Source organism: Blautia massiliensis (ex Durand et al. 2017) (assembly GCF_001487165.1).
Classification (GTDB): domain Bacteria; phylum Bacillota; class Clostridia; order Lachnospirales; family Lachnospiraceae; genus Blautia_A; species Blautia_A fusiformis.
The window spans coordinates 1,856,624-1,914,294 of sequence record NZ_LN913006.1 but is presented as its reverse complement, the minus strand read 5'-3'; the positions used below and the strand labels follow the sequence as shown (position 1 = coordinate 1,914,294).

Genomic DNA, 57,671 nt, shown 5'->3' with positions numbered 1-57,671 from the left:
TGCTGAAATATTTTATTTCACAGGCTATGGGACGGAGAGCGTTCCGGAAGCCGAGAGTCAGCATCAGTGTTCCGAGCGGGATCACAGAGATTGAGCGTAAAGCAATTGAGGAAGCTGCCTATCAGTCAGGAGCCAGGGAAGTTTTTCTTGTGGATGAGCCCATTGCTGCTGCTATCGGGGCAGGTGTAGACATTACCAAGCCATTTGGCAATCTGATCGTGGACATCGGTGCAGGGACCACGGATGTTGCGGTCGTATCCGTAGGAGGTGTGGTTGTTTCCGCATCTGTGAAGGTTGCAGGAGATAATTTTGATCATGCGATCATGAATTATGTACGTGAGAAGCACAGCCTCTTTATCGGGGAGGATGCAGCGGAGAATATCAAGATCAAGATCGGAACAGCCAGTGAAGAAGCGGATCTTCGCACGATGGAGGTCAAGGGCAGAAATATCATCACAGGACTTCCGAAGGTGGCAACACTGACTTCTGAGGAGATCCGGACCGCTTTGCGGGAAACGACCGGACAGATCGTAGAGACAGTCCATGGCGTTCTTGAGAAAACACCGCCGGAGCTGGCAGCAGATATCATGGACAGAGGAATCGTTCTTACAGGCGGAGGTGCCATGCTGCATGGAATGGATGCATTGATCGAGCAGAAAACAGGAGTCAGCACATTGACTGTGCAGGATGCAATGCTTGTAGTGGCTGCCGGAACAGGAAAATATGCGGAAATCATGTCAAGGATGTAAACCGTTATGAGGTGTCCGGACGGCACAGGGTCAGAGAAGAGACTGCCGCAGGAAACTCATACAGATAAGGCGCTGCAGCTGCAGTGCCTTTTGCTGTTATCAGAGGTTTACAGATGGAGAAAAAAATGAGTGAGACAGTTACAGGATATATAGATCATGTGATCTTCCGAAATGAAGATAATGGATATACGGTCATGGTACTGAAAGGGATGGAAGAGGAACGGGAACTGACCTGTGTGGGGACATTTCCTGCGATCACCCAGGGGGCTGCCATTGAAGCTTCCGGAAATTATACAACACATCCGGTGTATGGCAAGCAGTTTCAGATAGCCTCCTACGTGGAAAAAATGCCGGAGGATGCACTGGCCATGGAACGTTATCTGGGTTCCGGTGCGATCAAGGGGATCGGAGCGGCACTGGCAGCCAGGATCGTACGTCGTTTCGGTGATGATACTATGCGTATCGTAGAGGAAGAGCCGGAGCGGCTGGCTGAGATCAAGGGAATCAGCGAAAAAAAGGCCATGGAGATCGCAGAACAGATGACGGAGAAAGCAGATATGCGCCGCGCTATGATCTTTCTCCAGAAATACGGGATATCACTGAATCTCGGCGCAAAGATCTATCAGAAATACGGGCAGACTGTATATGGAGTCCTGCAGGAGAATCCGTATCGCCTTGCAGAGGATATCAGTGGTGTGGGATTCCGTATCGCAGATGAGATCGCTTCCCGGATCGGGATCCATACAGATTCAGATTACAGGATAAGAAGCGGAATGTTGTATACTCTCCTACAGGCTTCAGGAGAAGGCCATATCTATCTCCCGAAGGAGGAACTTTTTTCCAGGGCATCCGGACTTTTGGGAGTAGATTCCTCCTATATGGAAAAACATCTCATGGATATGGTAGTAGACCGGAAACTGATCCTGAAAGAAACAGAAGACGGTGCAGTTGTCTATCCCACACGATATTATTATCTTGAGCTGAATTCAGCCAGAATGCTCTGTGAGCTGAACATCCTCTGCCCGGAAGATGAGGAGATGATGGAGAAACGGATCAACAGGATCGAAAAGGAGACAGGAACCCGGTTAGATGAAATGCAGAAACAGGCAGTGGCGGCAGCTGCCAGTCATGGTCTGTTCATTCTGACCGGCGGGCCGGGAACCGGAAAGACTACAACGATCAATGCGATTATCCGTTATTTTGAAGAGGAAGGCGCTGAGCTGCGGCTTGCAGCTCCCACCGGCCGTGCAGCCAAGCGAATGACAGAGGCTACCGGATACGAGGCTCAGACGATCCACAGACTTCTGGAGCTGAATGGAATGCCGGAGGAAGAGCAGGAAGGCCGTGCAGTTCATTTTGACAGGAATTCGGAGAATCCGCTGGAAGCGGATGTGATCATCATTGATGAGATGTCCATGGTAGATATCGCACTGATGCATTCATTGCTTCTTGCAGTGACAGCAGGGACCAGACTGATCCTGGTAGGTGATGAAAATCAGCTTCCCAGTGTAGGCCCGGGAAATGTTCTGAGGGATATTATCCGCAGCGGCTGTTTTCCGGTAGTAGAGTTGAAAAAGATTTTCCGCCAGGCATCTGAAAGTGATATTGTGGTGAATGCACATAAGATCAACCGGGGCGAGCAGGTGACCATCAATAACAAGAGCCGGGATTTCTTTTTTCTGAAAAGATATGACGCGGACATCATTATCCGTGTGGTGATCGCACTGATCCAGGAGAAGCTTCCGCGTTATGTAGATGCAAAGCCCTATGAGATCCAGGTGCTCACGCCTATGCGTAAGGGACTTTTAGGTGTGGAGCGGCTGAACCAGATACTTCAGAGATATCTGAACCCGCCGGATGAAAAGAAAAAGGAGAAAGAGATCGGACAGCGCCTTTTCCGTGAAGGGGATAAGGTGATGCAGGTGAAGAACAATTACCAGCTGGAGTGGGAAATCCTTGGACGATACAAGATTCCTGTGGATAAAGGTGTGGGCGTGTTTAATGGAGATACCGGTATTATGACGGAGATCAATGAATTTGCGGAAACGGCTACCGTGGAATTTGAGGATGGCAGACAGGCAGAATATTCCTTCAAACAGCTTGAGGAACTGGAACTTGCCTATGCAGTGACCATACATAAGTCCCAGGGCTCAGAATATCCGGCAGTGATCCTTCCGATCCTTTCCGGACCAAGGATGCTGATGAATCGGAATCTTCTGTATACAGCAGTGACCAGAGCCAGAAAATGTGTTACCGTAGTAGGCAGCGAGACCACTTTTGCGGAGATGATCCGTAATGAAAAACAGCAGCAGAGATACAGCTCTTTGGACAGACGGATCCGGGAGCTGGATGAATCTGAACAGAAAGAGAGCGCCATCGGGGAGAAAGGACTTTCTTGAAAAAAACAGCAGATTTTTTACTGGACATGCTTTACCCGAAAAAATGCCCGCTATGTCATCAGATACTGAAAGAAAAAGACCGGCTGATTTGCCCGGAGTGTTCCGGAAAGGTCAGGCCTATATCCGGTCCCAGGTGTATGAAATGCGGAAGACCGGTAAGAATGGAAGAGGAATACTGTGAAGACTGCCGCAAGGGTGTCCATCATTTTACGGAGGGCAGAAGTATTTTCTGGTACGGAGAGGTCTGGAGACAGTCTCTGGTACGATTTAAGTATTACGGATGTCGGGAATATGGGGATTTTTATGCAAAGGCAATGAGCGTCTTCGGAAAAAAATATCTGGAACGGTGGAAGCCTGATCTGATCGTTCCCGTTCCTCTGCATCCCAGAAAAAAAAGGATGAGAGGTTTTAACCAGGCAGCATATCTGGCAGAAAGGCTCAGTGTTCTTACGGGGATCCCATGGAATGAGCATCTGGTAAAGAAGATACGAAGCACAAGATCTCAGAAAAAACTTAATGCCATACAGAGGCGTCAGAACCTGAAAAATGCATATCAGGTAACCGAAAAGATCCCGGGTTTTTCTGTACTTGTGGTGGATGATGTATACACAACAGGAAGTACGGCAGATGCCATGGCAATGTGTCTTCTTGAGGCCGGTGCAGAGAAAGTTTATTTTCTGACAATATGCGCAGGAAGGGCATGAAACAGCCGAAAAAACACTTTTCATAGGTATGGAACTATGCTACAATAAATTTGATTGCAGTTAAACAGTATAACTGTATGGAAAGCGTAATGCAGATCATATATCGGGGATTTTCCTGATAAAGAAAGCTTATGAGGAGTTATTTTTATGGTAAATGAAGAAAAAGTGAAGATCATGAACCGTCTGGCCATGTATGAGCATGGAGAAGGCAGGAAGTATCTTCCGGTGAGCAGATATTATCGAAGTGATTATATTGGACTTGCACTGATCAGAAACTTTTTTCTGGTAACGATCGGATATATATTGGGACTTGCAGGCGTTGCCGCATATTTCAGCGAATATCTTATGGATAATGTGAATAAGATTAATCTGGTCGAGGTTGGGATCTATATCATCGTCGGTTATCTGATCGTGCTTGTTGTATATTCGATACTGACCTACATCCAGTATTCTGTGAAATATTTCCGGGCAAAAAAAAGTGTCAGGGAATATTATCAGGATCTTACAAGACTGGAAAAAATCTACGGGCGGGAGGAAAAAAGAAATCCGGTCCGGAGAAATGCAGGAGGACATAGAAAATGACAGCTTTACTTGAGATCAAACAGAATATCAAAAGATTTTACGGACAATATGAAGTATATATACTGCCGGTCCTGAAGTTTGTTCTGGCATTTGCCTATTTTCTCTGGATCAACAGCAATATGGGCTACATGAAACAGCTGGATAATATTTTTGTTGTCCTGATCCTGGCGCTTGTATGTTCGATCCTTCCGGTTTCCGTGATGATGTTTATGGGATTTGCGTTGATGATCGGGCACTGTTATGCAGTCGGGATCGAAACGGCAGGATTTATGCTGCTTCTTATTCTGTTTATGCTGATCCTGTTCCTAAGATTCAGCAGGTCACAGAATCTTGCAATGATCCTTACACCACTTTCCTTCGGATTTGGTGTTCCTGCACTTATGCCGATCGGAGCAGGCCTGCTGGGTAGTGCATTGTCAGCGCTTCCGGCCGGATGCGGTGTTGTGATCTATTATTTTATACGGTTTGTACATGCACAGTCGGCGGCACTCAGTGATCCTGCCGCAGAGATCACAGAAAAACTGAAGCTGATCTCTGACGGACTTGTCCACAACTGGGCAATGTGGATCACGGTGATCGCGTTTGTGGTAGTGATCCTGTTTGTGAACCTTCTGAGAACACGGGCGTTTGATTATGCATGGAGGATCGCTGTCATTGCCGGCGGCGTGATCTATATCCTGGTTATCCTTGCCGGAGATTTCTGCATTAGTATTACGGTAGCCATGGTGCCGATGATCCTGTCCACAGTGATCTCCGTACTGGCAGGATTTGTTCTGGAGTTCTTTGTTTTTGGCGGAGATTACAGCAGAACAGAACGTCTGGAATATGAGGATGATGAGTACTATTACTACGTAAAAGCCGTTCCGAAGGCAACGGTCGCCACTTCTGAGAGAAGCATCAAAAAGATCAATGCGGAGCCGGTAAAAGAAGAAAAAAAAGAAGACAATGTTGTGTCTTTCAGTGATGATGTATTTCCTGAGAAGAACGAAATGCATACAGTAAAGATGCCGGATATGGTTTCCGAAAATACAGTAAGTGAGAAACCGCAGGGATTGGACAAGATCGATTTCGAAAAACAGCTGGAGGAATCGCTGAAGGATCTTTAAACAGGAACGATTGGAATAGCTCAGGAAGAAAGGAGGAGACTTATGCAGAATGTGCTGACAGTTGTGGCCGGATATCTGGGGAAGATTTCCCTTCCGGGATTTGGCGTGATAGATATCATTGAGATCGGACTGATTTCCTTTTTTGTATATCAGTTTATGGCATGGATTAAATTTACACGTGCATATACCCTTCTGAAGGGCATTTTGATCGTCCTTGGATTTATCCTGGTCGCATATATCTTCAAAATGAATACGATCCTCTGGATCTTCCGGAACCTGGCTAATGTGCTGGTGATCGGTGTGATCGTAATCTTTCAGCCGGAGCTGAGGAAGGCGCTGGAGCAGCTGGGACAGAAGAAGTTTGTTTCCAACATTATTCCCTTTGATTCCGGCAGGGAAGTGCAGGAGCGTTTCAATGACAAGACTATCAACGAACTGGTAAAGGCCTGTTTTGATATGGGTGAAGTTAAGACCGGAGCACTGATCGTGATCGAGGAAGAGATCCGGCTTGACGAATATGTGAGAACCGGTATCAATATTGACGGTATCCTTACCAGTCAGCTGCTGATCAATATTTTTGAGCATAATACACCTCTTCATGACGGAGCGGTGATCGTGCGTGGGAACCGTGTAGTAGCAGCAACCTGCTATCTGCCTCTTTCAGATAATATGGAACTGAGCAAACAGCTGGGAACAAGACACAGAGCAGGTGTGGGTATCAGCGAAGCTACGGATTCTCTTACGATCATTGTTTCGGAAGAGACAGGACAGGTTTCAGTGGCCAGAGGCGGAGAACTGTCCAGAGGGCTTAACAGCAAGCAGCTTCGTGAAGTACTTGTTTCTGCTCAGAATAAAAAGGTTGTTGACAACGGTAAGCTGAGAAATCTGCTGAAAGGGAGAGTGAAACATGAAGAAAAATCTGACTAAGAACATCCCTTTGAAGATCATGTCGATTATTGTGGGAATCCTGGTGTGGCTGATCGTAGTAAATGTTGATGACCCTATCATTACGAAAGGCTTTGTGATCTCAGATGTGCAGATCATTAACGAAGCTTATGTGGATCAGCTGGGTGAGATGGTCATGCAGGATGACCGTGAAAATTCCGTACGTGTTTATATTACAGGTGATCGGAAGACAGTCAACCGTCTCACCTCAAGTGATATTAAGGCAGTTGCGGATCTGCAGCAGGCCCAGTCTACCGATACAGATCCTGTAATGATTCCCATTACAGCGACCTGCTCCGGGATACTGCCGGAAAACATTAGTGTATCACCGCAGAATCTGAGTGTCCATCTGGAAAAAAAGGTGACCAAAGAATTTGCGATCAATGTTACCAGTGATGACAGCAAGCCGGCACAGGGGCTGGAGATTGCTTCGCTCACCGCAAATCCGGAAAAAGTCCGTATTACAGGACCGGAATCTCTGGTTGGTAAAATAGATAGTGTGAGTGTGGATGTAAGTTCAAAACTTGACGGGATCGATCAGGATACGATGATCACGGACGCAGAACTGACTATCACAGATAAGAATCAGGACACTCTTTCATCAAATTCCATGAGCTATCTGAAATTTGACAACAACGGAAAGGTTAATGTCACGGCAAAGCTCTGGAAGGTGCGTTCTGATATACGGATCAGTGCGGGATATACAGGGGAACCAGCAGAAGGCTATGTTGTGGATAGTGTCACAACAGTACCGGAGACTTTCAGCGTAGCCGGAAGTGAGGAAGCACTGAACAATCTGAAACTTCAGGGAAATACCATTTATCTAGACAATGAGAATGTGGATATTTCAGGAAAGAGCAATGACGTGGAAAAGAAAGTAAACCTGTCAGAGCTTCTTCCGGATGGCCTCAAGCTGACATCAGGATCCAGTACGGACCTCTGGATCACAGTCAATATCCTGCCGGAGGGCAGTAAGATATACAGCTTCCCGACAGAGGATATCAAAGTAAAGGGTCTGCCTGATGATCTGCAGCTGGCATTTGAAGTTGCGGATATTGAACTGAAGGTGCAGGCGGAAGAAGGAGATCTTTCCCAATTTGATCTGAAGTCGGTGGGAGCAGTACTTTCCATGGATGACTGGGAGGAGGGAAGCTACGAAGTACCGATCAAAATCAGTCTTCCGGAAGGCTACAAGCTGCTGGAGGATGTAACCGCCGAGATCAAAATCTCCAAGGTTTCCAATGTAGACAGCAGCAGTCAGTAAGTAATCACAGCTTTGGACAAGGCTTGAAGGATAAGTAATATAAAGGGAGACAGCAGCAATGTTAAGTTATAAGGTAACGGTCAGGAACCCGTCAGGGCTTCATCTTCGTCCCGCAGGGCTTTTGTGCGGCGAGGCAATAAAATACAAATCGTCCATAACATTTCAGTATGCCGGAGGTACAGCGAATGCCAAAAGTGTTCTGAGTGTTCTGGGTGCCTGTGTTAAAAGCGGGGATGAGATCACACTGGTCTGCGAGGGTGAGGATGAACAGGCTGCGATAGATGCGCTTGTGGCTCTTATCGAAGGCGGACTGGGCGAATGATACGTAACAGATACAATAATTATTTACAGCAGCATGATCAGGAGGGATTATTGTGAAGAGAAGAGTTGTGGCAATTTTTCTCAGTCTGACATTATGCATGGGCGGAACTCTGGAAGCCGGCGCTGCGGCTTTGGGAAGTACAGACGTGCAGATGGCAGCAGAGACAGCCGGCAATCCGGCTGAGGATGTATTCAGTGATGAAGCGGAAACGACTGTACAGCAGCCGGAGACAGAAGAGGATCAGACAGGTAGTACTGACAGTACAGACAGTTCAGAAGAAACACCTGTTGCACCGGAGAACCCCGCAGAGACACCGGATGTTATAGAAACACCGGAGATTACAGAGACACCGGAAACTACAGAAGCACCGGATGTGACAACAGAAGACAGTACAGATCCGGGCGATGATTTCAGTGCAGGTGATGCACAGGAACTGGATGCACCGTCAGCAGATACCGCAGTACAGAACAAAGTAGAGAACAACAAGGCAGAGGAAACTTCTACTACCGGAGCATCACTGGTAAACGGTGTAGTCGTTGCCAAGACAAGTGACTGGGTTTCTGCAAACGGTTTTTACAGACTCCGCAAAAAGAAGGTTGCTGCATCTGCAGCCCCGGAGGGAAAAGCTTCTGAGGATCCGGCAGAAAGCAGCGAAGAAGAGCAGAAAACAACAGTTGATGAAACAGCTGCAGCAGCACAGGAGGTACAGCAGACTGAAGAGCTTCCGGATGGTGCAGCAGAGAGTGAGCAGGCTCAGGTACTCCAGAATGAGTCAGCAGAAGGAGAGCAGGAGACTGCAGCCGAGGAAGGTGCAGCAGAAGAAGTTTCTACAGAGGAAGTATCCGCAGCAGAAGCTTCTGCAGAGACAGCATCCGCAGAGACAGCACCCGCAGAAACAGAGACGGCAGTCGAAACATCAGAGAGCGTAGATAACGCAGAGACTCTTGCCCAGGATGAAGGGAACGCTTCTCAGGTATCAGAAACAGGTTCCATCGAAGATAATTATTTTACTGCGCAGGATGGTCTTCTTAAGATCAATACCAACGGACATGTGGGATATTATCTTTTTAATGAAGACGGATATCTGGTAACCGGCCGTATGACCCGTGAGCCAGGTGCAGCAGGTTATACCGGAACACAGAAGACAGAATGGTATTTCCTCGAAAACTCCAAAGCTTCCCTGTATTCGGATTCCACCGGAAAAGCAATCACACCGTGGACATCCAATCTTGGCCAGCAGAAGAGAAATTACTGGTTATGGACAGGAACTGTTTTCCGCTATTATAATTCCCAGGGTGATTACAAATCCATAGAGGCTCAGAACCTTGTAGGCAAGATCAAGAAGATCGGAAATGCTTATTATACACTGATGCGTAACGGAAAACCGCGAACAGGAATCTTGAAGCTGACAACCGGTTCCACAACATATCAGTATTACTTCCAGCCGGCATCAAAGGCAGGAGAGATTCCAGGAAAGCTTTTTTATGGCGGATGGACATATGTTTTAAACAGCAAAAATCAGAAACGTTTTATCTATTGTAGTCCGAAGGCTGCCACACGTGGACAGATCATGAAACATGGAGTTTATGTATCACCTGTAATGTCCAAGAAATATCGATATATGCTGAATGCCAGCGGCTATGTTATGACGAATACAATGGCGAAGGCGCAGAATAACGCATATTATGTTTCAGACAGCAAGGGCCGCATCATTACAAAAAAACTTGTGAAGTATAAAGGCAGCAGATATTATTTCGGAGGCAATGGCCAGAGAGTTTCCTGGAAGAACTGCTGGCATGGCTGCCCGGGTGCATCCAACAAGATTTATTATTTCGGAAGCACAGCAGGAAAAGTTGTTGAAAAATATGGCTGGCAGAAGGTGACCGACGCAAAAGGCCAGTTCTTCGGATGGTTTTACTTTGACAAAAACGGAAACCACTATAAGAGCCAGATGATAACAAACAAGTCCTCCAAAAAGAGCTATTACTTTAATAGCACAGGACAGCTTGCAACAGGAAAAACAAAGATCGGCAAAAAATACTATTTCTTTGCAACATCAGATGCCAATGCGCACAGAGGCTGGATGTACAAGAGTACATTGATCCGTTACCAGAATAAGTGGTATTATGCAGGTGGCAACGGTGTTCTGAAAAAGTCAGGCTGGCAGAAGGTAGGTAAATACTGGTACTATCTGCAGAACTATACCGTTGTGACAAATAAATCCATGAAGCGTGGTTCCGTAAATGGTTATCTGGACAGCCAGGGACGTTTTTCCACCGGCTGGGTGATCGTCAGCGATTACTATGATCAGGTCAAATATATCGATCCGGACAGCGGTTCCAAGTATCTGACCAATACAAGCAGATGGATCGATGGAAAACTGTATTACTTTGATAAGGATGGTTACCGCCGTAATGATGTTTCCAGTATTTACGGAGGACCATATTACCTGGAGGTTGATAAGACCAACGGTGTTATGACTGTATACACAAATAGTAGCAAGACCATTCCTGTTAAGACAATCCGTGTTTCTGTAGGTCTCTCCGGAACACCTACATGGGATGGTACATACAGACTGACCCGCAGTCTGAGATGGCAGCCACTGATGGGACCGTCCTGGGGACAGTATGGAACACATGTTGACGGATGCGGACAGGGAGGAATCTTTATCCATTCCGTAGCCGGATCGACCAGGAGTGTTTATAATCTTCCGGCAGGCGAGTACCTGAAGCTTGGTCAGCCTGCATCTCACGGATGTATCCGTACCTGTGTGGCTGATGCGAAGTGGGTATTTGAGAACTGTAACGGTTCTACGATCCACATTTACAGCAGCGGAAATTACGTTAACAATGAATCCTTCAAGGGACCGTTAGGCCGCAGACCGCTGGCAACCTTCCGTGGAGCCGGAAACTTTGATCCTACAGACCCGGAAGTTCCGTGATCTTTACCGAACAGTACCAGAAAGAAATATATAGAATAACTGAAGACCGATGTTCAGCTGTATGAAGCTGACATCGGTCTTTTTCCATATATGGCTTTACTTTCCATTTTTTCATATGTATAATAAAAGTCATGCACAAATAAACAACATAATTTATGGAAGGAAACTAAAATGAAAAACTGGAAGAAATGGTTGGTGTCAGGCTGTATGGCAGCACTGCTGGGAATCGGAACAATGGGAACTACAGCGATGGCCATGGGCGGCGGAGGCGTAGACCGAAGCGAGGCAGTTGCTGAGGAAGAAAAGGTCCCCAGCGGGAAGGCAACACAGGATTCCAGGGCAAGTTCAAAGGCCTGGAAGAAGATCAACGGTGTCTGCTATAACGGAAGCGGCCAGAAGCTGGAAGGTGCTGTCACACGTGGAATCGATGTTTCTGAGTGGCAGGATACCATCAACTGGAGCCAGGTCAAAAAATCTAATGTAGATTTTGCCTTTGTCAGGATCTCCTATGGTCTGAACCATCTGGATAAGACATATGATTACAACATGAAACAGGCAGAGAAGGCAGGAGTTCCGACAGGAACCTATGTGTACAGCCTTGCGCTGAACACACAGCAGGCACTGAAGGAAGCACAGCTTGCCATCCGTAAAATGGATGGATATAAAGTATCCTATCCGGTGGTTTATGACATTGAATATGATCAGATGCGCAATCTTTCCGCATCACAGATCGCGGATCTGGCAAAGACCTTCTGCAATGAGGTAAAAAAAGCCGGATATCATCCAATGATCTACTGCAATACAGACTGGTATGACAACAAGCTTGACTGGAGCAAGATGACAGGTTATGATGTATGGCTTGCGCGGTATGGTGATACGATCCCGGCTCCTGACAAGAAAAAGTACAAATATACCATCTGGCAGTCCACCGATGGTGACGGTGGCGGATATCTGAATACCACCAAGGGTCTGGTTGCGGGAATCCCGTCTTATTCTACTGTAGATATTGACTTCGGTTATGTTGATTATACCAAGATCATCACACCCAGATGGCATGTACAGACCGGATACAAAGCATCCACCAGACCGGATACCAGCAACTATAAAGGAAAAACCGGCTGGGCAACAGAGAACGGAAAGAAATTTTATTATGTCAATGGTGTCAAAAAATACGGCTGGGTTCAGGTGAAAAATAAGAAATATTATATCCATAAGACCGCAGGAATGTGCCGTTCAAAGCTGATCAGAGATTCCAAGAATATTTCCAGATATGTAGACAAAAATGGAGTCCTTGTGAAAAATACCTGGATCACCTATAAGGAGAAAAAATATTATTTTGACAAAAACGGACATGCATTAAAGGGCATGAAAAAGGTTGGAAAGGACTATTATTATTTTCAGTCCAAATACGGATACATGATGAAACACGTGCGGTACATGAACAGCAGGAATGATGTATATTATTTTGGCGGTGACGGCGTTATGGTCAAAAAGGTATTCTATACATGGAGCGGAAACAATGAAAGCCATACCTATTATTTTGGCTCCAATGGAAAGATGCAGAGAGGCTGGCTCAAACTGGACGGAAAGAGATATTATTTTGATCCGGAAACAGGAATCATGTACAAAAACTGTACTATTGAGAAAAACGGAAAGAGCTATACATTCGATGAAGAGGGTGTATACACAACTGTATCCGCAGCAAATAAGAAAAAATAAAAAAATGCCGGCAGCGAACATAAAGCTGCCGGCATTTTTATGATCATAAGGTATAAACAAGGATTCCCAGGATGATGATCAGATTTCCGATGATCTTTCCGCGGGAAATCTTTTCTTTCAGGATCCGCCAGGAAAACAGCAGGACAAAAACATAGGCGGCAGTATCGATCACCGGTCCGAATTTCATATCCACTTTGGTGTAGCACCAGGTATTCAGGAGTAACACTCCAAAAAAGATACCATAGGCCAAGATCACCCGCCAGTTCAGATATTCCCGGAGGGGATTTTTGTATTCCATATTGGCACTCTGCTTCAGAAGTACCTGGGAAATTGCCGAAAAAAAGGTTCCGGCCAGCATGATCAGCATAAATGTTCTATTCATATCTCTGCACCATCCAGACTCCGATCAGAACGATCAGGATGCCGATGATGTTCTGAAGCGAAAGATTTTCGTGAAAAATGATCACAGCCCATACCTGGGACCACAGAAGATAGACGCTTTTGTTGGCGTAGGCCGTGGAAAGGGAAAATTTTTTGATCACCTGCTGCCATGCAATGGCGTAGATCCCACAGTTTGCGATCATAAGAAAAAGAAATACATAGAGAAGAGGACTATGAAGCCCTTCTTTATTGTAATAAACCGATGCAAGCTTGGAAAAAACGCTGGTAAGAGAAAACAGCAGGATATTCAGATGAAGCTGAATATAATCTTTGATTTTTGTCATGTTTCCTCCATATCATAAATGCGATTATCATAGACTGATAATCAATATATATCATCCGGCAGGTTTATGCAAGAAAATGTTTGAACAATGTAATGGTTTACAACAGGAAATGAAAATGATAAGATTAAACGATAAGTGTCAATTGATACAAAAGAGAGGAAAAACGATATGTGTTTATATTCAGTGGTTGTTCCTGTATACAATTCAGAACATACGCTGCAGGAACTGTACACCCGTCTGGAAAAAGTATTCCGGGAAACGATAAAAGAAGAATTTGAACTGATCCTTGTAGATGACGGGTCCAGGGACCGGTCTTTTGCGGTTATGCAAGAACTCCGGGAAAAAGATCCCCGTGTCAAGATCATCCAGATGGCAAGGAATTTCGGACAGCATCCTGCGCTTCTGTGCGGATTTGCCCACGCAAAGGGAGAGTTCATCGTAACTATGGATGATGACCTTCAGCATCAGCCTGAGGAGCTCCCCAAAATGATCAATGTAATGAAGGAACGTGACGATGTGGATGTGATCATTGCAAGCTATGAAGGACGTAAGCATAATCTGATCCGGAAGCTGGGCACAAAGCTGTCTGTATGGGCAACTTCCAAAATGCTCGGCAAGGATCCGAACCTTCAGATCACCAGTTATCGACTGATCCGCCGTTTTCTGGTGGAAGCCATGCTGAAGACCAATACATATCTTCCGCAGATTGGAAATCTTCTGGTTTTAAGCTCCAACCGTATCATCAATGTTCCGGTGCAGCATGCAGCACGTGCATATGGAAAGAGCGGATATTCTTTTCGCCGCCTTGTGAAGGATCTCATCTATGATATTACTGCCCATACGGCATTTCCGTTGCTTATGGTGCGAAACATCGGCATTGCCAGTTTTCTGGTAAGCTTTTTACTGGGGATCTATTATCTGGTGAGGTATTTTCTGTGCGGGATCTCAGTGGAAGGCTGGACATCTCTGATGCTTGTGATGCTGGCATTTTTCGGACTGACATTGCTTTCGATCGGGATCATCGGTATTTATCTCATGAATATTCTCAATGAGGCCAAAAAGATGCCGCACTATGTGATCCGTCAGGAGGAGACAGACTGATGAAAAAAGAGATCGGTGGCTATCTGGAACTGGAAGAACCGGCGGGACAGGAATACTATCCGGATCTCTGCGGCGTGAATCTCGGAAGAACAGCGCTTTTGTGGCTGATGGAAGCACGCAGGTGCAAAAAGATCTACCTGCCATTTTTTCTCTGCGATTCCGTAACCGGTGCCTGTGAGAGGTCCGGGGCAGAAATCGAATTTTATCATATGGATGAAGGGTTGCATCCGGTTCTTGAGGAGAGAACGCTTCCGGAAGGAGAATATCTGTATCTGGTAAATTATTATGGCCAGCTTACCGATGATAAGATCCGGAAATATAAAAAAATCTATGGAAATATCATTGTGGATCATACGCATGCGTTTTTTCAGAAGCCGCTGCCGGGTGTGGACACTCTGTACTCCTGCAGAAAATTTCTCGGAGTCAGTGACGGAGCATATCTGTCTACCGATGCGGAACTGGAACCGGAAAAGAAGCCTCTGGACCATTCCATGGGAAGAATGGAGCATATTCTGGGACGTTATGAATATGATGCCGGAACCTTCTATCAGAAAATGCTGGATAATGCAGCAAATTATCATGAGATGGAGATCCGCCGAATGTCCCGTCTGACCGGAAACCTCCTCAGGACTATGGATTATTCCGGTATCAAAGCAAGAAGAGAACAGAACTACCGTCTGCTGTCGCAGCTTCTTCCTTCAAGGAATGCTTTTACAGGGGAGGTGCCGGAGGGACCGTTTGCCTATCCGTATTATCATAAGAACGGATTAGAGCTTCGACGCTGGCTGGCAGGCCGGAAGATTTTTGTGCCGACAAACTGGCGTAATATCTTGGAAGAATTTGACAGGGATACCATGGAATATGACTGGGCTGCCAATGTGCTGCCGCTTCCCTGTGACCAGAGATACGGGGCAGAAGAAATGCAGTATATCGCGGATTCCATAAGAGAATGGGAGGAAACGGAATCATGAAACACAGATTGCTGATACTGGGAACGTTGGGAGAATTTGAGCAGCTGGTGCAGAAGGCCCGCGAAAAAGGATACTACACCATTGTCTGCGACGGATATCCGGATGGTCCGGCAAGAAAATTTGCAGATGAGGCATTTCAGATCCCGGTAACAGATACGGAACGGATCGCCTGTCTCTGCCGAGAAAAAGAGATTGATGGGATCATCACATCCTTTTCCGACCTTCTTCTGGAATGTATGGTAAAGATCGCGGACCGGGCAGGAATCCCCTGTTATCTGAAACCGGAGCAGCTTCCCTGGTATCGTGATAAATCAGCGACCAGAGCACTGCTTACTGAACTGGGACTTCCCACTCCGGGCTTTCGAAAAATCCCGATCGCATATTTTAAAGACAGGTCCAAAAGAACTCAGCTGAAAGAGCTGCTTGAGGGACTTCGCTATCCGGTGGTCAGCAAGCCACTGGATAAATACGGCTCCCGCGGGATCTATATATCCGAAGATCTGGAGGAGCTGATAAACGGGGCAGAAAAAACAGCAGGATTTTCTGATATGCCGGAGATTTTGGTGGAAGAATATAACGATGGCTATGAATTCAATATGATGACCTGGGTGCGGCATGGAAAAGTCCATGTGATCAGTATTGCAGACCGTGAAAAGACATTTGTTGCCAAAGGTGAGATCCCCATCAGCACAAGAAATGTGTATCCTTCCAGATTATTGTCAAAAGTTGAAAAGCCTGCCACAGAACTTCTTCAGGCATATGCGGACAGAACCGGTCAGAAAGACGGAGCCCTTTCCATGCAGTTTTTCTGGAAGCCAGGAGAAGGTATCCAGGTCTGCGAGATCGCCGCACGATTTTTCGGATATGAGCATGAATTGACCGATATGGTCTATGGATTTAATATGGAAGAGCTTCTTCTTGCATCTCTCTATGATCCGGATAAGCTGAAAAAAATGCTTGCAGAACACGATGTTCATAAACCACAGTGCTGTGGAGCTGTCATTTATTTTCAGGGAAGGCTTCTTACCATCGAAGATCAGTCTGCGGCAGTCCGGCTGGGAGAGAAAGAACAGGTGGAAAAGCCCTGGATCTTTTATCAGGAAGGAGAGAAGGTCATTGAGCATGGCCCTAATCCGTATCTGGCATTATATTATGTAAAAACAGAGAATCGTAAGGAAATGGATCTTCTCACAGAAGAGTTTTATGAGGAAATGCATATTCTGGATCCCAACGGCCAGGAGGTGGCATACCATAATCAGATCCCGGATTATGCACCGGCAGAAAAATAGGCATTGAATTTACAACATGAGTGTGAGAAAATGGAATGTGCAGTTAATGTAGAAAAACCATGAAGAATAAGAAATAAAGAGGAAATACATGATTGATTTTAACAGACCTGCGTTTACAGGTAAGGAATTTGAGTACATCCGTGACGCAGTAGAACGGGGAATGCTCTGCGGCGACGGGATCTACACGAAGAAATGTTCTGCATGGATGGAAGAGCGCTTTCATGTGGGTCATGTGATGCTGACAACCTCCTGTACCCATGCACTGGAGATGGCTGCTTTTCTGGCAGATATCCAGCCTGGCGATGAGGTGATCATGCCGTCTTATACTTTTGTATCAACGGCAGATGCATTTGTGCTTCGCGGTGCAAGGATCGTATTTGTGGATATCCGGCCGGATACCATGAATATTGACGAGAAGCTGATCGAACAGGCGATCACAGATAAGACCCGCGCGATCGTTCCGGTCCATTATGCAGGAGTAGCCTGCGAGATGGATACGATCATGGAGATTGCCGGAAGACATGATCTGAAGGTAGTGGAAGACGCGGCCCAGGGTGTGGATGCCTACTATAAGGGAAAAGCCCTTGGTACTATTGGAGATTTTGGCTGCTACAGCTTCCATGAAACTAAGAACTATACCATGGGAGAGGGCGGTGCGATCCTGTTCAACGGGGAGCAGTACCTGGAGAAGGCAGAGATCCTGAGAGAAAAAGGAACGGACCGCAGTAAGTTTTTCCGTGGTCAGGTAGATAAATATCGCTGGATGGATTATGGATCATCCTATCTTCCGAGCGAATTGAATGCGGCATATCTTTATGCCCAGCTGGAGCAGCATAAGAAGATCAGCGATAAGCGGATGCAGATCTATGATTTTTACAATGAGAACCTCAGGTTTCTGGCGGAGGAAGGAAAGATCCAGCAGCCTTATGTACCGGAAGAATGCACACATAATGCACATATGTACTACATTAAGGTACATGATATCCAGGTACGCACAAGGCTTCTGAAATATCTCCGCGAAAAGGATATCTGCAGTGTGTTCCATTATGTACCCCTTCATTCCGCACCGGCAGGAAAAAAATTCGGAAGATTTTCCGGAGAAGATGTTTATACTACAAAAGAAAGCGAGCGTCTTATGCGACTGCCCATGTTCTATAATCTGGATATGGAGGATGCGAAGAGAGTTGTGGATGCGATTGCTTCCTTTGACGGGTTTTAACAGAAGAAGGGGAGAGCTATGAAAAAAACAAAAAAATTACTGGCAGTTTTCGCAGCAGTCAGTGTGGCGTTGATGCTGCCGTTACAGACCATGGCTGCAGTGGATCTGAATGCGAAATATGATATCAGCACCAACCAGATCCAGGGATGGCCGGCAGGACCGGATATTACCTCAGATACCGGTATCCTGATGGATGCAGACACAGGAGTTGTTCTTTATAACAAGGGCGGAGATGAACAGAGATATCCGGCCAGCATTACCAAGATCATGACCTTGCTGGTGGCAGTGGAGAACTCCACCATGGATGAGAAGGTGACCTTTACAGAGACCGGGGTGCGTAATGTTACGGCAGATTCCAGTAATATCGGCACAAAGGTGGGCGAAGTCCTGACTATGGAGGATTGTCTTCATGCTCTGATCATCCAGTCTGCCAATGACGTTGCGGCACAGATCGCAGAGCATATCGGCGGGACAGAGCAGGCATTTATCGATATGATGAACCAGCGCGCCAGTGAGATCGGATGTACCAATACACATTTTGCAAATTCCAGCGGACTTCCGGATGATAATCATTATTCTTCAGCACGGGATATGGCGCTGATCTTCCGAGAAGGCCTGAAAAATGAAACATTCCGTACGGTCGTGGGCACACCGGACTATATCATCCAGCCTACAAATATGAACAGCCAGCAGAGGATCCTGCATACCCATCATCCTATGTTTGCACCGGAAAGCGGATTTTACTATGAAGGCTGCATTGGTGGAAAAACCGGAACTACCGTTGCGGCAGGGCATACACTTGTCACAGGAGTGACCAGAGATAATACCACATATATTGCAGTGACTATGCGTGGAACAGAGCTTTCCAATTCCTGTATGGACAGTACAGCTATGTTTAATTACGCATTTGAGAATTTCACAAAAACAGAAGTAAATGGCGGCTATGTATTCCTTCCAAAAGGGGTGGAGCTGAATTCCCTTACCGAGAAGTCAGAGAATACCAATGGGAAAACAGAAACCGGTTACTATTTCGGAGATTATCTGATCGGTACCGCAAGTGTTGCACAGGCAACTGATACACCGGTACCGGAACCGACCGCTGCGGCAGAGGACAGCCAGGAAGCGGACAGCTCCGAAGCGGAAGCTTCCACAGAATCAGCAGGGGAAGATAACAGCAAAACAACAGAGAAGAGTACAGCCGGAGAGGACTCCAGCGAAAAAAAGAGCATTCCTGCCCTGCGTAAGATCCTTCTTATGATCATGGTAGCGATGATCCTGATCCTGATCGCCCTTCTTGCGGCTCTCAGAATAAAAGAAAAGAAACATCACAAATAAATCAAAACAGAAAAGGAGAAAGAAAAAATGGGAAAAATAAAAGTAACACAGTGCGGAGATATTGAAGGACTGAAAGTGATCGAGCCAACTGTATTTGGTGATTCCAGAGGATATTTCATGGAAACATACAATTATAACGATTTCAAGGAAGCAGGCATTGATGTGGAATTCGTTCAGGACAATCAGTCCAGCTCCCGTTACGGTGTTCTCCGCGGACTTCATTTCCAGATCAGCTATCCTCAGGATAAGCTGGTACGTGTGGTAAACGGAGAAGTGTTTGATGTTGCGGTTGACCTTCGTGAAGGCTCCAAGACCTTTGGAAAATGGTATGGTGTAGTCCTTTCCGCAGAAAACAAGAAACAGTTCTTTATTCCTAAGGGATTTGCTCATGGCTTCCTGGTACTTTCCGAGAATGCAGAGTTCACTTACAAGTGCTCTGATTTCTATCATCCAAACGATGAGGGCGGACTGATCTGGAATGACAAGGACATTAACGTTGAGTGGCCGATCCCGGAAGGCATGGAGCTTATTTTCTCCGACAAGGACCAGAAGTGGGGAAGCTTCGAGGAATATAAGAATCGATAAGGAATTGCAGAATGAAGAAAATATTAGCTTTGCCGGCGGAACTGTACCAGAATCGAAAGCTGGTTTTAAGCCTTGCAAAAAATGATTTCAAAACAAAATATGCAGGATCCTATCTTGGTATTGTCTGGGCATTTATCCAGCCTATCGTAACGATCCTGGTCTACTGGTTTGTATTTTCCGTAGGACTGAAGGCCGGAACGGTATCGGATTACCCTTTTGTACTCTATCTGGTATCCGGTATCGTGCCGTGGTTTTTCTTCCAGGATGCATTAAACGGTGGAACCAATGCCCTGATCGAATACAATTATCTTGTGAAGAAGGTTGTATTCAAGATCAGCATCCTTCCCATCGTAAAGATCATCTCCGCACTTTTCGTGCATGTTTTCTTTGTGGCCTTTGCACTGATCTTATGTGCATGCTACGGATATACACCAAGCCTTTATACACTGCAGATCATTTATTACTCTGTCTGCACCTTCCTTTTTGTACTGGGACTTGTGTATGCTACAAGTGCGATCGTCATTTTTTTCCGTGATCTGACCCAGATCATCAGTATTTTTCTTCAGGTGGGTGTATGGCTTACACCGATCATGTGGGATATCAATATGCTTTCTTCACATCCATGGCTGATCAAGCTGTTTAAGCTGAATCCGATGTACTATGTAGTTACGGGCTACCGTGATTCCATGCTTGGTCATATCGGAATCTGGAACCATGCTTCATGGACGATCTATTTCTGGGTAGTTACGATCCTGCTTTTCGGACTGGGATCTGTGATATTCAAACGTCTGAAGCCGCATTTTGCAGATGTGCTTTAATTGAATGCGGATGGCGGATATCCGCCTGATCCGGACCGGACAGTTCCCATGGGGGATTTGCTCTGTAAGGATAAAAAGCAGAACGGCGGCAGATTGTGAGAGTGAACGATTTACACAAAAGTGAGGTTGAAAATGGCAGAAGATATTGCGATTTCAGTAAATGATGTCAGTAAGATGTACAAGCTTTACGATAATCCTATGGATCGTCTTAAGGAGTCCCTGGGATTATCCAGAAAAAAGAAATATAAAGAGCATTATGCGCTCAACCATGTATCCTTTCAGGTGCATAAGGGAGAAACAGTGGGAATTATCGGAACAAATGGTTCCGGTAAATCCACGATCCTGAAGATCATCACCGGCGTACTTTCGCCTACGGCCGGAGAAATAGCCGTAAACGGAAGGATCTCAGCGCTTCTGGAGCTGGGAGCCGGATTTAACGGAGAATATTCCGGACTTGAAAATGTATATCTCAACGGAAGCATGATCGGTTTTTCCAGGGAAGAGATCGATGCCAAGCTGCAGTCTATTCTGGATTTTGCAGATATCGGTGATTTTATCTATCAGCCGGTAAAAACATACTCCAGTGGTATGTTCGTGCGTCTGGCTTTTGCGGTAGCTATCAATATCGATCCGGAGATCCTGATCGTTGATGAGGCTCTTTCCGTAGGAGATGTATTTTTTCAGGCAAAATGTTACCGAAAATTCGAAGAGTTCAAGGAAATGGGGAAGACCATTCTGTTTGTAAGCCATGACCTGAGCAGCATCGGAAAATACTGTGACCGTGTTGTGCTTCTAAACAAAGGTGAGAAGCTTGCAGAGGGTGGTGCCAAGGAGATGGTCAATCTTTACCGTCGTGTGCTGGTCAATCAGTATGACGATGCAGATCTGGAAGAAAACACAGACGATGCAGAAGAGGGACAGACGACGGAGAACCAGGCAGCCGGAGCAGACGTTTCACTGAAAGCACATACCGGAAGCGGTAAAGCTATGAAGGACAGCCTGAACCTGAATCCCAAGGTCCTGGAATACGGCAGTAAGCTTGGCGAGATCGTGGATTTTGCCATCCGGGATGATACAGGAATGATCACCAATGTGATCGAAAAAGGCAAGGAATTTTCCGTTCAGATGAAAGTGAAGTTCCAGGCAGATGTCAGTGATCCGATCTTTGCATTTACCCTGAAAGATCTGAAAGGCACCGAGATCACAGGAACCAATACCATGTATGAACATACGCCTCTGAAACCGCAGAAGGCAGGCGATGTCCGTGAGATCACCTTCAAACAGGTGATGCCTCTGGAGGCAGGGGAATATATGCTGTGTCTGGGCTGCACCGGATATAAAGACGGCGATTTTACCGTATTTCATCGTCTTTACGATGTGTGTAACCTGACCGTGATCACAGATAAGAAAGCAGTGGGATATTTTGATCTGTTTTCCAAAGTATCTGTGAAATAAGTGGAGGAACGACTATGGCGGAGTTGAATTTAGATTATTATACGGCGAAGGATCATTATTCCGATGGGGATATCGAGGAAACACTTCTGAAAATGGCACAGGAAGGCAAATCTTTTGAAGACCTGCCGGAGGAAGAGGTGAGTTTTCCAATGGTCTACCATTTTTCAGGGCTGCGGGAGAATATCTTAAGCTGGTATCCTCTGAAAAAGGCGGATTCCGTTCTGGAGATCGGAGCCGGATGCGGAGCCATTACCGGAATGCTTTGCCGCAAGGCCGGTCATGTGACTTCCGTGGAGCTTTCCAAACGTCGGGCAGATATCAATTATGCGAGAAACAGGGATAAGGAAAATCTGACGATCATGGTTGGAAACCTGAATGACATGACTTTTCCGGAAAAATTCGACTATGTGGTAGTAAACGGTGTGCTGGAGTATGCCATGAGCTTTACCGAGGGAAAAACTCCTTACGAGACATTTCTTCAGCGTATGGGCGCTTATCTGAAGCCGGAGGGAAGACTTCTGATCGCCATTGAGAACAGACTGGGATTGAAGTACTTTGCCGGAGCACCGGAGGATCACACAGATCTTCATTTTTTCGGGATCAATGGATATCCGGGAAATCAGTCTGTGCGCACCTTTTCCAAGAATGAACTGGGAGAGCTGCTGGAAAACAGCGGCTTTCCTTTTCTGCGCTTTTACTACCCGTATCCGGATTATAAATTTCCGACAGAGATTTTTACAGATGAGAGCCTTTATACCAATTCCTACGGAAGAAGCTATCCTGTATACACAGATAAGACAGCAGATCTTTTTGCAGAAAGTGAAGGCGTAAAGGCCTTCGAAAAAGAGAAGATCCTGGACAGCTTTGTGAATTCTTTTCTTGTGGAGGCAGGACGTACCGAGAATCAGGACCCGGAGGAAATCCTTTATGTGAAGCTGAACCAGGAGCGAAAAGAAAAGTTCCGTCTTCTGACCAGAATCGTCCGGGAGAACGGAGAGGTCCGTGCGGAAAAAGAGGCTATGGTGCCCCAGGCTGAGGAATTTGTGGAAAAACTGGAAAAAACCGGAACAGAGAGTACCGGATCCGATAAATACAAGAATCTTCCCTGCAGGGCAGAAAACGGAAAGATCTCTTATCCGCTCCTTACTGGAAAAACTCTTCACCAGGAAATCGCAGAGCTTGCCCAGAAAGAAGATCTTGAAGAGATCAAGGCCCTTCTTAAAAAATTCTATCAGGAATTTTTCGGGGCTCGTCAGATTGTGGATTACAGGACCGGAGAGTTCCGCGAGGTATTTGGTGATCATCCGGGAAGAGAGGATTACGAATGTGTCTGCCCGGCCAATGTGGACCTGATCTGCAGCAACATCTTTATGGGAGAAAAGGAAAATCAGATCATAGATTATGAGTGGATGTTTGATTTCCCTGTGCCTGTGAATTTTATCATGTGGCGCCTGATCCATGAACTGTATACACATGTTTCTGAGCTGCCGCGGTTATGTCATGAGGATGAGATGATGGCGGAGTTTGATATCAGCTATACAGACTATGAGATATTTATGGATTGGACCATGCATTTCGTCTATGAGTATGTGGGCTGTGGTTCCCTGATCCCGTTTGAACAGAAAAAGGTGCCGGTTTCCGTAACAGAGCTGGTGAACAGAGAAAGAGAAAAGCACCAGATGCACAGCAAGCTGTACTATGATCTTGGTGAGGGATTCTGTGAAGAGCATACACTTTATGCAGAGGGAAAACTTTCCGGAAACCGTTTCCGGGTAGAGTTTGCGCTTTCCGGTATCAAAGGAATACGAAATCTCCGCTGGAATCCTGCAAACGGTCATTTCCTGAAAGTGAGGATAGAGCGTCTGGATTGCGGATGCAGTGCGGAGCTTGTGCCTCAGGGTGTCCATATGAAGGTGGATAACAGTACCACTGCGTTTTTTACCACCGATGGCTTTTATCTTATCGATGTTACGCACCCGGAAAATGTGGACAGGATCGTAATAGAGGGAAAACTTGACTGCCTTGAGCTTCCGGATGTGGAAAAGCTTCTGGCCTTTGAAAAAGAGCGTGAAGTACGAAGAGAACAGGAGCGTGTCAGAAAAGAGGCTGAACGTGCCGCAAAGCAGGCTGCAGAGGAAGCAGCACGTGCGCAGGAGGAGGCCCTTCGTCATCCAGGCAAAAAAGCGCAGGTAAAGAGACTGGTCAAAAAGGTTCTTCGTTATCATACAGAGCCGGCAGCAGTGATGGGAGTGGAGACAACTCCTACCTGTATGGGCAGTGTTGATTTCTTCCATTATGAGAATGGCACCTTAAATGCCATTGGCTGGGCCTTTGATCCGACGTTTGCGTCTATGGGACAGCCAAGGATCGCATTTTATCAGGGAACACAGAAGCTTCAGGAGGCTTCCTGTACTACAATCTACCGTACGGATGTGGCTAATGCCATTGGAAATCCGGATGCGGAAAGTGCCGGATTTTCTTTCCTAGCAACGGTTCTTGCGCCGGCAGAGACTTCTGTTTTCCTGGAATACGGAACCGCAGCGGATACCGGAAGATTCCTTATCGGAAAGATCCCGGGAACCAGGGATCAGAAAGAGCTTCTGGTATACGCGATCGAAGATCCGAAGAGTATCGGAAATCTCCGTCATTTCAAACAGCGTCATATACGCAGTGCGAGAAAGGCATATCCACAGGCAGTCTATCAGCAGAAGGTAGATGTGATCGTGCCGGTTTACAACGGATTGGAGTATTTTGATGCCCTGTTTTCCGGAATTGAAAAGACGAAGGTTCCTTATCGTCTGATCATCGTAAATGACAAGAGTCCGGATCCTGAGGTAGGAAACTATCTGGAAAAATATGCCGCAGAGCATGACAATGTGGTACTTCTGAATAATGAGACCAATATGGGCTTTCTTCCGTCTGTAAACCGTGGATTAAAGATGGCGGAAAATCATGTGGCTCTTGTAAATACAGATGTGGAGGTTCCGGAAGAGTGGCTGGAGCGCCTGATGCTTCCGATCTTTGCAAAGGAAAACATTGCAACCACTACACCGTTTACCACCTGCGGAACCATCTGCAGCTTCCCGGATTTCTGCCGGGATAACAAACTGTTTGAGGGAATGCCGCTGTGGGAGATCGATGATGAATTCCGCATGATCCGTCCGCAGTATCCGGCTATGCCTACCGGTGTGGGCTTCTGCATGGGTATGAACCTGAAAGCGATCCAGGAGGTTGGCCTTCTGGATGAGGAGAATTTCGGAAAAGGCTACGGTGAGGAGAATGACTGGTGCCAGCGTGCCATAGCTGCAGGCTATGAGAACGTGCATGTGGATAACCTGTTTGTATATCACAAGCATGGTGGAAGCTTCCCGTCTGAGGAAAAGCAGAGACTCCTGAAAGAGCACAGTGAGGCGCTGCTCCGCAAGCATCCGGATTACAACAAGGATACTGCGGATTACTGCAGAAGAGACCCGCTTCGTCCAGTAAGACTCTACGTGGAAATGAAGCTTCTCAACAGGAAGCTGGATGTGCCTACCATTGTGGCCTTTGACCATGATCTTGGCGGCGGCGCAACGGCTTATCTTGTGGAAAAAAGACGTCTGGCTCTGCGGGAAGGATACCGTTTTGTGACCATCCGCTATAATATCGTAAGCAATCGTTTTTACTTTACGTATCAGTATAAGCAGTATGAGATGGAATTTTTTGCAAATGATCTGGAAACTGCCCTTGGTGAGCTGATGCGTGTGGATGAGATCTGGATTAACGAGCTTGTGACCTATCAGAATATTTACGGAACCCTGGAACGTATCCTGCGTCTTAAGAGAGAGCAGGGTGCGAAGCTCCTTATGCTTCTTCATGATTTCTTTGCCCTTTGCCCGGCAGTGAATCTGATTGATGCAGAAGGAAAATATTGTGGTGTTCCATCCTGTGAGGTCTGCGATAAATGTATTCCGGATAACCGCAGCAATGCCTGCACAGAATACGGAACCGGAACGCTCTGGCGTACAAAATTCCGGGAATTTCTGTCAAACTGTGATGAGATCCGTGCATTTTCCGATGATACGGCAAGGCTGTTCAAGCGTGCTTATCCGGATGTATACAATCTCCATGTGATCCCGCATGCACCCCATTACCTTCCGGCAGTGAAAAAAAATAAAAAAACCACAGAGACCTTTAACATTGGTCTTATCGGCGTACTCTGCTACAAAAAAGGCCTGGAGGTTGTGAAGGCGCTTGCAGGATATATCGAAGAGAATGAACTGAATATCCGTCTGAGACTGATCGGTACTTCCGACGAAGAGATCGAAAGTCCGGTATTTTCCCAGACAGGAAGATATACAAGAGAGGAGATCCCAAGACTTACCCTGGAGCAGGATATTGATATGTTCCTGATCCCGTCCGTATGGCCGGAGACATTCTCCTACACAACCTCGGAGATCATTTCCATGGGATTTCCGGTAGCGGTACTTCCGGTAGGTGCACCTGTAGAACGTGTGAAACGCTATGCCAAGGGCCTTGTTCTGAAAGATGAGAAGCCGGAGAATATTGTGGAAGAGATGATTTCTCTGTGGAAAACTCTCGGCGAAAGTGAGCTCCCTGTGGAAAAACGCAGGCTTCTTTTTGTAGGAGAGGAGATTTCCTTTGCCTCCAGATATCGTGTGGAGCATTTCCGGGAGCAGCTGATCCTTAAAGGCTATGCATCGAAGTTTATCCAGATAGATCAGGCAGAGCAGGAAAAGATCGAGGAATATACAGCGATCGTGATGTACCGCTGCAGCAAGCTGATGGAAGCAGAACTGCTTGCCAACCGGGCGAAAGCAGCCGGAATCCCTGTTTACTATGATGTGGATGACCTAGTATTTAATTACGAAAAAATTTCCGGGCTGCATTTCCTGAAGGGAAGCGAGTACAGTGACTTCCGCACAACTACAGACCGTATCCGCGGATGTATGGGATTCTGCGACGGATATTTTACATCTACGGAGACACTGGCAGGAGAGATCCGGGAAGAATTTCCGGAAAAACCGGTGGTGATCAACCGCAACTGTATGAGTATGGAGATGGAGATCCTGTCTCACGAGGCTGTGGAGCAGACAGACAAGGCTAAAGACCGGATCTATATCGGATATTTAAGTGGTTCCAAAACCCATGATCAGGATTTTGCCCAGGTGGAGGCAGCACTTCTGGAGGTGATGGAGCGCCACCCGGAGGTTTACCTGAAGTTGGTGGGTGTGCTGGATGAATCCGGAATGGAGCCGGTGCAGAACCGCATCGAGAAGCTTCCGTTTATGGACTGGAGACAGCTGCCTGCCGTGATCGCAGGACTTGATATCAATCTGATGCCGCTAGAGAACAGCCTGTTCCACTGGTGCAAATCCGAGAATAAGTGGACAGAGGCTGCCCTTGTAAAGGTTCCGAGTGTCATGAGCCGTAACTGTGAGATGGAATACGTGGTCGAAAACGGAAAAGATGGCTGGATGTGCACCACAAAAGAAGAGTGGGTCAATGCCCTGGAAGCTCTGGTTACTGATGAGAAGGCCAGAAAAGCCATGGGTGAGGCCGCACATCAGAAGGTTATGGAACATTACCTTACAGTAAATACCGGAAAGGATGCAATGGAGGAATTGTTATGCAGCGAGAGCTATACGAAGTAGAAAAGGACAGGTTTGACCTGAAGGACAGTTCTCTGTATCACCTTCAGGGAACCTGGCCGAAGGATCATAAGCCGGAAGCCGTTCTTGACGGGGAAAAGCTTCCGGCAGCCATCAGTGCCCAGGAGCGTGTCAGCGCCCTGGAGCGCTTTAAGGATCTGGATCTGGTAAACGGAGAACGTGTGCAGATGGAAATCTGCCTGCCGGATCTGGAGGGCAAAAAGAAGCTTGTTGTTTATGCGGTAAAGGGTGAAAAACGTATCCGGTGGTTTTCTGTTCCTGCAGCACAGCTTTACAGGAAACAGGGAAAACCGCAGTACTTTATTGAGAGCATCGAGGTGGAAGCCGGGGAAAAGATCTGCCGTGTCCGTGGCTGGGCAGCCTTTAACAGCCCCCTGACCATACGCCTGGAGGATCGCAGCCGGAAGGAAATCCCCTGCGAGATCACCAGACTGAAACGTGTGGATGTACAGAATCAGTACCAGGAAACAGAGATCGATGAGAAGAGCGGTTTTTTCTTTGAATTCCATTATGACAGTGTGAAGGAATTCTACATTGTATTTGAGGCAGGCAATGTGCGGACGCTTCGTCTGGTACATCTGCAGCCACAGAAGCGCCTTGCGGAGAAAGCTGCGGTATATTTCCGTAAGGGAAGCCGTTACATGAAGCTTCACGGGGCAGCAGCCCTTACCGGAAAGGTATTTGGAAAGGTGCTGGACCGTAAAAACCGTCCGGTGGATTATTCCAAATGGATTGTGAAGCATCTGCCGGACAAGGCAGAGCTTGCAGAAGAAAGAAAAACGAAATTTTCCAGGAATCCAAAATTCAGTATTGTGATCCCGCTTTACAAAACACCGGAAAAATATCTCCAGCAGCTGGTAGATTCCATAGAAGCCCAGACCTACGGGAACTGGGAACTCTGTCTTTCCGACGGAAGCGGAGCAGATTCTCCTCTTACCGATTATCTGAACAGGCTGGAAAAAAGTGATGACAGGATCCGTGTGATTCGCAACGACCAGGCACTTCAGATCGCAGAGAATACCAATGCGGCCATGAAAGCGGCAACAGGAGATTATATCGTATTTGCAGATCATGATGATGAGCTGACGCCGGACGCTCTGTTCCGGTGTGTGAAAGCGCTGAATGAGGATCCGGAGCTTAAGGTTCTGTATTCCGATGAAGATAAGATGTCCATGGACGGGCACAAATTCTTTCAACCGCATTTCAAACCGGACTTCAATATTGATCTTTTGTGTACAGTAAACTACATCTGTCATCTTTTTGTCGTAAAAAAAGAGATCGTGGATCAGATCGGAATGCTGAAAAAGGAATTTGACGGTGCACAGGATTATGATTTTGTGTTCCGCTGTGTGGAAGCTGCGGGAAGAGAGCAGATCCATCATATCCCCAGGATCCTTTATCACTGGAGATGCCATGAGGATTCCACAGCAGAGAATCCGGAAAGCAAGATGTATGCCTTTGATGCAGGAGCACGTGCCATCAAGGCTCATTATGACAGGCTCGGAGTTCCGGTGGAAATCGAAAAGGGTGAATATCTTGGACTTTACCGTACAAAATTCCTCTGGGAGGAAAAACCGCTGATCTCCATCATCATCCCAAACAAGGATCACATCGATGATCTGAAGAGATGTATTGATTCCATCGAAGAAAAGGCAACTTACCGCAATTATGAGTATGTGATCGTGGAGAATAACAGTACGGAGGATGAGACCTTTGCTTACTATAAAGAGCTGGAAGCATCCAATCCGAAAGCCCATGTGGTGTACTGGGATGGTATTTTCAACTATTCTGCCATCAATAATTTCGGAGCTGCTCATGCTAAGGGTGACTATCTGCTTCTTCTCAACAATGATACGGAGATCATCAGCCCGGACTGTCTGGAGCAGCTTTTGGGATACTGTATGAGACCGGATGTGGGAGCTGTAGGAGCGCGGCTCTATTATGAGGATGATACCGTGCAGCATGCAGGAGTAGTCGTTGGCTTCGGCGGTATTGCGGGACACTGCTTTGTGCAGCAGAAGAGAGACGCTACCGGATACTGCCACAGGATCATCTGTGCCCAGGATTACAGCGCTGTAACCGCAGCCTGCATGATGGTGAAGCGTGAGGCCTTTGATAAGGTTCACGGATTAAGTGAGGAATTTCAGGTTGCCTTTAATGACATAGATTTTTGCCTTCGTCTGGGAAAAGCCGGATATCTGGTTGTATACAATCCTTATGCGGAGCTTTATCACTATGAATCCAAATCCAGAGGTCTTGAGGATACACCGGAGAAGGTGGCAAGATTTAACCGCGAGATCGCTTCCTTTGAGAAGCACTGGCCGGAGATCCTCCGTGACGGAGATCCTTACTATAATCCGAACCTTACACTGGAGAGCCAGGATTTCTCTCTGAAGCGGATATAGGAGGTTATATTTTGGAAAAGAAAAAAATCTGGAAGGATGAGAGAGTTCAGGCAGGGGTTCTTGTCCTGGCAGCATTTCTGCTCCTGACTGCATGGGCGTTTATGCAGCCCCTGGGGGCAGGCCCCGATGAAAAAATGCGCTACATGGTGGCACAGTATCTTCATGAGCATCCGGGAAAGCTGCCTCTTGGAGATGAGCCAACCATCCGTGATGCGACATGGGGGATTTCCTATGCCTATTATCCGATCCTTTCCTATATGGTATCTGCTGTATTTATGGGGATCGCAGGTTTGTTCCATGCATCTGCAGACGGATTACTCCATGCGGCGAGGATGGCAGATGTGCTCTTTGTGACTGGAGCGGTATATTTTGTGGTGAAAGCATCCGGAAAGCTTTTTCCGAAAGAGGGAAGATGGCTGTTTGCCGCACTGGCAGGCTTTATGCCGCAGGCATTGTTTCTGGGAACTTATGTAAACACGGATTCCCTGGCGCTTTTATCCATGGCGATGATCCTGTATTCCTGGTCCTGTTATCTGGAAGCGAGAGACTGGAGCTTCAGAAATTCGATCCTTCTGGCTGTTGGAATGGCAGTCTGTGCACTGTCCTACTATAATGCCTACGGATGGATCTTATGCAGCTTCCTGTTTTTCTGCCTGACAGTCCTTCTGTGCAGGGAAGAGCCGGTAAAACAGAGAGTTGCATTTCTGCTCCGGAGAGGGATCGTGATCGCGGCAGTAACCTTTGCCTTATGCGACTGGTGGTTTATACGAAATGCCGTTCTCTATGACGGAGATCTTATCGGAAGAAAAGCCTGTGCACAGTGTGCGGAAAAATATGCGGCTGTTGATTACAGACCGTCCAGATACCCTACACCGGAGAAGCTGAACTGGTCATGGAAGGATATCCTTCTGTATCAGGACCCGGGCTGGCAGCATAACTGGCTGCTGACAGTTCTGGTAAGCTTTATCGGAACCTTTGGCCTGATGCAGATCTATATGCCTTATAGTGTGAGCAAGGCATATTTCCTGTTCTTTGGAATGGGTGGGATCGGTATTTTGACCATGCTGGGAATATTTTATCCGAAGAAACGTACTGTGGTAAAAGAACGAAAAGCAGCAGGAAGTGAAAAGCTGAAGATAAAAACAATAACCGTGTACGATAAATGGGACAGAAAAGGGATCTTTCATCTGCTGCTGATCCTTCTGATCCTGATCCCTGTGGGTCTGTTTATGTATTATGTATATTATAGTGACAACCAGGCACAGGGACGTTATATCATGCCGGCACTGTATCCGGCCATGTATTTTGTGACAGCCGGCTGGAATCGTCTGCTTGAGCGTTTTGTAAAAAAGGAAAATATCAGAATGTGGATATACCGGGTCCTGACAGCACTTCTGGCTGCTTCGCCGTTTTTATGCTATATCTTCCTGGTAGTTCCGTTTTATGGCTGACACCCCGATGGGTGAGATGGCAGAAAAAAATCCCTTCTATGTATCCGGATATGACCGGTACATAGGAGGGATTTTTTAATTCTGAAGTATATCCGCCTGGGGACCAAGATCAGGAACGGATGATCCGGATCATGCGCCACAGCAGAAGGATCAGGAGCAGGATGCCCACACCGCCAATGGCAAAATACGGGATCTGGGATCTGGATTCGGAATAAGCTTTTGCAGAATCCATGTTTTCATCATTTTCCAGTACATCGGAGGAGCTTTCCTGGGAGGGATCCTCGACAACTGCAGTTCCCACCTGAGTTCCGCCAAAGGAATAGGTGCGTAAGATCTGACCATCAGATTCCGTATCTTCCGTAGTCAGGTCGTCTGCGGTCGCGCCGGATGGAACCATTACAGTGCCGCCGGACAGGATGTGAAAATCATCCTCGCTGAGATCCAGAAGCTGGAAATTGGAAAAACCGTAATCCAGAAGTGAGATCGCTTCGTTGGCTGTCTGACCGGTCGCTCCGTTCATGACTACTGCGATCAGAGTAGTACCGTTTCGCTGTGCAGATGTGACAAGAACGCTTCCGGAAGCAGTGGTGGTACTTTCACGACCGCCGATACATCCTTCATAATAGGAAGCGGATGCAGGATCTGTCATGGTAAAAGAGCTTGTCAGGTTACGGGTACCGCCGGAAACATTGGTAGCTGGGATCGTATAGGAGGTGGCTCCGGAGATGGTGCGGAAGCTGTCATTACGGATAGCCGCCTGCATGATCAGAGCCAGATCATGTGCTGTGGTATGCTGGTTGTCATCCGGGAGACCGGTAGGATTGGTGAATACCGTATTGGTACATCCTAGCTCCTTGGCACGGTCGTTCATTTTCTGGACAAAGGCATCTACAGATCCACCGATCTGTTCTGCAACCTGGAGTGCAATGTCATTGGCAGAGGCCAGCATCAGAGCGTAAAGGCACTGCTCCATGGTAAATACCTCTCCGAGCTGTGAGGAAATATGAGCGCCTCCGTCTGTAACACCGGATACGCCGGTTTCTGTCATGGTAACCTGATCGTCAAGCTGGCTGTTCTCCAGTGCCAGAAGACAGGTCATGATCTTAACTGCGCCGGCCGGAGAAAGCGTGGTGTCCATATCCTTGGCATAGAGGATCGTATCGGAAGTATCTTCCATGATCACGGCAGATGCGGAAGTGATCTCAGGCCCCTGAGGCCATCCGCTGATCCCATTGGTGGTAATACCGGAGGATACAGCAACAGCGGTTTCTTCTGTGGCGAAAACTGGAGTCTGGAACACCATGGAAGCGGAGATCCCAATAGCCAGAAGCGCTGTGGTTATTCTTGATTTTTTCATGATAAATGGTACTCCTGTATAAAAAATAATTCTTATGTAAGCAATACATACGTAAGCTCAGTATAACACATTTCCTCTCTTCCTTGCAAAAAAAATGATGGAATGGTAAAATATGTTCATCAAACTGGTTACTGTTCACTCCGTTCTCAGTAACACGCTTCGCGATGCACAGAATTTATGCTAATCGCATAAATTCACGCGGTATGTCTCGGGTTTTCTGTGACCTTCGCTCACAAAAAACACCTCGCGGAATATTGCCAGTGAACAGTAACTCAAACTGTTACTAAAAACAGAGTGAACAGTAACATCAAACTGAGTAATACGGAGATAATATATGAGTAAAGATGATTCTACAGGAAAGATCCAATGGGACAGACTTATAAAGAAGCTTTCCCCCTATACAGTACAGAAGGGCTTAAGATACCTGAAGCATTATGGCCTGAAAGAGTTCTGGATCCGGCTTCATGAGCGTTTTGAACCGGAAGAGGTTCCTTACGGACCATGGTATGAGGCATACAGACCTGACGAGGAAACACTGGAGAAGCAGCGGAAACGCAAATTTCCGGATGGGCCGCTGATCAGCATTGTGGTACCTGCATATCTGACACCGGAGCGTTTTTTAAGACAGATGCTGGACTCTCTCCTTGCACAGACATATGAGAACTGGGAGCTGTGTCTGGCAAACGGAAGTCCGGAGGATCCAGACATGCAGACTGTGCTGAGATCCTATGCAGAGATGGACAGGAGGATCCGCTATCAGGATCTGAAAGAGAATCTTGGCATTGCAGAAAATACAAACGCGGCTTTTGCCATGGCAGAGGGTGATTTTATCGCACTTCTGGATCATGATGATCTGCTGGCACCTAATGCATTGTATGAGATCGCGGCGGCACTGGAGGAGCATCCAGAGGCGGATGTGATCTATACAGATGAGGATAAGGTCACGACAGATCTTTCTGAACATTTTCAGCCCCATCTGAAACCGGACTTTAACCTGGATCTTTTAAGATCCAATAATTATATCTGCCATTTTCTGGTGGTAAGACGTTCCGTAGTGCAGACAGTGGGCGGATTCCGCCGGGAATTTGACGGCGCCCAGGATTATGATTTCATTTTCCGCTGTGTGGAGCAGGCCAGGGAAGTGGTCCATGTACCGGAGATCCTTTATCACTGGAGGACCCACAAATCCTCCACAGCAGATAATCCGGCAAGCAAGATGTATGCTTTTGAAGCCGGCAGACGTGCCATTGAGGGGAATCTCAAACGGACCGGAACTCCGGGAACCGTGGAGCATACTCCGGATTTTGGATTTTACCGTGTGAAGTATCCGGTGCAGGGAGAACCTCTGGTTTCTGTTATCATTCCGAACCGTGAGGAGAAAGAAACGCTTCAGGCCTGCGTGGAATCCATTTTTGAAAAAACTGCCTACAAAAATTACGAGATCATCATTGTGGAGAATAACAGCAGCTCCGAAGAGATCTTCCGGTATTACAGAAAGCTTTCGGAGGATCCCAGGGTCCATCTGATCCGCTGGAAAAAAGGCTTCAACTATTCTGCCATCAACAATTTCGGGGTGCGCCATGCCAAAGGAGATTACCTGCTTTTCCTGAATAATGACGTAAAGGTCATCGATCCGGACTGGATGTCAGAGATGCTGAGCGTGTGCCAGCGTAAGGAAACAGGTGCAGTTGGCGTCAAGCTGATCTATCCGGACAACACCATTCAGCATGCAGGCTGTGTGGTGGGAATGGGCGGAATTGCCGGGAACATGTTTGTGAATATGCCGGCAGAGCGTACTGGATATCTCCATAAGGCCTCTCTTTTGCAGGATATGAGCTGTGTGACTGCAGCATGTATGATGATGAAGAAGGAAGTTTTTCTGGAGGCAGGAGGCTTTACGGAAGAGCTTGCAGTTGCGTTTAATGATGTGGATCTCTGTCTGAAGGTGCGAAGCCACGGCCATCTGATCGTCTATGATCCGTATGTGAAGCTCTATCATTACGAATCCAAGTCAAGAGGCACTGAGGACAGCGAGGAAAAGGTCCGCCGTTTCCAGACGGAGATCGAATACATGCGCTGTCACTGGCTGGATATCCTGAAAAAAGGAGATCCATACTATAACAAAAATCTTTCTTTAACCAAATGGAATTATTCCCTGAAGCCCCTTCCGGGAATGGGAAAGAAGAAGGGATAAAGCAATGCAGGAAGTATCAGTAGTCATACCAAACTTTAACGGAATGGCATATCTGGATGGTGTTCTTTCCAGTCTTGAAAGACAGACTATCCGTAATTTTGAGGTTATACTAGTGGATAATGGTTCCACTGATGGCAGCTGTGCGTTTGTTTCGGCGGAATATCCATGGGTACACATGATACAGCTTCCGGAGAATTACGGCTTCAGCAGAGCCGTCAATGAAGGGATCCGTGCGGCACGTTCCCCATATGTGCTGCTTCTGAACAATGATACGGAAGCGGAACCGGATTTCCTGGAGGAGATGGTTGCTGCCCTGCGCAGACATAAGAAGGCATTTTCCTGTCAGGCAAAGATGATCCAGCTTCATGACAGGGACAAGATGGATGATGCCGGAAATTATTACTGTGCCCTTGGCTGGGCTTTTGCCAGGGGAAAAGGCAAGGATATCCGCCATTATGACCGAGAGCAGAAGATTTTTTCCACCTGTGCGGGAGCTGCGATCTACCGTAAGAAATTTATTGACAGGATCGGAGATTTTGATGAGGAGCATTTTGCTTATCTGGAGGATCTGGATATCGGCTATCGTGCCAGGATCTGCGGTTATCAGAACTGGTATGCTCCAAAAGCGAAGGTTTATCATGTAGGAAGCGGCACCAGCGGCTCCAGATATAATCAGTTTAAGATCCGGTATTCTTCCAGAAACAATATTTATCTTATCTATAAGAATATGCCGTTTCTCCAGATCGTGCTGAACCTTCCGTTTTTTCTGGTGGGATTCGGTGCGAAGATCCTGTTTTTTGCGTCCAAGGGATTCGGACGTGAGTACCTTGCAGGCATCAAAAACGGCTTTCAGATCAGCCGCAAAAACAAAAAAGTCAGATTTTCCATGAGGAATCTTCCGCGTTATATACAGCTCCAGTTTGAACTCTGGATCAACATTTTTAGGCGTTTTGCCGGTTAAGACATCATATTTTCACAGAATTTTTATATTTCGGAGGGAAGATTTTATTGCTTTTGAGTTTCATCTATTATAAGATAAAAGCAATGAACTTAAATGAGGTGGCGGAAATTGATTAAAGACAACCAGAAAAATTTCAGTCGTCTCCATATGCTGATCGATGTATTTGTGATCGCGGCCTCCTATGCCCTGGCCTGGTTGATCCGTTTTCAGGGAATTTTTGAACATTCGGCGGTCCAGTCCAAGACCGTCCAGGAATATATGTTTATGCTGATATTCATTATTCCGGGATATTTACTTCTTTATCAGGCCTTTGATCTTTATACACCGATGCGAATGCAGGGGCGTCGTCTCGTACTTGCCGGAATTGTGAAGGCAAATGCGTTAGGGCTCCTTATCATCATGTTTGCACTTTACAATTTTAAAGAGCTGGACTATTCCCGTCTTACTCTGGTTTCTTTCTGTGTGATCAATATCGTCCTGGAATGGTTTGTGCGTATGGTCATATTTTACATTCTCCGGGATATGCGCAAAAAAGGAATGAACCAGAAACAGGTGCTGCTGGTAGGATACAGCCGTGCTGCCGAGGAATATGTAGACAGGATCCTGCAGAATCCGCAATGGGGATACGTGATCAGGGGCATACTGGATGACAATGTGCCGGCAGGCACTACTTATAAGGGCGTTAAGGTGATCGGTCGAATCGCCAATCTGATGATCATCCTTCCATCCAGTCGTCTGGATGAGATAGCCATTACCCTGGGCTTAAGTGAGTATTATCGTCTGGAAGAGATCGTTGCACTCTGTGAAAAATCCGGCGTGCACACAAAATTTATTCCGGATTATAATAATATTATTCCGACCAAACCATATACAGAAGATATTCTCGGGCTTCCGGTGATCAATATCCGGTATGTGCCCCTGAGCAACACGTTTAATGCACTGATCAAGAGATCTATGGATATTGCAGGCGCGATCGTTGCGATCATTGTGTCCTCACCGGTGATGCTGGTGTTGTGTATGCTGATCAAGCTGACTTCGCCGGGACCGCTGATCTATAAGCAGGAACGTGTCGGGCTTCACAATCAGACTTTCCGGATGTATAAATTCCGGTCCATGGAGATCCAGAAAGAATCAGAAGAAAAAAAGGCGTGGACAGTAAAGAACGATCCAAGAGTTACCGGAATCGGTAAATTTATGCGTCATACCAGTCTGGATGAGCTTCCACAGCTTTTTAACATTCTGAAGGGTGAGATGAGTCTTGTGGGACCAAGACCGGAGCGGCCGTTTTTTGTAGAAAAGTTTAGGGAGGAGATACCACGTTATATGGTCAAGCATCAGGTGCGGCCGGGTCTTACCGGGTGGGCACAGGTAAATGGCTATCGTGGAGATACTTCTATCAGAAAAAGGATAGAGTGTGATCTGTATTATATCGAAAACTGGTCTGTGGGATTTGATATAAAGATCATGTTTCTTACCATATTCAAAGGATTTATTAATAAGAACGCATACTAAAAAGGGGAAAAGGAAAAGATGTCAAAACCTCGGAAAAAAAGCAAGAAGATTTTATTTATCCTGGAGATCGTCGTACTGCTCCTGTTTATCGGAGGTCTGTTCGTTTATGGTCAGATCTCAGCCAAACTGGATAAGATCGACATCCAGGAAACAGATCTTGCAGACCAGGATATTGTAACTAATGATCAGGCACCGCATATGACGGGATATACCACCTATGCACTGTTCGGACTGGACCACAGAAGCAAGAATGAGAAGCTGAATACAGAGAACAGTGATACCATCATCATTGCGAGTATCAACAATGATACGAAGGCAGTCAAACTTGTGTCTGTCTATAGAGATACCCTTCTCAATGTAAAGGATGATACCTATTCCAAAGCCAATTCGGCATATGCATTTGGCGGACCGACCAACGCGGTTTCCATGCTGAATACGAATCTGGATCTGAATATCACAGATTATGTTGCCATTGATTTTAATGCGCTGGTAACTGTGGTAGACTGCCTCGGAGGATTGGACATCCCTCTTTCCTATGCGGAGATCGTTCATATGAACAATTACTGTGTGGAGACATCAGAGGAAACCGGAAAGAGCTACACACCGATCGAACTGCCGGATCCGAAGCCGGAGGATGAGGAAGCAATCGTAGATACCTATCATCTTAATGGTGTACAGGCTACCTCCTACTGCCGTATCCGTTATACTGCAAGTCTTGATATGGGACGTACCGAGAGACAGAGACGAGTGATCCAGATGATCGTAGATAAGGCGAAAAAGGCAGGACTTTCCACTATCTTTGATATTATGGATCAGGTATTCCCGATGGTAAAAACTTCTGTTTCCAAAACAGAGATCCTGAAGATGATCCCGGCTATGATCGGCTACAGTATTGATGAAACTACAGGCTTCCCCAACGATTATAAATTTGCCCAGGTAAAGGGCAGCGTTATCGTACCTACCACACTGGAATCCAATGTTCTGAAGATGCATCAGTTTCTGTATGGAGACACCAGTTACACTCCGACGCAGGATGTACTCAACAGAAGTGCCCAGATTACAAATATCGCAGGCGGAGGCGACGTGCAGGACACTGCACCTGCGGTGACAGATACACCGAATGACGCAACGGATGATTCGTACACGTGGCAGGGAGATACATCCACAGATTACAGCAGTACGGACACAAGTGATGATGCTGATTACAGCACAGACACAGATTATGATTCGGATTACTCCGGAGACGATTACAGCACAGATACGGATTATTCCGGAGACGATTACAGCACAGATACGGACTATTCCGGAGGCGATTCCGATACGGATTATAACGATTATACCGACGGAGAAGATTATTCGGAGAATGAATAAAACATCAAAATGAGCAACCAGCAGAAGGGACCATCCAGTAACGGGTGGTCCTTTCTGGACAGGAGACAAATATGAGAACATTAAAAACAGACGTGATCATCCCGGCATACCGTCCGGGAGAAGAATTTGAAAAACTGCTGGAAAGACTCAGCGCACAGAAATATCCTATCAATAAGATCCTTGTCATGAATACAGAAAAGAAATTCTGGAAAGAGACCTGGGAACAGGAATATCCGCTTGTGGAAGTCCGGCATCTTACAAAAGAAGAATTTGACCATGGCGGTACCAGAAGGCAGGCGGCAGAGCTTTCGGATGCGGAGATCCTTGTATTTATGACACAGGATGCAATGCCGGCAGACAGGGAACTGATCGGAGCACTGGTAGGAGCTCTTGCAGAGAATCCACAGGCAGGAGCCGCTTATGCGCGTCAGCTTCCAAAAAAGGACTGCAGATTTCTGGAAAAATATACCCGTTCCTTTAATTATCAGGAACAGTCCTGTCTGAAAACGGAAAAAGATGTACAGACCTACGGGATCAAAACATATTTCTGCTCCAATGTCTGTGCTGCTTATGATCACAGGATCTATGATGAGATTGGTGGATTTCCGGAGCATGCTATTTTTAATGAAGATATGATCTATGCAGGCTGGATGGTAAAAAAAGGCTATGGAGTTGCCTATGTATCAGAAGCGCGTGTATATCATTCTCACAATTACACCTGTATGCAGCAGTTCCACAGGAATTTTGATCTGGGAGTTTCCCAGGCGGAGCATCCGGAGGTTTTTGAAGGAGTGCCTTCCGAAGGTGAGGGCATCCGGCTGGTAAAAAAAAGCATGGCATATCTTCTGAAAACAGGCCACATATGGCTGATCCCCGGACTGTTTTTGCAGAGCGCTTCCAAATACGCCGGATATTTTCTCGGAAAACGATACAAAAAGCTCCCTGAAAAAATGATCCGATCCTGCACCATGAATCCGGAATACTGGAAAAAGAACAAATAAGAGCAGGTCACGGTTTTTTAAAAGAGATATCACAGTTTAAACACAATTCCCTGTTAAACTGTCTTTTATAAGAGAAATAAATGTTACTGAGAACGGAGTGAGCAGTAACAGATACATGCATCAGATAACATAGAAGGGAGCACCAGAGGCATGAGTGAAGAGAATAAATGGGGGACAGGCTTGCCGGATGAGGATAAGAATGCTTCGGCAGAACAGAAACCGCTGACGCATCCTTATTCTGAGGGACGCAGGATGCAGGAGAGCGGACAGGACAGTTATGCAGGTGCCGGACAGAGTGAAGGCACTTCGCAGGAGAAACCAAAATACGGACATTATGAGGTGCATCAGCCTCAGGCCGGTAATTATGCCGGTGGAAATATACCGCCCAAAAAGCCGCGGAAAAAGAGAGATTTTTCAGGCCACAACAGCTTTGGAAAGAAAGCAGCCACTGTGGTGGCACTGGCTGTGATCTTTGGGCTGGTAGCCGGAGTAGTTTTTCAGGGTGTGAATATTGCAGCAGATAAATACAGAGGAAATGACAGCAGTACAACGATCGGAAAGACAGAAACAGTTACCGGGACAGAGGACAGTACTGACAGTAGCTCTGCGGATTCTACTGTGAAGGATATTGTGGCAGAGAGTGGTACAGTGGCCGGTGTAGCCCAGGCAACCATGTCTTCTATCGTTGCCATTACATCTGTCAGTGTGCAGGAAATCCCAAGCTTTTTCGGATATGGAACGAGGCAGTATCAGAGTGCAGGAAGTGGTTCCGGTATTATTGTAGGAGAAAATGACAGCGAGCTTCTCATTGCGACTAACAACCATGTGGTATCTGGAGCGACTACACTTACTGTGTGCTTTGCAGGCAGTGATGTGGTAGGAGCGGAAGAAGAAACCCAGGCTATGGCAAGCAGCTCCGATGGAGATGCGGATGTGGATAATGCAGTTTCTGCCAAGATCAAAGGCACCGATGAAGAGAATGATCTGGCAGTGGTGGCAGTGGAGAAATCCGATATTCCGGATGAGACCATGGATGAGATCAAGATCGCACAGATGGGAAGCTCGGACGATCTTGTAGTTGGTGAGCAGGTGGTTGCCATTGGCAATGCACTGGGCTATGGACAGTCAGTTACCTCCGGATGGATAAGTGCCCTTAACAGAAGCATTAGTACAGAGGACGGAGAAGCCAGCGGACTGATCCAGACTGATGCAGCAATCAATCCCGGAAATAGTGGCGGTGCACTTCTGAACATGAACGGTGAAGTGATCGGTATCAATGCGGCCAAGTATGCAGACAGTCAGGTGGAAGGCATGGGATATGCCATTCCGATCTCCAAGGCAGAGCCGATCCTGGAAGAACTGATGAACCGCGAAACCAGAGATAAGGTGGAAGATTCTTCCAAGGTAGGATATATGGGAGTCAAGGCTGCTGATCTTACAACAGAAGCCATCCAGATGTATAATATGCCGGCAGGTGCTTTTATTACTGAGGTAACGGAAGGTGGCGCAGCAGATAATGCAGGGATCAAAAAAGGCGATATCATTGTGAAGCTGGATGGACAGAAGGTAAGCGGCAAGGATGACCTTGTTGATAAGCTGCAGTATTATGAGGCAGGAGAAACCATCGAAGTGGTGATCTCCAGAGCGAACAGCGGAGAGTACAAGGAACAGACGGTTGAAGTGACCCTCGGAAGCAAACCCTCTTCTGACAAATAAAAGAAAATACAGGATAACCATTTATAAACCGGGGAGCTGCATGTTCTTATGCAGCTCCCCGGTTTATAAAAACTTAATTTGATACAGCCGGATTATGTGCTATAATATGCATAATAAAAACCAGAAAGGAAATGTTATGGCAGATCAGTTTGATAATAATAAAGACAATGACCAGGAGCAGAAATACGAGAAATTCTGTTTTTTATGCCGCAGACCGGAGAGTCAGGCAGGGAAGATGATCGACCTTCCTAATCATATACATATCTGTGCGGATTGCATGCAGAAAAGCTTTGATACTATGAACACCCAGATGAACAATGGAAATTATTCCGATCTTTTTAACATGCCGAATGTGAGCATGATCGATCTCAGCAGTTTCCAGAATCCCGGAAACCAGGCGAAGAAGATCAAGAAAAAATCAGAGACTCCGAAGCCGGTGATCGATCTTAAAGATATTCCTGCACCACATAAGATCAAAGCAACTCTGGATGAATATGTGATCGGACAGGAATATGCCAAGAAGGTAATGTCTGTAGGTGTATACAACCATTATAAAAGAGTTGCCACAGATACCATGGATGATATTGAGATCGAGAAATCCAATATGCTGATGATCGGACCTACAGGCTGCGGTAAGACTTATCTGGTGAAGATGCTTGCCAGACTTCTTCAGGTACCGCTTGCCATTGCAGATGCCACATCTCTTACAGAGGCTGGTTATATCGGTGATGATATCGAGAGCGTAGTATCCAAGCTCCTTGCGGCTGCAGATAATGATGTGGAGAAGGCAGAGCACGGGATCATTTTCATCGATGAGATCGATAAGATCGCAAAGAAGAAGAATACCAACCAGAGAGATGTCAGCGGAGAGGCTGTCCAGCAGGGACTTCTGAAACTTCTGGAGGGAAGTGAAGTGGAAGTTCCGGTGGGTGCTACCAGCAAGAATGCCATGGTACCTATGGTGACTGTAAATACAAGGAACATTCTGTTTATCTGTGGCGGTGCGTTCCCGGATCTTGAGAATATCATCAAAGAAAGACTGAATAAACAGGCGTCTATCGGATTTTATGCAGATCTGAAGGACAAATATGATGATGATCCGCATGTGCTGGAGAAAGTAACGGTAGATGATCTCCGTGCATTTGGAATGATCCCGGAATTTATCGGTCGTCTTCCGATCATCTTTACCCTGAACGGGCTGACGGAAGATATGCTTGTGAAAATCCTCAAGGAGCCGAAGAACGCCATTCTGAAACAGTACAAGAAGCTTCTGGCACTGGATGAAGTAAAACTGGAGTTTGAGGACGGTGCCTTACATGCCATTGCCCGTAAGGCATTGGAACGCCATACAGGAGCCAGAGCTCTCCGGGCTATCCTGGAGGAATATATGCTGGATATCATGTATGAGATCCCGAAGGACGACAATATCGGTGAGGTCGTGATCACAGAGGGATACATTCAGGGCAACGGAGGTCCGAAGATCCTTATGCGTGGACAGGAGATCCCGGCACTGGAAGGATAAGAAACAAGAAGATTCTTTAATATATAAAGGAGCGTGACAGATATGGCAAAAAGCAGTTTTTGGGATGATCTGGGAAACACACTGACAAGAAAGGCAAAGGGCTTAAGTTCCAGAGCAGAGAATCTCTATGAGATCCAGAAAATCCGTAACAAGCTCTCTGCACAGGAGCGTATGACCGAAAAGCTGATGATGGATATCGGAAAGATGATCTATACACGTTATGAGCAGGGAGAAGCCGTTGACGGTGAGACGGGAGCTATCTGCGAGGAGATCAGCCAGCACATGCTGGAGGCAGATCACTACAGAGATGCGATCGCTGCCAGTAAAGGGGAGAAGTTCTGCCCGGCCTGCCATAAGGCGGTGATGCGGGAGGCCAGCTTCTGTCCGTATTGCGGAGCGGCGTGTCCTACAGCGGAGCTGGAAGAGAAAGCTGCCGATGTGATCGAGCAGGCAGAGGAGGAGCTTGAAGAGGCTGCTGAGGCAGAGGTGACAGAAGTATCGGAGACAGAAGCGGAAGAAAACGCAGAAGCTACAGAAGTGGCAGCAGATCCGGAAGAGACAGTAGAAGCGTCAGAAGTAGTAGAAACAGCAGAAACCGCAGAAGCGTCAGAAACAGAAACATCAGGATCAGATCCGGAATTGGAAGAGGAAAGAACGGAAGTGGGATCTGCAGAAACAGAGGAGCCTGCGGCTGATCCGGAAAATACAGAAACAACAGAAGAAAAAACAGAATAACCATAAGCATATAAGGCAGGCTTTCCCCAGTGGGAGCCTGCCTGAATATTATGCAGACCACAGAAATAAGGAGGGGGAATAATGTTGTGGAATTTACTGACGGCGGGAATCTTTGGTACAGACTATTATATAAAGGAGAAAATCAACACATCGGAAAAGAAAGATCTGAAGGAAAAGTGCCTAGGAGGCAGACTGATCGTAAGAAATTGCCATAATCATGGGATGATGCTTGGAATATTAAAAAACAAAGATAAAGAATTCCTGAGAGATCTTGCATCTATGGTGCTGGGCGGTGCAATCTGGGAGTATATACGTACTTCCGGAGAAAAAGGCACACGCATATCCAAACTTGGGCTTTCCATGATCCTGGGCGGCGGTCTGAATAATTATACGGAACGTCGCAGAAAGGGATATGTCACGGATTATGTGAGCTTGAATGTGGAAAATCCGAAGCTTAAGAAGGTCGTATTTAATATTTCGGATTTTTTCATATTTACAGGTGCGCTTCTCTGGGGCGGGAGCGAGATCTTTTCTGAAAAAGAAAAATAAATAAAAAAACAGAAGTGCCGGTGTTGGGCGCTTCTGTTTTTTTGATTTTGGATAAAATAAAAAAGAATGCAGGAAATGGGACTTGAACCCACACGATCTTGCGACCACAGGCACCTGAAGCCTGCGCGTCTGCCAATTCCGCCATTCCTGCATTTTTTCAACCGGCTTGCTTTGCTTTGTTTGCTCCGCTCGTCGACTGCTCACTTATAATAACTCAGGAATGGGATAATGTCAATAGAAAAATTCAAAAAAATTAAAAAAATTCAAAAAAAATATTTTAAGTTAGTTTTATACATTTTTTTTGCATATGGTGTTGAAAAATGACGATTCCTGTGATACAATCTTGAAGATTTAGGATAAAATAAGAGAACAAAGAAAGGGAGATTGTATGAAAGCATTTCTGATATTGGAAGATGGCCATGTATTTACAGGAACTAGCATTGGTTCTGCAAGGGAAGTCATCAGTGAAATTGTCTTTAACACTTCCATGACCGGTTATCTGGAAGTAATGACAGATCCTTCTTACGCAGGACAGGCGGTGTGTATGACATATCCGCTGATCGGAAACTACGGAATCTGTTATGATGACCAGGAATCAAGGAAGCCGTGGATTGACGGATTTATTGTACGCGAATTATCACGAGTTCCCAGCAACTTCAGAAGCGTAGACACCATTCAGCATTTTCTGAGCAAAAACGACATTCCGGGAATCGCAGGAATTGATACCAGAGCACTGACTAAGATCCTTCGTGAGAAGGGAACCATGAACGGAATGATCACAGTTGATGAGAACTATGACCTGGATACAATCATCCCCAGATTAAAAGCATATACAACAGGAAAAGTGGTAGAGAAGGTTTCCTGCCGCGAAAAGGAAGTGCTTAAGGGGAACGGACCGAAGGTTGCCCTTCTTGATCTGGGCGCCAAGAAAAACATTGCACGCTCACTGAATGAGAGAGGATGCCAGGTTACTATTTACCCGGCTCTGACATCTGCAGAAGAGATCCTTGGAGACAATCCGGACGGCATCATGCTCAGCAACGGACCTGGAGATCCGAAGGAATGTACTTCTATTATTAAAGAGATCAAAAAACTTTATGACTCTGATGTACCGATCTTTGCCATCTGTCTTGGACATCAGCTTATGGCTCTTGCAACAGGCGGAGACACCCATAAGATGAAATACGGTCACAGAGGCGGAAATCATCCGGTTAAAGACCTTGAGACAGGAAGAGTATATATTTCCTCCCAGAACCATGGCTACGTTGTAGATGCAGAGGGACTTGAGGAGAAAAATATCGCACATCCTGCATTTGTAAACGTCAACGACGGAACAAACGAGGGTATGGCATATAACGGAAAGAACATCTTTACTGTACAGTTCCATCCGGAAGCATGCCCGGGACCACAGGATTCCAGTTACCTTTTTGACAGATTCATGAAGATGATGGGAGGAGAGAAATAATGCCAAGGAATAAGGACATAAAAAAAGTACTTGTAATCGGCTCAGGCCCGATCATAATCGGCCAGGCAGCAGAGTTTGACTATGCAGGAACCCAGGCATGCCGCTCCCTGAAGGAAGAGGGCATGGAGGTTGTACTTTTAAACTCCAATCCTGCTACCATCATGACAGATAAAGACATCGCAGACAGAGTTTACATCGAGCCTCTGACTGTTGAAGTCGTAGAGCAGCTGATCCTCAAAGAGAAACCGGACAGTGTACTTCCTACACTGGGCGGACAGGCAGGTCTGAACCTTGCCATGGAGCTTGAGGAAAAGGGCTTCCTGAAAGAGCACAATGTACGTCTCATCGGTACCACAGCAGCAACGATCCGTAAAGCTGAGGACCGTCAGGAATTTAAGGATACAATGGAAAAGATCGGCGAGCCGGTTGCAGCATCCAAGGTCGTAACAACTGTAGAAGACGGTGTTGCGTTTACTCAGACTATCGGTTATCCGGTTGTTCTCCGTCCTGCATATACACTTGGCGGAAGCGGCGGTGGTATCGCGCATAATGAGCCGGAGCTTCGTGAAATCCTTGAGAATGGTCTCCGTCTTTCCCGTGTAGGCGAGGTTCTTGTAGAGAGATGTATCGCCGGATGGAAAGAAATCGAGTACGAGGTAATGCGAGACAGCGCAGGAAACTGCATTACAGTCTGCAACATGGAGAACATTGACCCGGTTGGTGTCCATACCGGTGACTCCATCGTAGTTGCTCCTTCCCAGACCTTAGGAGATAAAGAATACCAGATGCTCCGTACATCTGCTCTTAACATTATTACAGAGCTTGGCATCACAGGTGGATGTAACGTACAGTACGCTCTTCATCCGGAGAGCTTTGAGTACTGCGTTATCGAGGTTAACCCTCGTGTAAGCCGTTCCTCCGCACTTGCAAGTAAGGCTACCGGTTATCCGATCGCCAAGGTTGCAGCCAAGATCGCACTGGGTTACACACTGGATGAGATCCCGAACGCCATCACAGGCAAAACATACGCAAGCTTCGAGCCGATGCTGGATTACTGTGTTGTTAAGATCCCGCGTCTGCCATTTGACAAATTCATCACAGCAAAACGTACACTGACTACACAGATGAAGGCTACCGGTGAGGTTATGAGTATCTGCCATAACTTCGAGGGCGCTTTAATGAAGGCTATCCGTTCCCTGGAGCAGCATGTAGACAGTCTGATGTCCTATGACTTCTCACATCTTTCTGATGAAGAACTGATGGACGAGCTGAACATTGTGGATGACCGCCGTATCTGGAAGATCGCAGAAGCCCTGAGACGAAATGTTTCCCAGGAGAAGCTTCATGATATCACAAAGATCGACATCTGGTTCATCGATAAGCTGGCTATCCTTGTTGAGATGGAGCAGGCTCTGAAAACTCAGAAGCTGGACAAAGACCTTCTTCTGGAAGCAAAACGTCTGGAGTTCCCGGACTACATCATCGCAGACCTGACAGGAAAGACAGAAGCTGAGATCAAAGACCTGCGTAAAGAGTACGGCATCCGTGCAGCATACAAGATGGTTGATACCTGTGCAGCAGAGTTTGCTGCAGCGACACCATATTACTATTCTGTATACGGCGATGACCAGACAGAGAACGAAGCAATCGAGACAAAAGATAAGAAAAAGATCCTGGTACTTGGTTCCGGCCCGATCCGTATCGGACAGGGTATCGAGTTCGACTTCTGCTCTGTACATTGTACATGGGCATTTGCGAAAGAGGGATATGAGACCATCATCATCAACAACAACCCGGAGACAGTAAGTACAGACTTTGATATTGCAGATAAGCTGTATTTTGAGCCGCTGACACCGGAAGATGTTGAGAATGTTGTAAATATCGAGAAACCGGACGGAGCTGTTGTTCAGTTCGGTGGACAGACAGCCATCAAGCTTACAGAGGCACTGATCAAGATGGGCGTTAAGATCCTTGGAACATCTGCTGAGAACGTAGATGCAGCAGAGGACAGAGAGCTCTTTGATGCCATTCTTGAGAAATGCCAGATCCCGAGACCGAAGGGACACACTGTATTCACAGCAGAAGAGGCGAAAAAAGCTGCCAACGAGCTGGGATATCCGGTACTTGTCCGCCCGTCCTACGTACTTGGAGGACAGGGAATGCGTATCGCTGTCAGCGATGAGGATGTGGAAGAGTATATCGGAATCATCAACCAGATCGCACAGGAGCATCCGATCCTTGTTGATAAATACCTCATGGGTAAAGAAATCGAGGTCGATGCGGTATGCGACGGTGAGGACATCCTGATCCCTGGAATCATGGAGCACATCGAGCGTGCAGGTATCCATTCCGGAGACAGTATTTCCGTATATCCGGCACAGACCATCAGCCAGAAAGCAAAAGATACCATCGCCGAGTACACACGCCGTCTTGCACAGGCACTTCATGTAATCGGTATGATCAATATTCAGTTCATCGTTGTAGGCGAGGATGTATATGTCATCGAGGTTAACCCGCGTTCCAGCCGTACAGTACCGTACATCAGCAAGGTAACAGGAATCCCGATCGTTCCGCTTGCAACAAGAGTTATCCTTGGACATAAGATCAAAGAGCTTGGTTACACACCGGGACTTCAGAAAGAAGCAGAGTACTTCGCAATCAAGATGCCGGTATTCTCCTTCGAGAAGATCAGAGGCGCAGATATCAGCCTTGGACCGGAGATGAAATCCACAGGTGAGTGCCTTGGTATTGCTAAGACCTTCAACGAGGCTCTTTACAAAGCATTCATCGGGGCAGGAATCCGTCTTCCGAAACACAAACAGATGATCATCACTGTTAAGGATGAGGATAAAGAGGATATCATCCCGATCGCAAAACGCTTCGAGGCTCAGGGATACCGTATCTTCGCAACAAGAGGTACAGCAAATGTCTTGACTGAGAACGGAATCAAGGTAACACGCACCAATAAACTGGAGCAGCCGTCTCCGAACCTGATGGACCTGATCCTTGGCCACAAGATCGATGTTGTCATCGATACACCGCCACAGGGTGTTGAGCATCAGAAAGATGGTTTCGTCATCCGTCGTAATGCCATTGAGACAGGTGTTAACGTACTTACAAGCCTTGATACTGCAGAGGCTCTGGTTACAAGTCTTGAGAATACAGACCTGAACAATCTGACTCTGGTAGATATCGCCACCATCGACAATCGATAAAAAATTGTAAATTTTGTGAAATAAAAAATTAAAAGTTTACGAATTGTCAAATATGTAATATACTGATAAGGACGGGGCCGTCGTTCACATACCGGCCCTGTCCTTATCTTGCTTTTGGAAAGGAGTTAACATGATTTTTATAGAATTACTGAAGGTTATCCTTCTCGGTATTGTGGAGGGAATCACCGAGTGGCTTCCGATCAGCAGTACCGGACATATGATCCTTGTGGATGAGTTCATCAAGCTGAATGTATCCGAGGCATTTATGGAATTTTTCCTGGTGGTGATCCAGCTTGGCGCGATCCTGGCAGTTGTTGTACTGTACTGGAACAAGCTGTGGCCTTTTTACATAAGAAAAATCCCGAAGAAAACACAGATGGCACTGCGTAAACAGCCGGCAGTACCCAGAACTGTCCTTACTTTTGTAGAAAAATACTGTGATAAGGATAAGTGGACCCTCTGGTTTAAGATCCTGGTAGCATGTCTGCCGACGATCATCATCGCTCTTCCTTTTAATGACATTATTGAAAAGAAATTTTACAACTATGTGGTCGTTGCCATCATGCTGATCGTTTATGGTGTGCTTTTTATCGTTATCGAGAACTACAACAAACGCCGCAGACCAACCTGCACCAGACTGGATGAGCTTTCCTTTAAGACAGCGCTGATCATCGGCTGCTTCCAGGTGCTTTCCGTGATTCCGGGAACATCCCGTTCCGGATCTACCATTATCGGAGGAATCCTTGCAGGAACATCCCGTACAGTTGCAGCAGAATTTACCTTTTTCCTGGCAATTCCGGTTATGTTCGGAGCAAGTCTTCTGAAACTGGTCAAATTCGGTTTTGCCTTCAGCTCTACAGAGCTGATCATCCTGATCGTAGGTGTTGTGGTATCCTTTGTGGTATCTATTCTTGCCATCAAATTCCTGATGGGATATATCAAGAAACACGATTTTAAAGTATTCGGCTGGTACAGGATCATCCTTGGTATCCTGGTGCTCGGATACTTCGTTGGAAAAACATTTTTAGCATAAAACTGCAATCTGGAGGTAATCATTATGAAATATAAGAAGCTTTTGATCGTACTGACAGCAGTGACGGCGCTTGGTATTGCCGGCTGTGGAAAATCATCAAAGGAAACAGCAGAGGTGACACCAACACCGGTTCCTACAGCCGCACCTACGGCTGCACCGGCTACATCCACACCGCTTCCCACATCTACACCTGCACCGAAGCTGATCGGTGTAAAGACCAGTACTGCAAAATTTGTTTATCTTACCAACAGCACGAAGGGAGAAATCCGTGAGATCTATCTCCGCGCGGCAGGAGGGGAAGAATGGGGCAAAAGTCTTGTTCCTGCAGAAGCTACCATCAAAGATGCGGAGCAGGTGCAGATGTATTACACCCCGGATTCTGCAAGAGATGCCATCTATGATATGAAGATCGTAGACGGAGACGGAAATGCCTATGAGATCTACAGTGTACAGCTGAGCGATATGGAAAAGGCAAAACTGATGATCGATAACGGAGAAGCATACCTGACCTATACAAGCCTCAGTGACAAGAGTGAGAAGAGCACTATTGGCAATGTGGAAACGGATAACAGTGAGGCGGACAGCAGTGATTCCGCAGACAGCACAGATACTTCAGATCTGACAGATAGTTCTTCCGGTATCACGGATACTTCTTCCGACAACAGCGATGGAAGCTATGACAACAGTGATGATGGAAGCTATGATAACAGTGATGACGGAAGCTATGACAACAGCGATGACGGAAGCTACGACAGCAGCGATGACGGAAGTTACGACAACAGCAGTGATGATGGAAACTATGATAGCGGCGACTATGTAGATGACAGCAGCAACAGCGGAAGCGGTGACGATTCTCTTGACAACAGTACAGATACAGATGACAGCGGAGACGGAGAGATTGTCTGGGATGATAACGGAGACTGGTCAGAGGAATAAAACGGGATTCTGCAAACAGAGGGAAACATGGAACAGACATTTCTTGAAAAACTGAAACGAGTAAAACCGGGGGATCTGCTTCACATCATCAAGTTTATCCTGGCATTTCCCATTGCGATGGTCTACAGACTTTTTCGCAGGGACCTCTGGCTTCTCTGTGATACGGAGAATGAATGCCGGGATAATGGATTCTGGCTGTACAAATATCTGAGAGAAAATACCAGTGAGGATGCAGTGTACGCCATCAACAGAAAATCTCCGGATTATGCCCGGGTAAAAAATCTGGGACCTGTGATCCAGTATGGAAGCTTCCGCCACTGGATCTACTATCTGGCTGCATCAAAAAATATCAGCTCCCAGAAAATGGGAAAACCAAACGCAGCCATCTGCTATGTGCTGGAGGTTTACGGAATCCTACGGAACAAGCGGGCGTTCCTGCAGCATGGGATCATTACGGCAGATCTTAGTTTTCTGTATTATCCCCATACAAAAATGAGTCTTTTTGTTACCAGTACCTATGATGAGTGGAAATATGTCAATGACCGGTACGGATATCCGGAAGGCTATGTGCAGGAGCTGGGACTGTGTCGTTTTGACCAGCTTCATGATATGAAGGTAAAAAAGAACCAGATCCTGATCATGCCGACCTGGCGTATGTATATCCGCAATGAGATCTCAGCCTCTGATCACGAGCTGGAAGCACAGAAATTCATGGAAACCGATTATTACCGGTACTGGGATGCACTTCTCAAGGATGAGAGACTGATCCGCTATATTGAGGAGAACGATCTTCAGATCATCTTTTATCCGCACAGGGAAATGCATCGGTTCCTGAAATATTTTCATGTGGATCATCCGAAGATCACAGTGGCGTCCTGGCCTGAGTACGATGTGCAGACACTCCTTAAAGAGTCCGCAGTGCTGGTGACTGATTTTTCCAGTGTGGCCATGGACTTTGCCTACATGAAAAAGCCACTGGTCTACTACCAGTTTGACAATGAAAAATTCCGGCAAAGTCATCATCAGATCGGGTATTTTGATTTCCGGAAAGATGGCTTCGGTCCGGTATGTGTAACGGAACAGGAAGTAACGGACTGGCTGATCCGCCTGCATAAGCAGGGATTTGCCAATGAAGAGATCTATCTGGAAAGACACGGAAAATATTTTGATCTGTGGGATACAAAGAATTGTGAAAGAAATTACAAAGCGATCAAAGAAATGTAACAGGTGGTGAAAAATTGCAGCAGTTAATGGAAGCTCCGGCGGAGATCAAGGTAAAAACCAGGAAATTTTCGCTGACAAAAGGAACCATAAAGATCAGTTTTGAGCTGGAAGGATCCAGAGGAAGGATCCGTTCCCTGAAGCTGAAACAGCGAAATGCAGTGTTGGATACAAGTTTTCCTTTTGAAATGCAGACAGCAAAAAAAGGAAATACGATCGTGTATCATGCACAGATCAATGTAGATCAGTATCCGATGGAAACCGCATTCTGGGATGTGGTGGCATCTGTGGATAAAGAAGGAAAAGGAAATTATGAGGATGCGATCCTGGGAGGCTTAAGTTCAAAACTTAAACTTAAGCTGATCCTTTTTCCAAGATGGACCAGAACCGGGGATGGGCATATGGTTTATCCCTTTGTCAACGGAGCAAGGCAGTTTACCATTCAATACCGGAAATATGATCCGAAATATGACAGCTATGCATTTATAGCAAAAGAATTTCTTGCATTATTCTGCTATTTTATCCTGAAACCTTACTGGGATCATAAGAAATTATGGCTGATCTGCGAGAAATACTGTACAATGGCACAGGACAACGGCCTCTATTTTTTCCGGTACTGTATGGAGCATGCATCGGAGAAGGACAGAAGTCGGATTTTTTATGTAATAGATAAAAAATGTCCGGATTATCAGGCTGTAAAAGAGTATGATGCCAATGTGATCCAGTTCATGTCATTTAAGTACATGATCTATCTCAGCGCTGCACGGTATCTGATATCTACCGATGCAATCCGGCATTTTTATATCTGGGATTCGCCCAACAGCATCTACAAGGTTCTGTATCAGGCACGGAAGAACATTGTATTTCTCCAGCATGGAGTGATGGGCTTCAAGCAATGCCACAGGACCTTTCATAAAGGCGGAGGCAATCAGATGGCACTGTTTGTGGTGTCTTCGGGTTATGAACAGAAGATCATCCATGATTATTTCGGATACGATAATGAAGAGATCATCATCACTGGTTTGGCCAGATGGGATGTGCTGGAGGACAAGTCGGATCCGGCTCATAAAGAGATCCTGCTGATGCCTACATGGAGAAGCTGGCTGGAGGATATCAGCGAGGAGCAGTTCAAAAAAAGTGAATACTATCAGCGTTATAAAGCATTTCTGCAGGATGAGAGGCTTAAGACTCTTCTGGAAAAGGAAAATATCACGCTGAATTTTTATATCCATCCGAAATTCCGGGAACATATCCGGAGCTTTCAGGTGGAAGACAGGCATATCCGTCTGATCCCATTTGGGACTATGCCGCTGAATCAGCTTCTGATGAGCTGTCATATGCTGATCACCGATTATTCTTCTGTTTCCTGGGATGTCTACTATCAGGAAAAACCGGTGGTATTTTATCCCTTTGATCTGGAAACCTATGAGAAAGTCCAGGGAAGCTATATGGACTACAAAAAAGATGTTTTCGGAGATCTGGCATGGGATCAGAACCAGCTGGTAGACCTTATCGGAGAATATGCGAGGAACGGATTCCGTGAAAAACCGGAATTTTCAGGAAGAAGAGATGAGCTTCTTCCCTACAGGGACAATGACAACAGCAAACGAATTTATGAATATATAGCCAATGCTCAAATACCGGACAAACTGAAAAGAAGGCTGAAAGAGAAAAAATTTTAATGTAAGGATACAAAAGGAGCAATATGAACAGGGAGTATGAATTTTCAGTAGTTGTTTTTGCAAAAGATACCGCAAAGCTTTACAGAACCTTTAAAAATGTACGTGAGGTCACACCGGAAGGAACGGTACAGATCCTTGCAGTATGCATTGCAGGAGATATGGATATTCCTGATGAACGGGACATGCGGGAGCTGGAGGAAGCCGGAGAAAAGGAGAAAGAGCTCAAGGACGAAGAGCTGGATAAGATCTACGGAGAGTTCAATCCGGAGGATCCTCGTTTCCGGGAGATGCTGGATGACCGGGATCTTTTATATATTGACGGACTGGAATGCGGGGATCTTGTGGCGGAGCTGAAGGATAAGATAGCCGGAAGCTATGTTGTTTTTGCAAAAGCCGGAATCCGTTTTTCCCCAAAATCCAGTGCAGAGATCAGACGCTGCTTTGAGGAAGAAAACAGAGATGTTGTCCTAACAAAGATCCGTGGAAAAGGAAATATCTATGTGCGGGAGCATAATAATTACTGTAACCGTTTCACCGAAAAAACAACGCTGGATAACAATGTATATCTTCTGCATCAGCTGTATACCGCTTACACATTTGCCGCAGATCAGGTGAAATGGGTATCCGAGATCCGTCCGGAGATCTGGTATCTGGATGTGATGACCATGGTATATCAGTCCGTTGTAAGCTGCCGGAGTCTGGGAGTGGCTTCAGGGGAAGATATCTATGTGCAGATCCTTGCGGACCATCTCATGGTGGATGATTGGAAGAATATGCTGCAGGATCCGGACCAGCTGGAGGTATTTTATCAGGAATTTTTCCGAAAGATCGCAGACTGCAGAATAAAAGAAAATCCTGTTCATGAAAAAAATGCAGATTATGTGCTGCTGTATTACAGCGCAAAAATAGCTGATATCATATTTGATAACGAGAAGCTTGATGAAGAGAAAAAGTGCAGATATGAGGAAGGTATCGAAAGCTTCCTGAAGCAGATGGAGTTTCCGGAGATCGTGATGTCCAATCAGCATATCAGCAGGGCAAACAAAGTATATCTTCTCCGGAAATATTATCCGGATATATGCAAAAAATTTCCGGATCAGGCAGACACGATCCTGAATCCCATATATGACAATCTCCGTGTCAAGATATTCCAGCCGGAAAAAGACCAGCTTCACTGTGAATTTTCCATTGTGGAGCCTGTGAGCAGGACAAACCGTGCATATATGATGACTGGTGGCAACACCTATGAAGCCAGATGGAAATATACACTGGAAAGAACCGGCTGGTGCAGAGAAGAAAGTGCCGTTGAGAAGCTGTATATCGTGGACATTCCGCTTTCCGAGATCCGGGAGTTTATCAGCTGGGGCACAGGCACAGATGGACATATAAATAAAATGTACAATATTTCCTACGGAAAATATGTGCCATTTACAAAGAAGCTGCCGCTTTTCCTGCATATAGAGGATAAGCTTCTGTATCTTAACGAAAAAGTCCGGATGATCCGTGGAGAGGATCAGGAAGATGCAAAGGTTCTGGGCCATCAGTATGAAGTAACGGTAGAGCCATACAGTCAGAGTAGGGAGAAACAGCTGAAGAAAAAACGCACCAAAGCAATATTTTCTCAGGGAAAGGCCGGAAAAAAGGCAGTTCTCGTACGTAAGCTCTACGAGATGCAGAAGGCAAAGCAGAAAAAGCAGATCTGGCTGATCTCCGATCGTACAACACGCGGAGATGACAACGGCGAAGTGATGTTCCGCTATCTCTGCGCCAATCCGGACCCTACGGTGGAGCCGTACTTTGTAGTCAACAAGGATACACAGGATTATGTGGAAATGAAGAAGCTTGGAAAGGTTGTGGAGCCTTTCTCCTGGAAGCATAAGCTTCTGTTCCTGCTGAATGAATTTTCACTGTCCTCCCAGGCTAACAAACCGGTGATCAATCCTTTTGGAAAGCTGGAGTATCTGTACCGCGATATCATCTATGACAAAAAGCTGGTATTTTTACAGCATGGTGTGACCAAAGACAACCAGTCCAAGTGGCTGAACAAATACAACCGTAATCTTTTCGGATTTATCGTCAGCACAAAGCCGGAATATGATTCTGCCTTTACCTATGACTATTTTTATCCGGAAAAAAATATCTGGCTTACGGGAATGCCGCGTTATGACCGTCTGGTCCATGATGAGCGTAAGTATGTGACGGTGATGCCTACCTGGCGCAAAAGCCTTTCCTCAGGAACCGATGCCAGAGGGGTATGGCAGCTTGGAAAAGAATTTCAGGAAAGCGAATATTTCCATTTTTATGATGATCTTCTCAACAGCGAAAGACTTCTGGGAGCGGCAGAGAAGTACGGATATACCATCTGCTTCATGCCTCACCCAAATACCATTGACGGTCTGCATATGTTCCGTCATGATCCACGGGTAAAATTTATGGATTCGTCTTATTCCTACAAGGACATTTTTGCCCAGACAGATCTGATGATCACGGACTATTCTTCGGTTGCCTTTGATTTTGCATATTTGAGAAAACCCATCGTATACTCCCAGTTTGACAGAGACAGCTTTTTCAGTGGCGCGCATTCCTACACAGAGGGATACTTTGACTATGAGAGAGATGGCTTCGGAGAGGTGGAGCATACACTGGACGGAACTGTGGACCGGATCATCGAATATATGGCAGACGGCTGTCAGATGAAAGAGGAATATCGGAAACGAATGGATGAGACCTTTGCATTTAATGACCGTAACTGTTCCAAACGAGTTTATGAGAGGATCATCGAGAATCGGTAATATGGAGGTTGGATTTTGGAAGGAAAGCAGGCAATAAAGTTTGATAAATATAATTCTCAGGCGATGAAGGGCATTGCCATTGTTATAATGCTGTTCCATCATATGTATCTGAGTCAAGATAGATTTGAGGGGCTGAATGTTGTTTTCACTCCGTTTTCAGCAGATCGGATCATGTATCTGTGCAGAACATTTAAGATCTGTGTACCGATCTATGCATTTATTTCCGGATACGGACTGTATCTCAGTTACAGAAAAAATAATTCTACACCTGGCAAGTGGACAGCCAAAAGACTGATAAAAACAATGGGAGGGTTCTGGATTATATGGGGGCTTTCTGTTGTGAGCTCACAGCTTTATAACGGCTATGCCGTGGCCAGATATTTCGGAAACGGAAATATTGCCAAAGGTGTTAGCGCAATGGTGCTGGATTTTTTTGGTCTGGCGAAACTTTTCGGAACTTCGACTCTGAACGGAACCTGGTGGTATATGAGTGCGGCGATCATTTTTATCATCTGCGTGCCACTGTTTATGATAAAGGAAGAATATCTGGTATTTATTCTTGTGGCTGTTGCAGCATTTCCACGGATAATTTCCCTGGAGGTTATGGGAATTACGGGTATTTATGCATTTTTACCGGTATTTCTCATGGGAA

General features: G+C 46.3%; 41 protein-coding genes and 1 tRNA gene (2 of these 42 running past the window's edge). 38 read left to right on the top strand and 4 right to left on the bottom strand.

What is annotated here, in order from left to right; translation table 11 throughout:
- The 10 genes from BN3261_RS09720 to BN3261_RS09675 form a co-directional block, all read left to right on the top strand.
- On the top strand, window positions 1-749 hold the 3' portion of the coding sequence (locus tag BN3261_RS09720; protein ID WP_022426956.1) for a rod shape-determining protein. It extends 235 nt beyond the left edge of the window; only the last 749 of its 984 coding nucleotides appear in the window; its start codon lies off the left edge, out of view; it ends in the stop codon at window positions 747-749.
- Window positions 750-874: 125 nt separating this feature from the next.
- Window positions 875-3,148, top strand: a complete 2,274-nt coding sequence (locus BN3261_RS09715; RefSeq protein WP_015527431.1) for an SF1B family DNA helicase RecD2 — start codon at window positions 875-877, stop codon at window positions 3,146-3,148.
- Window positions 3,145-3,852 (top strand): ComF family protein, encoded by a 708-nt coding sequence (locus BN3261_RS09710; protein ID WP_059086147.1) that lies wholly within the window; start codon window positions 3,145-3,147, stop codon window positions 3,850-3,852. Before BN3261_RS09715 ends, BN3261_RS09710 begins: the two co-directional genes overlap by 4 nt.
- 147 nt (window positions 3,853-3,999) lie before the next feature.
- Window positions 4,000-4,434, top strand: a complete 435-nt coding sequence (locus BN3261_RS09705; RefSeq protein ID WP_015527429.1) for a hypothetical protein — start codon at window positions 4,000-4,002, stop codon at window positions 4,432-4,434.
- A complete protein-coding gene (locus BN3261_RS09700) occupies window positions 4,431-5,540 on the top strand; it encodes a hypothetical protein (protein WP_022426958.1) in 1,110 nt (369 codons plus the stop codon). Before BN3261_RS09705 ends, BN3261_RS09700 begins: the two co-directional genes overlap by 4 nt.
- A gap of 42 nt (window positions 5,541-5,582) precedes the next feature.
- A complete protein-coding gene (cdaA, locus tag BN3261_RS09695; RefSeq protein ID WP_015527426.1) occupies window positions 5,583-6,467 on the top strand; it encodes a diadenylate cyclase CdaA in 885 nt (294 codons plus the stop codon).
- A complete protein-coding gene (locus BN3261_RS09690) occupies window positions 6,448-7,749 on the top strand; it encodes a CdaR family protein (protein WP_059086146.1) in 1,302 nt (433 codons plus the stop codon). Before cdaA ends, BN3261_RS09690 begins: the two co-directional genes overlap by 20 nt.
- A 58-nt stretch (window positions 7,750-7,807) precedes the next feature.
- The gene (locus BN3261_RS09685; RefSeq protein ID WP_015527424.1) at window positions 7,808-8,071 is read left to right on the top strand and encodes an HPr family phosphocarrier protein; all 264 of its coding nucleotides are present in this window, start codon (window positions 7,808-7,810) and stop codon (window positions 8,069-8,071) included.
- 52 nt (window positions 8,072-8,123) lie between these two features.
- Window positions 8,124-11,012 (top strand): L,D-transpeptidase family protein, encoded by a 2,889-nt coding sequence (locus BN3261_RS09680; protein WP_059086145.1) that lies wholly within the window; start codon window positions 8,124-8,126, stop codon window positions 11,010-11,012.
- Between the two features lie 171 nt (window positions 11,013-11,183).
- Complete coding sequence (locus tag BN3261_RS09675) at window positions 11,184-12,731, top strand: GH25 family lysozyme (protein WP_059086144.1); 1,548 nt, start codon at window positions 11,184-11,186, stop codon at window positions 12,729-12,731.
- 43 nt (window positions 12,732-12,774) lie between these two features.
- On the opposite strand, the gene BN3261_RS09670 is transcribed toward BN3261_RS09675, so the two are convergent.
- Both BN3261_RS09670 and BN3261_RS09665 read right to left on the bottom strand, forming a co-directional pair.
- Window positions 12,775-13,113, bottom strand: coding sequence for an EamA family transporter (locus tag BN3261_RS09670; RefSeq protein ID WP_015527421.1), 339 nt, complete (start codon window positions 13,111-13,113; stop codon window positions 12,775-12,777).
- Window positions 13,106-13,456 carry an EamA family transporter gene (locus tag BN3261_RS09665; protein WP_015527420.1) on the bottom strand — a complete coding sequence of 117 codons (351 nt, stop codon included), beginning with the start codon at window positions 13,454-13,456 and terminating at the stop codon, window positions 13,106-13,108. Before BN3261_RS09665 ends, BN3261_RS09670 begins: the two co-directional genes overlap by 8 nt.
- A gap of 168 nt (window positions 13,457-13,624) precedes the next feature.
- Here BN3261_RS09665 and BN3261_RS09660 point away from each other — a divergent pair, with 168 nt between their 5' ends.
- From BN3261_RS09660 to BN3261_RS09610, 11 genes are all read left to right on the top strand, one after another.
- A complete protein-coding gene (locus tag BN3261_RS09660; RefSeq protein ID WP_015527419.1) occupies window positions 13,625-14,557 on the top strand; it encodes a glycosyltransferase family 2 protein in 933 nt (310 codons plus the stop codon).
- Window positions 14,557-15,528, top strand: a complete 972-nt coding sequence (locus tag BN3261_RS09655) for a hypothetical protein (protein ID WP_059086143.1) — start codon at window positions 14,557-14,559, stop codon at window positions 15,526-15,528. The genes BN3261_RS09660 and BN3261_RS09655 overlap by 1 nt, the downstream gene beginning before the upstream one ends.
- A complete protein-coding gene (locus tag BN3261_RS09650) occupies window positions 15,525-16,817 on the top strand; it encodes an ATP-grasp domain-containing protein (protein WP_059086142.1) in 1,293 nt (430 codons plus the stop codon). The genes BN3261_RS09655 and BN3261_RS09650 overlap by 4 nt, the downstream gene beginning before the upstream one ends.
- An 88-nt stretch (window positions 16,818-16,905) precedes the next feature.
- A complete protein-coding gene (gene rffA / locus BN3261_RS09645) occupies window positions 16,906-18,036 on the top strand; it encodes a dTDP-4-amino-4,6-dideoxygalactose transaminase (RefSeq protein ID WP_021651902.1) in 1,131 nt (376 codons plus the stop codon).
- An 18-nt stretch (window positions 18,037-18,054) separates the two neighbouring features.
- Window positions 18,055-19,371: a D-alanyl-D-alanine carboxypeptidase family protein gene (locus BN3261_RS09640; protein WP_059086141.1), complete on the top strand. Its 1,317-nt coding sequence runs from the start codon at window positions 18,055-18,057 to the stop codon at window positions 19,369-19,371.
- A gap of 27 nt (window positions 19,372-19,398) precedes the next feature.
- On the top strand, window positions 19,399-19,956 hold the full coding sequence (gene rfbC / locus BN3261_RS09635; protein WP_015527414.1) for a dTDP-4-dehydrorhamnose 3,5-epimerase: 558 nt from the start codon (window positions 19,399-19,401) through the stop codon (window positions 19,954-19,956).
- A gap of 11 nt (window positions 19,957-19,967) precedes the next feature.
- Window positions 19,968-20,774 carry an ABC transporter permease gene (locus BN3261_RS09630; RefSeq protein WP_015527413.1) on the top strand — a complete coding sequence of 269 codons (807 nt, stop codon included), beginning with the start codon at window positions 19,968-19,970 and terminating at the stop codon, window positions 20,772-20,774.
- A gap of 132 nt (window positions 20,775-20,906) precedes the next feature.
- Window positions 20,907-22,229: an ABC transporter ATP-binding protein gene (locus BN3261_RS09625; protein ID WP_021651905.1), complete on the top strand. Its 1,323-nt coding sequence runs from the start codon at window positions 20,907-20,909 to the stop codon at window positions 22,227-22,229.
- Between the two features lie 14 nt (window positions 22,230-22,243).
- Entirely contained in the window at window positions 22,244-27,883 is a 5,640-nt protein-coding gene (locus BN3261_RS09620) for a glycosyltransferase (protein WP_059086140.1), read from the top strand.
- The gene (locus tag BN3261_RS09615; RefSeq protein WP_059086139.1) at window positions 27,859-30,306 is read left to right on the top strand and encodes a glycosyltransferase family 2 protein; all 2,448 of its coding nucleotides are present in this window, start codon (window positions 27,859-27,861) and stop codon (window positions 30,304-30,306) included. Before BN3261_RS09620 ends, BN3261_RS09615 begins: the two co-directional genes overlap by 25 nt.
- Window positions 30,307-30,317: 11 nt before the next feature.
- Window positions 30,318-31,757, top strand: coding sequence for an ArnT family glycosyltransferase (locus BN3261_RS09610; protein ID WP_235812365.1), 1,440 nt, complete (start codon window positions 30,318-30,320; stop codon window positions 31,755-31,757).
- A 109-nt stretch (window positions 31,758-31,866) separates the two neighbouring features.
- Here the strand turns inward: BN3261_RS09610 and BN3261_RS09605 are convergent, their stop codons facing one another.
- Window positions 31,867-33,114 (bottom strand): D-alanyl-D-alanine carboxypeptidase family protein, encoded by a 1,248-nt coding sequence (locus BN3261_RS09605; RefSeq protein ID WP_059086138.1) that lies wholly within the window; start codon window positions 33,112-33,114, stop codon window positions 31,867-31,869.
- A 334-nt stretch (window positions 33,115-33,448) separates the two neighbouring features.
- On the opposite strand from BN3261_RS09605, the gene BN3261_RS09600 reads away from it, so the two are divergent.
- The 9 genes from BN3261_RS09600 to BN3261_RS09560 all read left to right on the top strand — a co-directional run bounded on the left by BN3261_RS09600 (window position 33,449) and on the right by BN3261_RS09560 (window position 44,675).
- The gene (locus tag BN3261_RS09600; RefSeq protein WP_021651910.1) at window positions 33,449-35,308 is read left to right on the top strand and encodes a glycosyltransferase family 2 protein; all 1,860 of its coding nucleotides are present in this window, start codon (window positions 33,449-33,451) and stop codon (window positions 35,306-35,308) included.
- A 4-nt stretch (window positions 35,309-35,312) separates the two neighbouring features.
- A complete protein-coding gene (locus BN3261_RS09595) occupies window positions 35,313-36,269 on the top strand; it encodes a glycosyltransferase family 2 protein (RefSeq protein ID WP_059086137.1) in 957 nt (318 codons plus the stop codon).
- A gap of 108 nt (window positions 36,270-36,377) precedes the next feature.
- A complete protein-coding gene (locus BN3261_RS09590) occupies window positions 36,378-37,781 on the top strand; it encodes an undecaprenyl-phosphate glucose phosphotransferase (RefSeq protein WP_022426969.1) in 1,404 nt (467 codons plus the stop codon).
- Window positions 37,782-37,799: 18 nt separating this feature from the next.
- Window positions 37,800-39,152: an LCP family protein gene (locus tag BN3261_RS09585; RefSeq protein ID WP_059086136.1), complete on the top strand. Its 1,353-nt coding sequence runs from the start codon at window positions 37,800-37,802 to the stop codon at window positions 39,150-39,152.
- Window positions 39,153-39,223: 71 nt separating this feature from the next.
- Window positions 39,224-40,153 carry a glycosyltransferase family 2 protein gene (locus BN3261_RS09580; RefSeq protein WP_059086135.1) on the top strand — a complete coding sequence of 310 codons (930 nt, stop codon included), beginning with the start codon at window positions 39,224-39,226 and terminating at the stop codon, window positions 40,151-40,153.
- A gap of 150 nt (window positions 40,154-40,303) precedes the next feature.
- On the top strand, window positions 40,304-41,869 hold the full coding sequence (locus BN3261_RS09575) for a S1C family serine protease (protein ID WP_110925790.1): 1,566 nt from the start codon (window positions 40,304-40,306) through the stop codon (window positions 41,867-41,869).
- A 136-nt stretch (window positions 41,870-42,005) separates the two neighbouring features.
- The gene (gene clpX / locus BN3261_RS09570; protein ID WP_022426973.1) at window positions 42,006-43,391 is read left to right on the top strand and encodes an ATP-dependent Clp protease ATP-binding subunit ClpX; all 1,386 of its coding nucleotides are present in this window, start codon (window positions 42,006-42,008) and stop codon (window positions 43,389-43,391) included.
- A gap of 42 nt (window positions 43,392-43,433) precedes the next feature.
- Window positions 43,434-44,126, top strand: a complete 693-nt coding sequence (locus BN3261_RS09565; RefSeq protein ID WP_059086134.1) for a zinc ribbon domain-containing protein — start codon at window positions 43,434-43,436, stop codon at window positions 44,124-44,126.
- A gap of 81 nt (window positions 44,127-44,207) precedes the next feature.
- Window positions 44,208-44,675, top strand: coding sequence for a signal peptidase II (locus BN3261_RS09560; RefSeq protein WP_059086133.1), 468 nt, complete (start codon window positions 44,208-44,210; stop codon window positions 44,673-44,675).
- A 67-nt stretch (window positions 44,676-44,742) separates the two neighbouring features.
- Here the strand turns inward: BN3261_RS09560 and BN3261_RS09555 are convergent.
- Window positions 44,743-44,826 (bottom strand) — tRNA-Leu (locus BN3261_RS09555).
- Window positions 44,827-45,063: 237 nt separating this feature from the next.
- Here BN3261_RS09555 and BN3261_RS09550 point away from each other — a divergent pair.
- The 8 genes from BN3261_RS09550 to BN3261_RS09515 all read left to right on the top strand — a co-directional run.
- Entirely contained in the window at window positions 45,064-46,140 is a 1,077-nt protein-coding gene (locus BN3261_RS09550; protein ID WP_015527400.1) for a carbamoyl phosphate synthase small subunit, read from the top strand.
- Window positions 46,140-49,355: a carbamoyl-phosphate synthase large subunit gene (carB, locus tag BN3261_RS09545; protein WP_059086132.1), complete on the top strand. Its 3,216-nt coding sequence runs from the start codon at window positions 46,140-46,142 to the stop codon at window positions 49,353-49,355. Before BN3261_RS09550 ends, carB begins: the two co-directional genes overlap by 1 nt.
- Window positions 49,356-49,485: 130 nt before the next feature.
- Window positions 49,486-50,388, top strand: a complete 903-nt coding sequence (locus BN3261_RS09540) for an undecaprenyl-diphosphate phosphatase (protein ID WP_059086131.1) — start codon at window positions 49,486-49,488, stop codon at window positions 50,386-50,388.
- Between the two features lie 24 nt (window positions 50,389-50,412).
- The gene (locus tag BN3261_RS09535; RefSeq protein WP_059086130.1) at window positions 50,413-51,324 is read left to right on the top strand and encodes a hypothetical protein; all 912 of its coding nucleotides are present in this window, start codon (window positions 50,413-50,415) and stop codon (window positions 51,322-51,324) included.
- Window positions 51,325-51,351: 27 nt separating this feature from the next.
- Window positions 51,352-52,548 (top strand): CDP-glycerol--poly(glycerophosphate) glycerophosphotransferase, encoded by a 1,197-nt coding sequence (locus BN3261_RS09530; protein ID WP_021651922.1) that lies wholly within the window; start codon window positions 51,352-51,354, stop codon window positions 52,546-52,548.
- 14 nt (window positions 52,549-52,562) lie between these two features.
- On the top strand, window positions 52,563-54,227 hold the full coding sequence (locus BN3261_RS09525) for a CDP-glycerol glycerophosphotransferase family protein (protein WP_059086129.1): 1,665 nt from the start codon (window positions 52,563-52,565) through the stop codon (window positions 54,225-54,227).
- Between the two features lie 23 nt (window positions 54,228-54,250).
- Window positions 54,251-57,019, top strand: coding sequence for a CDP-glycerol glycerophosphotransferase family protein (locus tag BN3261_RS09520; protein WP_059086128.1), 2,769 nt, complete (start codon window positions 54,251-54,253; stop codon window positions 57,017-57,019).
- A 15-nt stretch (window positions 57,020-57,034) separates the two neighbouring features.
- Window positions 57,035-57,671 carry the 5' portion of an acyltransferase family protein gene (locus tag BN3261_RS09515; RefSeq protein WP_059086127.1) on the top strand. Its footprint extends 440 nt past the window's final position, so the window shows 637 of its 1,077 coding nt (coding positions 1-637); its start codon is at window positions 57,035-57,037; its stop codon lies off the right edge, out of view.

Bases quoted from the DNA above. Each gene is read 5' to 3' on its own strand.
- BN3261_RS09690 (WP_059086146.1), top strand. From the start codon at position 6,448: ATGAAGAAAAATCTGACTAAGAACATCCCTTTGAAGATCATGTCGATT.
- BN3261_RS09560 (WP_059086133.1), top strand. From the start codon at position 44,208: ATGTTGTGGAATTTACTGACGGCGGGAATCTTTGGTACAGACTATTAT.
- BN3261_RS09655 (WP_059086143.1), top strand. From the start codon at position 14,557: ATGAAAAAAGAGATCGGTGGCTATCTGGAACTGGAAGAACCGGCGGGA.
- BN3261_RS09620 (WP_059086140.1), top strand. From the start codon at position 22,244: ATGGCGGAGTTGAATTTAGATTATTATACGGCGAAGGATCATTATTCC.
- BN3261_RS09580 (WP_059086135.1), top strand. From the start codon at position 39,224: ATGAGAACATTAAAAACAGACGTGATCATCCCGGCATACCGTCCGGGA.
- BN3261_RS09595 (WP_059086137.1), top strand. From the start codon at position 35,313: ATGCAGGAAGTATCAGTAGTCATACCAAACTTTAACGGAATGGCATAT.
- BN3261_RS09660 (WP_015527419.1), top strand. From the start codon at position 13,625: ATGTGTTTATATTCAGTGGTTGTTCCTGTATACAATTCAGAACATACG.
- BN3261_RS09640 (WP_059086141.1), top strand. From the start codon at position 18,055: ATGAAAAAAACAAAAAAATTACTGGCAGTTTTCGCAGCAGTCAGTGTG.
- BN3261_RS09615 (WP_059086139.1), top strand. From the start codon at position 27,859: ATGCAGCGAGAGCTATACGAAGTAGAAAAGGACAGGTTTGACCTGAAG.
- BN3261_RS09600 (WP_021651910.1), top strand. From the start codon at position 33,449: ATGAGTAAAGATGATTCTACAGGAAAGATCCAATGGGACAGACTTATA.
- BN3261_RS09670 (WP_015527421.1), bottom strand. From the start codon at position 13,113: ATGAATAGAACATTTATGCTGATCATGCTGGCCGGAACCTTTTTTTCG.
- carB (WP_059086132.1), top strand. From the start codon at position 46,140: ATGCCAAGGAATAAGGACATAAAAAAAGTACTTGTAATCGGCTCAGGC.
- BN3261_RS09585 (WP_059086136.1), top strand. From the start codon at position 37,800: ATGTCAAAACCTCGGAAAAAAAGCAAGAAGATTTTATTTATCCTGGAG.
- BN3261_RS09540 (WP_059086131.1), top strand. From the start codon at position 49,486: ATGATTTTTATAGAATTACTGAAGGTTATCCTTCTCGGTATTGTGGAG.
- BN3261_RS09520 (WP_059086128.1), top strand. From the start codon at position 54,251: ATGAACAGGGAGTATGAATTTTCAGTAGTTGTTTTTGCAAAAGATACC.
- BN3261_RS09530 (WP_021651922.1), top strand. From the start codon at position 51,352: ATGGAACAGACATTTCTTGAAAAACTGAAACGAGTAAAACCGGGGGAT.
- BN3261_RS09630 (WP_015527413.1), top strand. From the start codon at position 19,968: ATGAAGAAAATATTAGCTTTGCCGGCGGAACTGTACCAGAATCGAAAG.
- BN3261_RS09575 (WP_110925790.1), top strand. From the start codon at position 40,304: ATGAGTGAAGAGAATAAATGGGGGACAGGCTTGCCGGATGAGGATAAG.
- BN3261_RS09675 (WP_059086144.1), top strand. From the start codon at position 11,184: ATGAAAAACTGGAAGAAATGGTTGGTGTCAGGCTGTATGGCAGCACTG.
- rffA (WP_021651902.1), top strand. From the start codon at position 16,906: ATGATTGATTTTAACAGACCTGCGTTTACAGGTAAGGAATTTGAGTAC.
- BN3261_RS09550 (WP_015527400.1), top strand. From the start codon at position 45,064: ATGAAAGCATTTCTGATATTGGAAGATGGCCATGTATTTACAGGAACT.
- rfbC (WP_015527414.1), top strand. From the start codon at position 19,399: ATGGGAAAAATAAAAGTAACACAGTGCGGAGATATTGAAGGACTGAAA.
- BN3261_RS09715 (WP_015527431.1), top strand. From the start codon at position 875: ATGAGTGAGACAGTTACAGGATATATAGATCATGTGATCTTCCGAAAT.
- BN3261_RS09700 (WP_022426958.1), top strand. From the start codon at position 4,431: ATGACAGCTTTACTTGAGATCAAACAGAATATCAAAAGATTTTACGGA.
- BN3261_RS09565 (WP_059086134.1), top strand. From the start codon at position 43,434: ATGGCAAAAAGCAGTTTTTGGGATGATCTGGGAAACACACTGACAAGA.
- BN3261_RS09705 (WP_015527429.1), top strand. From the start codon at position 4,000: ATGGTAAATGAAGAAAAAGTGAAGATCATGAACCGTCTGGCCATGTAT.
- BN3261_RS09605 (WP_059086138.1), bottom strand. From the start codon at position 33,114: ATGAAAAAATCAAGAATAACCACAGCGCTTCTGGCTATTGGGATCTCC.
- cdaA (WP_015527426.1), top strand. From the start codon at position 5,583: ATGCAGAATGTGCTGACAGTTGTGGCCGGATATCTGGGGAAGATTTCC.
- BN3261_RS09535 (WP_059086130.1), top strand. From the start codon at position 50,413: ATGAAATATAAGAAGCTTTTGATCGTACTGACAGCAGTGACGGCGCTT.
- BN3261_RS09625 (WP_021651905.1), top strand. From the start codon at position 20,907: ATGGCAGAAGATATTGCGATTTCAGTAAATGATGTCAGTAAGATGTAC.
- BN3261_RS09685 (WP_015527424.1), top strand. From the start codon at position 7,808: ATGTTAAGTTATAAGGTAACGGTCAGGAACCCGTCAGGGCTTCATCTT.
- BN3261_RS09665 (WP_015527420.1), bottom strand. From the start codon at position 13,456: ATGACAAAAATCAAAGATTATATTCAGCTTCATCTGAATATCCTGCTG.
- BN3261_RS09650 (WP_059086142.1), top strand. From the start codon at position 15,525: ATGAAACACAGATTGCTGATACTGGGAACGTTGGGAGAATTTGAGCAG.
- clpX (WP_022426973.1), top strand. From the start codon at position 42,006: ATGGCAGATCAGTTTGATAATAATAAAGACAATGACCAGGAGCAGAAA.